Annotated in this window: 33 protein-coding genes and 1 pseudogene; 21 read left to right on the plus strand and 13 right to left on the minus strand. The window is 61.2% G+C overall.

Going from position 1 to position 44,225, the window contains the following annotated elements; genetic code table 11:
* Positions 1-761 precede the first annotated feature (761 nt).
* The 6 genes from MFF34_RS06310 to aspT all read right to left on the minus strand — a co-directional run bounded on the left by MFF34_RS06310 (position 762) and on the right by aspT (position 8,835).
* Positions 762-1,292: a hypothetical protein gene (locus MFF34_RS06310; RefSeq protein WP_238211298.1), complete on the minus strand. Its 531-nt coding sequence runs from the start codon at positions 1,290-1,292 to the stop codon at positions 762-764.
* A gap of 357 nt (positions 1,293-1,649) precedes the next feature.
* Positions 1,650-2,657 carry an AraC family transcriptional regulator gene (locus MFF34_RS06315; protein ID WP_238211300.1) on the minus strand — a complete coding sequence of 336 codons (1,008 nt, stop codon included), beginning with the start codon at positions 2,655-2,657 and terminating at the stop codon, positions 1,650-1,652.
* Between the two features lie 72 nt (positions 2,658-2,729).
* Positions 2,730-3,398 carry a DUF3313 domain-containing protein gene (locus MFF34_RS06320; RefSeq protein ID WP_238211302.1) on the minus strand — a complete coding sequence of 223 codons (669 nt, stop codon included), beginning with the start codon at positions 3,396-3,398 and terminating at the stop codon, positions 2,730-2,732.
* 39 nt (positions 3,399-3,437) lie between these two features.
* Positions 3,438-4,754, minus strand: coding sequence for an OmpP1/FadL family transporter (locus tag MFF34_RS06325; RefSeq protein ID WP_238211305.1), 1,317 nt, complete (start codon positions 4,752-4,754; stop codon positions 3,438-3,440).
* A gap of 120 nt (positions 4,755-4,874) precedes the next feature.
* A complete protein-coding gene (locus MFF34_RS06330; protein ID WP_238211307.1) occupies positions 4,875-6,620 on the minus strand; it encodes an alkyl/aryl-sulfatase in 1,746 nt (581 codons plus the stop codon).
* A 532-nt stretch (positions 6,621-7,152) separates the two neighbouring features.
* The gene (gene aspT / locus MFF34_RS06335) at positions 7,153-8,835 is read right to left on the minus strand and encodes an aspartate-alanine antiporter (RefSeq protein ID WP_238211599.1); all 1,683 of its coding nucleotides are present in this window, start codon (positions 8,833-8,835) and stop codon (positions 7,153-7,155) included.
* Between the two features lie 215 nt (positions 8,836-9,050).
* Here aspT and MFF34_RS06340 point away from each other — a divergent pair.
* From MFF34_RS06340 to MFF34_RS06350, 3 genes and pseudogenes are all read left to right on the plus strand, one after another.
* Positions 9,051-9,690: pseudogene (locus MFF34_RS06340) on the plus strand (MlaD family protein); the annotation flags it as partial.
* Between the two features lie 29 nt (positions 9,691-9,719).
* A complete protein-coding gene (locus MFF34_RS06345) occupies positions 9,720-10,262 on the plus strand; it encodes a membrane integrity-associated transporter subunit PqiC (protein ID WP_238211601.1) in 543 nt (180 codons plus the stop codon).
* Between the two features lie 269 nt (positions 10,263-10,531).
* Positions 10,532-11,323 carry a transporter gene (locus MFF34_RS06350; RefSeq protein WP_238211604.1) on the plus strand — a complete coding sequence of 264 codons (792 nt, stop codon included), beginning with the start codon at positions 10,532-10,534 and terminating at the stop codon, positions 11,321-11,323.
* 246 nt (positions 11,324-11,569) lie between these two features.
* Here MFF34_RS06350 and mtlD read toward each other — a convergent pair whose 3' ends face one another.
* Together mtlD and MFF34_RS06360 are read right to left on the minus strand one after the other, a co-directional pair.
* On the minus strand, positions 11,570-13,765 hold the full coding sequence (mtlD, locus tag MFF34_RS06355; RefSeq protein ID WP_238211308.1) for a bifunctional mannitol-1-phosphate dehydrogenase/phosphatase: 2,196 nt from the start codon (positions 13,763-13,765) through the stop codon (positions 11,570-11,572).
* An 85-nt stretch (positions 13,766-13,850) separates the two neighbouring features.
* Entirely contained in the window at positions 13,851-14,054 is a 204-nt protein-coding gene (locus MFF34_RS06360; RefSeq protein ID WP_217835009.1) for a hypothetical protein, read from the minus strand.
* 217 nt (positions 14,055-14,271) lie between these two features.
* On the opposite strand from MFF34_RS06360, the gene MFF34_RS06365 reads away from it, so the two are divergent.
* On the plus strand, positions 14,272-15,897 hold the full coding sequence (locus MFF34_RS06365) for a methyl-accepting chemotaxis protein (protein ID WP_238211315.1): 1,626 nt from the start codon (positions 14,272-14,274) through the stop codon (positions 15,895-15,897).
* 56 nt (positions 15,898-15,953) lie between these two features.
* On the opposite strand, the gene MFF34_RS06370 is transcribed toward MFF34_RS06365, so the two are convergent.
* Both MFF34_RS06370 and MFF34_RS06375 read right to left on the minus strand, forming a co-directional pair.
* Positions 15,954-16,409 carry a type II 3-dehydroquinate dehydratase gene (locus MFF34_RS06370; RefSeq protein WP_238211317.1) on the minus strand — a complete coding sequence of 152 codons (456 nt, stop codon included), beginning with the start codon at positions 16,407-16,409 and terminating at the stop codon, positions 15,954-15,956.
* Between the two features lie 15 nt (positions 16,410-16,424).
* Positions 16,425-17,780, minus strand: coding sequence for an MFS transporter (locus tag MFF34_RS06375; protein WP_238211325.1), 1,356 nt, complete (start codon positions 17,778-17,780; stop codon positions 16,425-16,427).
* Positions 17,781-17,946: 166 nt separating this feature from the next.
* On the opposite strand from MFF34_RS06375, the gene MFF34_RS06380 reads away from it, so the two are divergent.
* Positions 17,947-18,882 carry a LysR family transcriptional regulator gene (locus tag MFF34_RS06380; RefSeq protein WP_238211327.1) on the plus strand — a complete coding sequence of 312 codons (936 nt, stop codon included), beginning with the start codon at positions 17,947-17,949 and terminating at the stop codon, positions 18,880-18,882.
* Here the strand turns inward: MFF34_RS06380 and MFF34_RS06385 are convergent.
* Positions 18,864-19,733: a GyrI-like domain-containing protein gene (locus MFF34_RS06385; RefSeq protein WP_238211329.1), complete on the minus strand. Its 870-nt coding sequence runs from the start codon at positions 19,731-19,733 to the stop codon at positions 18,864-18,866. The genes MFF34_RS06380 and MFF34_RS06385 overlap by 19 nt on opposite strands.
* 253 nt (positions 19,734-19,986) lie before the next feature.
* On the opposite strand from MFF34_RS06385, the gene MFF34_RS06390 reads away from it, so the two are divergent.
* Complete coding sequence (locus MFF34_RS06390) at positions 19,987-21,681, plus strand: alpha/beta fold hydrolase (RefSeq protein ID WP_238211343.1); 1,695 nt, start codon at positions 19,987-19,989, stop codon at positions 21,679-21,681.
* A 112-nt stretch (positions 21,682-21,793) separates the two neighbouring features.
* Positions 21,794-22,324, plus strand: a complete 531-nt coding sequence (locus tag MFF34_RS06395; RefSeq protein ID WP_238211606.1) for an adenylate kinase — start codon at positions 21,794-21,796, stop codon at positions 22,322-22,324.
* Between the two features lie 667 nt (positions 22,325-22,991).
* Here MFF34_RS06395 and MFF34_RS06400 read toward each other — a convergent pair.
* Positions 22,992-24,020, minus strand: coding sequence for an LLM class oxidoreductase (locus MFF34_RS06400; protein WP_238211345.1), 1,029 nt, complete (start codon positions 24,018-24,020; stop codon positions 22,992-22,994).
* A 216-nt stretch (positions 24,021-24,236) separates the two neighbouring features.
* Here MFF34_RS06400 and MFF34_RS06405 point away from each other — a divergent pair, with 216 nt between their 5' ends.
* Complete coding sequence (locus tag MFF34_RS06405; RefSeq protein ID WP_238211347.1) at positions 24,237-25,130, plus strand: LysR substrate-binding domain-containing protein; 894 nt, start codon at positions 24,237-24,239, stop codon at positions 25,128-25,130.
* An 86-nt stretch (positions 25,131-25,216) separates the two neighbouring features.
* The gene (locus MFF34_RS06410; protein ID WP_238211356.1) at positions 25,217-26,578 is read left to right on the plus strand and encodes a HEAT repeat domain-containing protein; all 1,362 of its coding nucleotides are present in this window, start codon (positions 25,217-25,219) and stop codon (positions 26,576-26,578) included.
* A 10-nt stretch (positions 26,579-26,588) separates the two neighbouring features.
* Here the strand turns inward: MFF34_RS06410 and MFF34_RS06415 are convergent, their stop codons facing one another.
* Entirely contained in the window at positions 26,589-27,503 is a 915-nt protein-coding gene (locus MFF34_RS06415; RefSeq protein ID WP_027596332.1) for a LysR family transcriptional regulator, read from the minus strand.
* Positions 27,504-27,801: 298 nt separating this feature from the next.
* Here MFF34_RS06415 and speB point away from each other — a divergent pair, with 298 nt between their 5' ends.
* The 12 genes from speB to lipA all read left to right on the plus strand — a co-directional run bounded on the left by speB (position 27,802) and on the right by lipA (position 44,193).
* Positions 27,802-28,773 (plus strand): agmatinase, encoded by a 972-nt coding sequence (gene speB / locus MFF34_RS06420; protein WP_027596333.1) that lies wholly within the window; start codon positions 27,802-27,804, stop codon positions 28,771-28,773.
* Positions 28,774-28,788: 15 nt separating this feature from the next.
* Positions 28,789-30,297, plus strand: coding sequence for an aldehyde dehydrogenase (locus MFF34_RS06425; RefSeq protein ID WP_238211359.1), 1,509 nt, complete (start codon positions 28,789-28,791; stop codon positions 30,295-30,297).
* 97 nt (positions 30,298-30,394) lie between these two features.
* Entirely contained in the window at positions 30,395-30,574 is a 180-nt protein-coding gene (locus MFF34_RS06430) for a hypothetical protein (protein ID WP_027596335.1), read from the plus strand.
* The gene (locus MFF34_RS06435; protein ID WP_238211362.1) at positions 30,571-32,040 is read left to right on the plus strand and encodes a cytosine permease; all 1,470 of its coding nucleotides are present in this window, start codon (positions 30,571-30,573) and stop codon (positions 32,038-32,040) included. The genes MFF34_RS06430 and MFF34_RS06435 overlap by 4 nt, the downstream gene beginning before the upstream one ends.
* A 4-nt stretch (positions 32,041-32,044) precedes the next feature.
* Positions 32,045-33,730 (plus strand): choline dehydrogenase, encoded by a 1,686-nt coding sequence (gene betA, locus MFF34_RS06440; protein ID WP_099429685.1) that lies wholly within the window; start codon positions 32,045-32,047, stop codon positions 33,728-33,730.
* Positions 33,731-34,169: 439 nt separating this feature from the next.
* Entirely contained in the window at positions 34,170-35,594 is a 1,425-nt protein-coding gene (gene cycA, locus MFF34_RS06445) for a D-serine/D-alanine/glycine transporter (protein ID WP_238211363.1), read from the plus strand.
* Between the two features lie 82 nt (positions 35,595-35,676).
* Entirely contained in the window at positions 35,677-37,206 is a 1,530-nt protein-coding gene (locus MFF34_RS06450) for a sigma-54-dependent transcriptional regulator (protein ID WP_238211365.1), read from the plus strand.
* Positions 37,207-37,465: 259 nt separating this feature from the next.
* Positions 37,466-37,843, plus strand: coding sequence for a glycine cleavage system protein GcvH (gcvH, locus tag MFF34_RS06455; RefSeq protein ID WP_027596340.1), 378 nt, complete (start codon positions 37,466-37,468; stop codon positions 37,841-37,843).
* A gap of 14 nt (positions 37,844-37,857) precedes the next feature.
* Complete coding sequence (gcvP, locus tag MFF34_RS06460; protein ID WP_238211372.1) at positions 37,858-40,728, plus strand: aminomethyl-transferring glycine dehydrogenase; 2,871 nt, start codon at positions 37,858-37,860, stop codon at positions 40,726-40,728.
* 60 nt (positions 40,729-40,788) lie between these two features.
* Positions 40,789-42,045, plus strand: coding sequence for a serine hydroxymethyltransferase (glyA, locus tag MFF34_RS06465; protein ID WP_238211375.1), 1,257 nt, complete (start codon positions 40,789-40,791; stop codon positions 42,043-42,045).
* A gap of 21 nt (positions 42,046-42,066) precedes the next feature.
* On the plus strand, positions 42,067-43,191 hold the full coding sequence (gene gcvT, locus MFF34_RS06470) for a glycine cleavage system aminomethyltransferase GcvT (protein ID WP_238211378.1): 1,125 nt from the start codon (positions 42,067-42,069) through the stop codon (positions 43,189-43,191).
* Positions 43,192-43,215: 24 nt separating this feature from the next.
* Positions 43,216-44,193, plus strand: coding sequence for a lipoyl synthase (gene lipA / locus MFF34_RS06475; protein WP_238211388.1), 978 nt, complete (start codon positions 43,216-43,218; stop codon positions 44,191-44,193).
* Positions 44,194-44,225: the final 32 nt, after the last annotated feature.

Genomic DNA, 44,225 nt, shown 5'->3' on the forward strand with positions numbered 1-44,225 from the left:
GCGCAGCAAAGGGCGGCGGGGGGGAGGGGAGTGATGGGCGGACGGGTTGTGAGGCGGATAGCGCGCTAATGCGGTGCGAGGCGCACCATGTTGGCGCCCGTGACGTTGCATCAATGCTGGTAGCGCAACGTCAATTCCAAAGGATGTCTTCGTAGTTGGGCCGGGGCACGGTCATGCGGTAATTGCAGCCGACGCCGCAGCTAGGTCACCAACCAGTGATGGTGCCCTGCATACAGTTCGCCAATGGGGTCGGAAGGGTTTGTTCGAGATCGGAGCACGACGTGGGGCTGCAAATGAGAACTAATCTAAAACATCGCTTATCAACTTAGGTAGCGAGCACGCAGAAAAGTGAACCGACACATTCCCCTCAACTGTAAGCGAATGGAACACGCTGGTGCACTTCTACAGCCTTGGCCTGCCTGCCTCCCTCCAACGGCAATCGCCAGGCCTGGCCCCCCGAAGCGCGGGAGCTGGCCCGCAGTGATAGCGACACCCCTTACTTTCACAGGTTTCTAGGGGCAGCAGGCGGTCAGTGACAGCTGTGCTATCAGTACAAGGATGCCGTCCTGTGATTAGCACGCAAAGCATTCATGACAAGGTCGAACATCGCGGGCTGCTTCCGAGGTTGTGTAATCCGTTGGGCTTGCCTGAGTATGGAGAGAAACGGTAACTGGCAACGGATGTCGTCAAGTATATACGGCTGAATTACGCAGGTCGGCTAGCCTCTAGCGACCTAGGCTGCGACCGTCTGCTATTCAGTTTCAGGTATCTTTCGCAATTTCGGGATGTTTGGACGGCAATGGCCCAATGAATATCTGCTTCAGGCGCTTACGACCAATCACACGTGCCAGTTCTGCGATAACGCAATACATGAATATCAATGTAATCAGCAATATCTGAATTGCCCAGAACCGCGGCCAGTTCATCGAGGACCAGACCAATGCATTCGCATCCCAAAAACCGGGCGCCTCTTTCCAGTAATCATAGAGCCGTTCCAGATAATGAACGACCAGCGCGACCAGCGCATACATGAGTGTTTTCCAAGCGACATTCCATATCAGAGGTTTATCGGGAAACCTATTAATAAAAGGCAGCATGTCGGCTACCAGTACTGACTTGCCTAATATCATTGATGCGATCAGTACTGATGCAGAGACGGGGAGGTCTACGCCAGACCCCTTTATCATTAATGTGCGTATCAGGGCAACGATGTGCAGAATTACGAAAAAAAACAGAGTCGGTGGGAGCACCTTCATGAACTCATGTTTGATTTTGAGCATGATCGTATTCATTGAGAGCTTCCTTCAGTATGTCAAACTATAGAGTGAACTCGATTTCAGTCCGCCAGCCGATGATCGGGGGACCTACAGCCTATTTTTCAACGCCAGGAGTGCATTGATCATATCGCATGTAATCGTGGCTTTGATGAATCGACACATACTCCTCTCTGTAAGACCCAGGCTGCGCATGGGTACGGATAGAACAATTTTTGAGCTCCCAGCTTCGGAGCTTCTTGCGCTAGCGTATCGCGAGGACTAAGCTAAAAAGGTAATGCCTGAAAGCTCCTTTTGATGCTCCTCTTTGCGGCCAATCCTAGGCCGCTTTTTTTATAAGTACGCCACTAGCGCCTGCCAATCACTCATTATAAATCACTCTTTGATAATTGATTTATCGCCATGCAGCCGCCTGTGCTCCAAGGGTGTCATCTCGAACCAGCGCAGATGAGCACGGCAAAAAGAAGTCGTTCGGCGGTAGCCGAGTTCGCTTGATATTTGACCTATAGAAAGACTTGTTTTTTGAAGCATCTGTTCAGCCTGGCACCGGCGAATATGGTCTAAGCATTCTTCAAAGTCGATGGCTTCGTTAGCAAGCCGACGTTGAAGCGTGCGAGGATTTAATTGTAAGGCTAGCGCAACTTGCTCCAGTGTGCAACGCTGGGAGGGTAGAAGGATTTTAATATATTCATCTACTTGCGCTTTCAAGCCGCTTGCAGGAAATGCACGAAGCTCAAGAAAATAACGCACCATTTCATGTAGCTCAGCATCACGTTTGACGCTTATCTCTTCCAGAACATCAGATGGCATGATAAGGCAATCATGAGTTTGCTCGAACAAAACCGAGCAGCCAAAATAGCTTGAGTATTTATTGGCATCCCCCAGCGGCGGGTGTCGAAAACTTAGTGAGTGGGGTTTTAGTTTTCTTCCACGCAGTTCGCCAATCAACAACCACGCCGCTACTACCCATTTCTCGAGGGTATGAGGGCTAAGGGGTTGAGTGGCATTCGACGGTTCAAATTGCAGCACGGCCAGCCCAGCGCGGTGGTCGAGCCGGAAATAGACCAGTGGAGCGTAATGGCGCATGTATCTAATGATGGCCACCAATGCGTGCCCAACGGTCGGCGCCGAGGTAGCAAGAAATCTTAATGGACCGTCTAACGGTGCGCCTTGAACCGCAGGTAGATCGCAGTTTAAGTAGGGCAACCCCAATGCTTGGACGTCGCGTTTTAAAAATTGTGCGAGCTTACGATCGTAACCTTCGCCTACGTTATTGTCTTCAATTAGTCCCAATGTGCGTCGGAAGAAAGTAACGTCGCTATTTCTACACGTCTTCGTTCGCTCAGTTAATGGGGTGTCATCTTTATCGCGAATGCTTTCCATGGTTTCGCGCCTGTAGATTTGATTGGTTAGTTGGAAAGCACCCCACCTGTGTCCCAAGTGGGGTGCTAGCGGTTATTTCTTGAGAGCCTGGAACGAGCTGACCATGTCCTTGGCCCAGCCATCTAGAACCGCCTTCGCATCCTTCGCCTGCATGACTTGAGAGGAGTTGTCCAACTCTGCACCCGCCCCTTTGCGCACGACTTCTGCAACTACCTGGTTGGTTTCACCATCCAGGAAAGCTGCTTCGGTAGCAACGGATGTATCCTGATCACGGATACCCGTGGCGGTACTGATACCCGCGGCTAGCAGGGCAATCGGAATAACTTCATAAGGCCGCAAGCTTTTGGTTTTGGCACTCACTGCTGTGATCGCAGGACGCACCACTAAAACGCCTGGCCCAGGGCTGGTTGCCAACGGCAGTGCTTGGGAGAAATGGTTCTTGAGCGTTTGATCGTAATATTGGGTTATACCCTGCAGTGTCGATTGAGGGATTTTTTCGGTAGGCTGCGGCTTTGGATAGAACTGGCTGGGCTCCAGGTACACGCTTGTGTAGCGCTTTGCGTCCACGCCCGGTTTGATCCAGCGCATAACTGCTGCACCTGATGGCGACTTATCCTCCTTCAAAACACTGTAATCCTTGAGGAAGCCAGAATACTGATCGGCCTCCACATATTTACTTGCGCAGCCATGCAGCATGAGCGTGGTGAGGCAAAGACTTGCGGCCAATACCTTGGTTTTCATTTAGGATCTCCTTCCTTACGTTAGCAATACCCGCGTCTCTCAGAAGCGCCAGGTCGCGCCTGCGCCGATGATGTGTAAAGCGCTGTTGTTGTAACTGCCAGACAGTGTGGTACCGGATCGGCTCTTGGTCTGATTGATATCCATATCCCCCAGCCACACCAAGGTGTAGGCAAGGTGTAAGTCCAATCCTTCATCTACCGCGTAGTTGACGCCAGTCGCCAACCTCCAAGCCTCACCCATCGGGTTGTCGACGGTACGATCGTCATCATCCACCGCGGAGCTGTCGTAACCCAGGCCGGCGCTCCAGCGCCATTGCGGAGTTGCCTGATAGAGGGCGCCGACGGAGGCATGCCAGGTATCTTTGTATTTACGGTCTACGGTGCGGCTGGTACCGCCGCCGTTGGTGTCGACATCTACACCTACATCCCCGAAGTCACTCCAATCCTGCCAACCAACGCTCCCTAGCAGCGTCCATCGGTTGCCCAATTCATGTGCAATGCTGGCTGTTACGGTCTGCGGGACGTTCAAGTCGAGCTCTAGAGAGTCGACATCCAAGCGGCGTAGTGCTGCATTGAGCAGTGGGTTACTGATGTCTTTGAGGTGGGGTTTATCGTCAAACTCCAGTTTGACCTTGCTGGTGTACGCAAGGCCGACACGCGTACTTGGATTCACCTGATAGAGCACCCCGAGATTGACGCCGACCCCGACATCGGTGTCCTTGTATTCCAACTGGCCGTCTGGACGATCGGCCAGCCCCAGTAGGTTGTTGTTGATGGCCATCTCTGTGCGGTAGTAGCCAACCATGATACGCGGGCCAATGCCGATCGACAGGTCATCTGTAAACTTGTAAGCCCACGTAGGCTGCAACGACACCCCGATAATCGCAGCCTCTTGCGTAAAGTAGCGGCCGGCCCAGTCATCGTCGTAGTCCAGTGCCAGGCCGAAGTTACCGTACATACCAAATCCGATGGCCGAGCGTTCATCAATTTGATGACTGACGAACAGGCTGGCACCTGGGAGGTATTCAAGCGAATTGCCCCCTTCGTTTCCATCGAACTGGTTGTTACTGCCACGGGAAAATCGCAAGTCACCGAGAATGACCTGCGCATTTGCGCTGATTTGCGTGCCCTTTAGTTGGGTAATCCCTGCCGGGTTGCTCATCAGCACGCTGGGATCATTTGCCAGGGCGGCCGAGCCTGCGTTAGCCAGTCCGTTGCCTTCCTGACCCGCTTCATAAATCAGGATCCCACCTCCCCAACTGGAAGTGGCATGGATGGCTGCGGCGAGAGCGAGTGCCTGTGCACAAAATGGGCGCAGTCGCAGGCTGAGTGCAGAGCCGGCTCGATAAGTTTTCATAGTGGCTCACTCCGAATTCTGAGTGCTGCGAGGCCGAGCAAAGCCTTCGCCCATTGAACGTGGCAAGGTCTCCAGAACCTGTAAGGAGCCTTGCCTACGCCCGCTAACGCCAGAGCGCCTTTAAGGCGTGACGATTGGGAACCAGAAGTCGAAGTTATCCATGTAGCTCATCAATTCCTCAAGCTTGGCTTCGGCGCCATCCACCTTGATAGCGCCCGAAGAGACAGCATCCTTGAGGGTGGTTTCTTTGAGCATCAGTTTGTTTAACGTGTCCCGAGTCAACGTTACCTTGGCATCGGCGTTTTTCGCCTGCATGCCTTCGGTGTGGTTAAGTACACCGTTAACCATCTCCAGCGCGTACTGCTGTTTGAGGTCGGTGAAATCGAAGTTCAAGGTGATGTGCTTGTCCCCAACTTCAGGCCCTTTCAAGCGCATGGCCAGGAAGTCGAAGAACAGGTCTAGATCCATCGCCTTGACGGTGTCGGGGCTGGCGGTGTCAGGCGTTGGCAGTTTCTGTACGCCATTGCGCAGTTCCTGGGCGCCAGTCAAGTAGAAGTTGCGCCATGGGCCGCTCTCGGCCTGGTAACCGAGTTGCTCCAGCGTGTCGGCTTGAAGGTTCTTCGCCGCCTGATTGCTCGGGTCGGCGAAGACCACATGGTTGACCACCTCGGCCACCCAGCGATAGTCACCCTTGTCGTAGTACTCCTTGGCTTTCTTCAGCACCGCGTCGGCCCCGCCCATCATGTCGACGTAGCGCTTGGCTTGCTCATCCGGCGGCAGCTCCCACAAGGTGGCGGGGTTGCCGATAAACCAGCCTAGGTGCAGCACATAGGTAGCCTTGACGTTGTGGTTCAGCGAGCCGTAGTAGCCCCGGTTGGAGAAGCGGTTGGCGATCGACGGGGGCAGTTTTACCTGCTCGGCGATCTCGGTCATGGTGTAGCCTTTGTTGGCCAGGCGCAGGGTCTCATCGTTGATGTAGCGGTACATGTCCCGCTGAGAAGACAGTTGATCCTTGACTTCCTTGTTGCCCCAGACCGGCCAGTGGTGCATGGCGTACATCACCTGTACATCTTCACCCCACAGTTTCAGCGCTTCATTGAGGTATTTGGACCATGGCAGCGGCTCGCGAATCTTCGCCCCACGCAGCGAATAGGTGTTATGCAGGGTGTGGGTGGAGTCTTCTGCGGTGTTGAGGGCCTTCTTCTCCTTGATGTAATAGAGCATCTCAGCGGGCGCCTCGCTGCCCGGCGCATAGAGGAACTCGTAGGTCAGGCCATCGATTGTGTGCTTCTCGCCGGTCTTCTCGATGATGTCAGTGGGTGGAATCAGGGTCACAGTACCCGCCGAAGTGGTAGTGCCCAGGCCCGCGCCGAGCTGGCCGGTTTCGTTCGGCGGCAGCAGGTTGCCGTACATGTAGCTGGCACGGCGGCTCATTGCGGTGCCTGCCATCACGTTCTCGGCCACGGCGTGTTCGAGGAAGCCTTTTGGCGCATAGATCTTGACCTTGCCGGCCTTGACGTCGTCCTCGTTTACCACGCCACGTACACCGCCGTAATGGTCGACGTGACTGTGGGTGTAGATCACCGCGACTACCGGTTTTTTCGGCCGATGCTTGAAGTACAGATCCAGCGCTGCCTTGGCGGTTTCCGAGGAGATCAGCGGGTCCATGATGGTGATGCCTTCCTTGCCCTCGACAATGGTCATGTTCGACAGGTCGTAGTTGCGCACCTGGTAGAGACCGTCGGTAACTTCGAACAGGCCAGAGATGTTGATCAGCTGCGATTGGCGCCACAGACTGGGATTGGTAGAAGCAGGGGCAGCTTCACCTTCCTTGATAAAACCGTACTTGCTTGGGTCCCAAATCATATTGCCGCTAGGGCCTTTGATCGGCTCGGAAGGTAGCGGTGCGATGAACCCCTTGTGTGCCAATTCAAAGGAGGTCTTGTCGTTGAAGGGGAGCTCTTTGAGCAAGGCGTTGTTGGCAGCTTTAGTGGCATCGGTGGCGGGCTTTGGCGTTTCGGCGGCCCATGCCTGTGTGGTAAGCGCGATAGCACTCGCCAGCAGGAACGAAGACCCGAGTTTCCAAAGAGCCGATGGCGTTGCGGTTGCTTCTTCAATACCCGTTTTCGCATTCAATATCATGACAAGCTCCCTTTGAATTGATGCGCTGTACCGATGCGGTAACTGCCAGCGATAGATGTCACACAGCGAAGTAGAGTAGTCACGTCCCAATGACCCGATCGCCAATCACCCATCTCTTATCACGACATTGCTAGTCATTAATGAGACGCAAATCTACTCGACAGACTCTACACATTAGGCGACATCAACCGTCTTTCAAGCAAAGGCTCAAAAAAAGTGAACTATTTCGCCAACCGCTCAACGTGGCACTTTGATGTCAAGCTAGCGATATAATTATTGGTCCGCATACCGCTAGCAACACATTGGAAACGGCATAACAGACGGTAAAGCCTACTACGGGTGTATTGCTCCCTGATTGCTCAATGATCTTGTTCATTGAAGCAGCTTCGGTCTGGGCTCCAGCCAATGCCCCGAACAAGATCATTGGATGAAGCCCAAGGACATAGCGCCCTATGTAGAGCGTCACCAACGGTGGGATCAGGGTGACCATGGCGCCTGCCACTACAAGTGCCAGCCCTTGCTCAACGATGGCCGTGAGTGCAGCAGGCCCCGCGAGTAGGCCCACTACTGCACCAAAAGCAGTCAACCCAAATTCCGAGAATGCCCACTGTGCTGCGGGAGGAAGGGAGCCGAGTTCTGGGTGTCGCGAGTTGTACCAACCGATCACAAGCCCTGTGAGCAGGATGCCGCCACCAATTCCCAGTTCGACTGGAATCATGCCGATATGGGTCGACAGCAAGCCCATTAAAGACCCGACAACCAACCCCAGAGCGTGGATGGCAATGTCCGTGCGATGGCTAGCTTTCCGTTCACGGCCCAATTGAGCCGCTAGTCCGTCAACGCTAGCGGCGCGGCCTGTCAAGCTAATCAGATCGCCGCGGCGCAGCACCGTTTCGGGTAAGAGTGGTAATGGCAGTCCTTGGCGCGTGATGCCCGTCAGAAAGCACCCCATGCGTTCTGCACCTAGGAGTGCCAGCTTGATTTGATGGATTGTGCGGCCGGCCAATCGACGATTAGTCAGCACGACGTCTGCGCTGCGCGTGGGAAAAGAGAGGCTAAGCGGGTGATCAACTTCAGGACCCACCCAGGTGTCGAGGTGTCCTACTGAGTCGCGTAAGGCGTAGATAGCTAAGATGTCCCCTGGTTGCAGAACTGTTGCTGGATCACGCTCAATGATTTGCTGGCCCCGTATCACTCTCTCAATGCTCAGAGAGGGGTAACGAGCTTCGAAGTCTGCAATCGTGTGCCCCAAATCTTGAGCGTGATTGAGGCGATGGGCTCTCACCACAATGCGTGTGTAGGGAATGCTGATTGCTTCCTCATGCCTCTCGATACCCAGCTCTCGCTCAAGCGCTTGAGCACTGGCCTTCAAGTCCACCCCTAACAGCCGGGGAGCAATACTCCCCACAAAAACAATCAACCCGACGGTGCCAAAAACGTAGGTGATGGCATACGCCACAGCCATGTGACTGTTAAGCTCGGCCTTTGTGGCGGCGTCCATTGGTAATTGTGCAATTGCACTGCTGGCCGTGCCCATGATCGCCGTATCAGTTAATGCGCCTGCTCCAAGGCCTGCCGTGAACCCCGCGTCAAAGCCATACAGCGCATTCATGGCGAGGATGACTGCCAGTGCTGTGCCGCACAAAACCACTGAGAGCAAGACAAGCTTTAGCGTGCCACGGTTAAGGCTGCCGAAAAACTCGGGCCCACTCTTGAAGCCCACCGCGTAGATGAACAAGGCAAAGAACACGGCTTTCAGTTCATGAGGCACTTGCAACCCAATCTGCCCGATCAGTAGCCCCATCAGCAAAGCGCCTGCGACGGACCCGAGGTGGAAGCTTCCAATCCGCACGCGTCCCAACATCACTCCCGAAGCAATCGCCAGAAAGACAGCGATTTCGGGGTTGGCACGTAATGCACCAACGGCCAGGTCCATCATCGCCTTCTCCTCGTCCATTTAGGATCAATTTGGTCCCACTCAGTATGATCAATATCCTCCCGCGATATAGACGTGTCGTGAAATGCGCATCGTTTGAAACGATGCTCGTGTGCTTTAGTCATTAGGCTGGCGTGCTAAGTGACGCCCATTTGAGCCTTGGACGACAGACGAAAACTCACCATGACTCAACTACATGAACTCATTATTTGCGAGTACTGCGATGCGGTGGCGAAGGGGTCGACATTGGTGTTTTTGTAAACGCCCCCTACGATGCGTTTGTTACCACGGATACCCGTTTTTGAAATGCAAGCGGCATCGACATGGAAGTAGGGGCCAATGGTTTGAAAGTCGAGCCCCAGTCTTTGTCCTCCGTCCTCGTGGGCGGTTTGGCATCCGCTGCGCCCGAAACCTTTACCCGCAGTGAACCGGCTGCCGATCAGCAAAGCTTCACGCTCTTTGCAGACCGTGACGCGGCTCTCGCTCCCCCTACAGGGAAGGCGCAATACCTGCGATTGAGATTCGACCAGTCTATGCGGGGGCTATCTCCAGGCGCACCCGTGGAATTCAAGGGGGTTGAGTTCGGCAAAATCACATCGGTGACCCTGGATTACGATGCGAAAAAGCAGCTGTTCCCCGTTGTGGTTGATGCTGTCATCTATCCGCAGCGTCTAGCGCTCTGCCAATTCAGCGATCGCGGATGATTCGCCGCAGCGCGAGAAGTTAGGGGATACGCTGCAGGAGCTGGAACGCATGTCTCGTTCGCTACGAGACCTGGCGGACTATCTGGGTCGACATCCTGAGTCGCTTATCCGGGGCCGACCTAAAGCTGCCGGTGCTGAAAATCTGCAGCGTTGAATGGAACATTGGCCAAGGAGAGATACATGATGCCACCTCTATACCGGAGCTCGTTGGCGTTGCTGCTGACTGTGACTGCTGGCTGCAGCAGCATACCTAACAACTACCACACCCTTGTGCCACCTCATGCCAGCCGGGTCGCTGGGGAGCGAGTACACGTTGAGCGGGTCGCCGTTCCCCCTCAAGTTGATCGCCCTCAACTGGTGGTGCGACAAGGTGACAGTGGCCTCGCCATTCTGGAGACTGAATGGTGGGGGGCAAACCTTGTTGATGAGTTTGGCAGTGCTCTGCAGGACTTACTCGGTGGGTCGGTTGGGGGGGCTCGCAAGGCTGTTCTGCGGGTCGACGTACAGCGTTTCGATTCAGTGCCTGACCACTACGCCTTGCTTGATGCGGTATGGCGCTTGAAGCGACCGGGGTTGGATGAGCTCACTTGTCGCACGACGGTGCAAACGCCGGCGCAGAACAGCATCGAAAGCTTGGTGAGTGCTCAACAAGCGAACCTGCGCAAGTTAGCTGACGCGGTTCGGGTGAGCGCTGCAAATGGCTCTACCCGTTGCCCGGCAGGTTGAAGGTCTCAAGATGCATTCAGCCTCGATCAACCGGCCATGAGCCCGCGCACGGCATTTCAATGACTGTTGGCGTCGCCTGTGCTCATGTAGTCGGAAGGGGTGGACATGTTGCTCGTTCGGCTAGACCGTCAGCTGCTCCTGCGGTATCGATCAAATAAGACGATGAAGCGACACCGGCTAACTAATCACTTAGCTAACTGAGCGCCTCTGCGGCGCACAGGTTGATGTAGGAGAGTCTGAACATGCCCGATCATAACAAGCGCATCGGGATGATGCTGCTAGGCGCTGCCCAGCTCAGTTGCATCACCGCTCATGCAGATGATAATTCGGAATTGGCCAAAAAGGCGCAGAACCCTATCGCAGCGATGTACAGCCTGCCTGTCCAGTACAACTGGGACCAGAAAATCGGACCTTCCGGAAACGGCATGCATAGCGTCACGAACCTCCAGCCGGTGCTGCCTTTTTCATTGAATTCGGATTGGAATCTCATTTCCCGTACCATTCTGCCGGTGATAGATCAGCACGGACTTGTGGAAGGTGGGGCTGCTGACAAATCCGGAATAGGAGATGTTACGCAAAGCTTCTTCTTTTCACCGAAAAAGCCTACTTCAAATGGATGGATATGGGGGGCTGGCCCTGCATTGCTTTTGCCAACCGGCAGTGATGATGTGCTCAGCGCAGAACAATGGGCTGCGGGACCTACAGCCGTAGCATTGAAGCAGTCCAATGGCTGGACCCGCGGAATGCTGGCTAATCATCTGTGGGGATTGGACAGTGCGCCGGCGGATGACAAGGAACAAATAAGTCAAACCTTCCTTCAACCGTTCTTTTCTTACACCAACAGCTCATTGACGACGTTCGGCATCAACAGTGAATCGACGTACAACTGGAAAAGCCATCAATGGTCGGTCCCCGTCAATTTGACGGTCACCCAACTCCTAAAGGTTGGAGGTCAGCCGATGACGGTCCAGATTGGGCCTCGTTACTGGCTAGAGAGCACCACCGATGGCCCGGAAGGATGGGGATTTCGGGCAGCTATCACACTGCTATTCCCACGCTGAACACTCTGTCTATAACTGGCAGGCATTCTACGATCAGCGCTTGGCACCTGACGATTTGATGATGGCTTGATTAAAGGACTTACGCGGACGACCTATTGCTGGCCGTGGTCAGTGTTGAGACAGTCAGCCGTTGGCCTCGACATGGTCAGCGCCTGGGAGGTCGAGCGCCGCGCGGGTGGCGCTCGATCGCCCAGGCGCTGAACATGTCAGGGTGAACGCATCAGCCAGCGCCCGCGCCAGGCCGCTTCAAGCAACCGGTAGCCAATGCTTGACCGATGCCCTGCCACACTCGGACGCCCCCCGCGCCAACGCAGCGGGCAGTGCCCAGTCAACCTTGTCCCGCTCCAGCAACAGCCGGAAGTTGGCCGAAATGCTTTCGACCAGCTCGGCATCCCTGACCGGGTCCAGCCCCGGATAAGGCTTGCCCTGATACTCCCCGTCATGGGTCAGCACCGCTTCGACACGTTCGCCGCTGGCCGTGTAAAGCGCCTTGATCAACTGGGCCTCGCGATCTTTGCTGGCGTTGCCGTGCAGCGCATAGTGAATGGCCAGCGCCGCCCCATACGCCAGCGCAGGCGTTTGAATGCCATGCTTGCGGGCCAGGTCGATGCTGCTGAGGATGCGCTCGTTACGCTGCAATTTACGCATGGGGTCGCGCCCAACCCGCACGCAAGGGTCCTTGAACGAGGTTTTGCACCGTTCGAGAAACGCATTGGCAAAGCTGCTGACAACCTCTGACATCTGCGGGTATTCGGCCATCAACGCTGGCGCCACTTCCTGATGAATCAGGCGCTGCGCCAGCGCACTGACGCGGGCGTCCCCCATGCCCTGGCCGACCCAGGTGTGCCCCAGCAGGCTCGCATACCAGGCGATGATTGCGTGTGGCCCATTCCATAAGCGGTTCTTGATGATCTGGATCTGGGTAATGTCTGCGACCGTTTTTACCTGGCGCAGCCGCTCCAGCAAATCACTGCCACGCTCCACGTACAGCGGCATGTCGGGCTCGCTGTTGAACAGGATCAGGTGCAACTGGCTCATGGCACTGCTGGATTGTGCAAAGGGCCTGAAGTGCCCGATAAGCCGTTCGTATTCAGGGGCTGGGGTGGCGGGTTTGCGGGTGACCGCTGGCTCATCCTCCAGGCTGTTCTTGAAGATCTGCGACTTGATGCGTAACTGCCGAACCAGCGCGTCATTGCTGATCTTGGAAACGATGCGGCTGACCACCGTTTCGGCGAAATGGGTCTTTTCCAGCACCTGCTTGCACACCTGTGGCGTGCACAGCAGCGCCAACTGCGCCTGCACCTGGCGCCGGACGAACGCCGCACCGCCGATCTTGTTCAACACGATCAGTACGGTCAGCTCGCGCCCCCTGCGTTCGAAGCGCCGCAGCAAACCCTTGGCAATGACCTTGGCCTGATGCGCGATGGCCTGCTCGGGCAGGCTCATGCCGACGACTTCGGCGGCGTTGTACATCTCGATTACCGCCTCTTCGTCGTCCATGTCGATCATGCGCACATTGTCGATGGTCTGGTCGAACGCGGTGGCGCCGTAGCGCACGCTGTAGCGGCCGAACGCAGCGACCGATTCGCGTAGCATGCGCGAACGGGTCGCGGCAATGATTTCGCAGGGGCGCGTGTAGCCGTCCCAATGGGACAGCACCTGGGTCAGGTAGCCGCCCCCGATGGCGCCGAAGCCGTGGATGCCGACACGGAACTGGTTCAGTGAGGCAGGGAATGCCTCGTCGAGCGCCGGCATGCCCAAGTCGGGCACGCACTCGCTCAAGTCGGCGAGGAAGGCGTGCATGCCACGGTAGGCCATGAGCGCGCCGGCCTTGACCTCGGGCGCGGGCGGCTTGATGTCCTCGATCAGGATTGCCTGGCCCCCGGCGCGGATCGCTGAGAGCAGGCCATTTTCCGAGTCCTCGACCATGAAGCACTGGCCGGGTTGGCAATTGAGCGCGCGGGCGGCGTGCAGGAAGATTTCTGGGTGGGGTTTGCCTTGGCTGACTTCGTCGCCGCAAACGGTGATGTCGAAGTACTTGAGCACGTTGGCGTTGATCAGGTACTCCTCGGCGATGGCGCGGCGGCTGGACGTGGCGACCGCCAGGGTCAGGCCGGACTTGCGCAGGCGCTCTAGCACCTCGAGCAGGCCGGCTTTGATCGGCACGCCATGGTTGCGCACGTACGCCAGTTCGAGCTCATCGGCGCGCTGGCGGATCTGCGCATAGGGGAAGTCATCGCCGTTGTGAGCCTTGGCGAGGGCCTCGGCCTTTTTCGCGCTCAGGCCCAGCGAGCCGATCAGCGTTTGCTCGCTCAAGGCGGTGCCGAAGATTTCCAGTGAAGCTTGCTTCAGCGTCCTGAAACGCAGGCGCTCGGTGTCGAACATCGTGCCATCCATGTCGAAGATGGCGCTGTGAATTTTCTTGCCCTGAAACATGATCATTGGGTGTTGCCCCTTTTTTTTGCGTGAGACATCCCGCCTTCAGCCACTGAATGGCGAGGCCGGTGCGATGACGGCGTGTGGGCGGTCAGGTAGGGGGCATGCGATCGACAGGGGGGCGCTCGGGGTTGACCCAGAGGTAGGGCGGGACGGCGCGGGGTGTGCAGAGGAGGGTGGCAAGCTTCGCGGCCAGGCGGGCGCCTGGTTTGACGTTGACGTCACGCCCACTGGCTGCTGCTTGGCTTGCAGGCAATGGGCGCACGTAGCGATGGATACGTGTGATTCCAAGCATAAGGTGCTTATCTTCCTTTTCTGATGACTGACGTTCCTTTTTTACCCTTGCACGTATGCGCCGCCACATGCAAGGCGCCGGCAACAATCGTGCGGTTACCGCACACAAGCGCCTCAGGGCCACTCAAGCCCGCAGCGGGCACTCCGATACCTGCTCACCCGCCATCGAAATCCCGATGAGAAGGGGTGCCAACAGGACCATGAGGAGTACTGCCCGTATGTTTGCCGACCTGAAGATCCGCACCGGAATGTTCTGGGTGCTGTCGCTGTTCAGCCTGACCTTGCTGTTCTCCACCGTCAGCGCCTGGCGCGCGGCGGTGGGCAGCGATGAGCAGATCAGCGAACTGGACCAGACCGCGCACCAGTCGGACCGGTTGAACAATGCGTTGCTCATGGCGATCCGCGCCAGCGCCAACGTGTCCTCGGGTTTCATCGAGCAATTGGGCGGTCATGACGAGAGTGCGAACAAGCGCATGGCGCTGTCGGTCGAATTGAACGACAAGAGCCAGAAACTGGTCGATGAGTTCGTTGGCAACGCCCGCGAACCTGCGCTGCATGCGGCGGCCAAGGAACTGCAGGCCACCTTCGCCGACTACGCCAAGGCGGTGGCGGGGCAGCGTGAGGCCGTGCGGCAGCGCTCGCTGGAGCAGTACTTCAAGGTCAACACCGATGCCGGCAATGCCATGGGCCGCCTGCAGGCGCTGCGTCAGCAACTGGTAGCCACCTTGAGCGAGCGCAGCCAGCAGATCATGCTCGAGTCCGACCGCCGTCTGGAGCGCGCACAACTGCTGAGCCTGGGGCTGCTGGGTGTGACGTTGCTGCTGGCGGCGCTGTGCTGGGCGTTCATCGCACAGCGTGTGTTGCACCCATTGCGTGAAGCTGGCCAGCACTTTCAGCGCATCGCCGGCGGCGACCTGAGCGTGCCGGTGGTGGTGCAGCGGCGCAACGAAATCGGCCAGCTGTTCCACGAACTGGAGCGCATGCAGCAGAGCCAGCGCGAAACCCTCGGCAAGCTCAGCAGCTGCACACAACAGCTGGCTGACGCGGCGACGGCGCTGAACACCGTTACCGAGGAAAGCGCCAATAACCTGCGCCAGCAGGGCCAGGAGCTGGAGCAGGCCGCCACTGCCGTCACCGAAATGACCACGGCGGTCGAGGAGGTCGCACGTAATGCTGTCTCCACGTCCGAGACCACGCAGGCATCGAATCAGCTGGCTGAAAAAAGCCGCCGGCAAGTCAACGAGAACATCGACGGTACCGAGGCCATGACCCATGAGATCCAGGCCAGCAGTGGGCACCTTGAGCAGCTGGTGGGGCAGGTGCGGGACATCGGCAAGGTGCTGGAAGTGATCCGCTCGGTGTCCGAGCAGACCAACCTGCTGGCGCTCAACGCCGCCATCGAGGCCGCCCGAGCCGGTGAGGCCGGGCGTGGTTTTGCGGTGGTAGCGGACGAGGTGCGTACGCTCGCCTACCGCACACAAGCATCGACCCAGGAAATCGAACAGATGATCGGGCGCGTGCAGCAAGGTACCGAAGCCGCGGTTGCATCAATGCAGGCCAGCACCAGCCGGGCCCAGTCGACCCTGGACATTACTCTGGCGTCAGGGCAGGTGCTGGAAGGCATCTACAGCGCCATCGGCGAGATCAACGAGCGCAACCTGGTGATCGCCAGTGCGGCGGAGGAGCAGGCCCAGGTCGCGCGGGAAGTGGACCGGAACTTGCTGAATATTCGCGAGTTGTCGAACCAGTCGGCGACAGGGGCGCAGCAAACCCGTGCGGCGAGCCAGGCGCTGTCGGGCCTGGTGGGGGAAATGACAGCGCTGGTAGGGCGGTTCAGGGTGTAAGCGCGACGTTCCGAAGTTGCCGAAGGACCACCCAGTCAGCGTCCGGTGAAGGGCGGTTAATTATTGGCTGCCCGACGCCGCAGTAAAGCTTCAATAGCTCGGATTGCGAGGGGATACCCGTCAGCGCCCATGCCACAGATCACTGTATTGACCACGCCAGACATGATCGAGTGGCGGTGCAGTTCGTCCCGTGCATGAATGTTCGACAGGTGCAGTTCGACCAGCGGTGTGTCGAGTAATTTCAGCGCATCCAGTACTGGAATCGAGTGAAACGAAAGGCCGGCCGGGTTGATGATGACTGCAGCGCCTTGCTCGAAGGCTTCCTGAATCCAGTCGACCATGACGCCTTCGTGGTTGGTTTGGCGAAAGTCGCATATCAGGTCAAGTTCCAGCGCCAGGCTTTCACTGCGTTGGCGGATTTGCTCAAGCGTGGTGTGGCCGTAGATGTGCGGCTCACGGCGGCCCAGCAGGTTCAAGTTAGGGCCGTTAAGGATGAAAACGGTGCGGTTCATGATTGTCCTGCTGCGTTATTTGGAAAGAAGGGTGGTAGCGCGGGCTTCGACGGTGTCGTCTTCGGCGACGGCGTTCAGGTCGATGCCGCGGGTTTCCCGGCCGGTGATGATCATCGCCAGCGAGATCAGGTTGATCACCGCGCACAGCGTCACCAGCGGCCACGGCGAGTTGTTCGACTGGCTCATCAGCCACACGGCGATCATCGGCATTGGGCCACCGATCACCAGATTGGCGCCTGTGTAGGCCAGTGCCGAGCCCGAGTAGCGGACCTGGGTAGGAAACGCTTCGGCGAATGCCACAGGTTGGATGCCGCTTTGGAACTGGGTGAAGCCCAGGAACAGCCCCATGATTGCCATGATGGCGGGCACGTTCAGGGTGTTGAGGATTGGGAAATAGACGAACAGGATCAGCAACGTCATGCACGAGCCCAATGCCAGCGCCTTTTTACGCCCCCAACGATCGGACAGGTAACCACCGGCAAGCGCACCGAAAATCGCGCACATGTTAGCCACCATCAGCGACATGAACCCTGTCGATTGGCTAAAACCGAGGTGCTTGGTCAGATAGCTGAGGGAGAAAATCACGATCAAGTAGAACAGCGCAGCGGGTGAGCAGAAGAACAGCATCAGTCGCAGGATGGTTTTGTAATGGCTGCTCACGGCTGATGTGAGTGGGCTCTTTTCCTGTTTGAGCGGGGCCTTCTTCAAGGCCACGAAGGCCGGGGTTTCATCGACTTTCAGGCGGATGAAAATTGCGACGATGACCAGGACGAAGCTCATCAGGAACGGGATTCGCCAGCCGAAACTTTCGAATTGCTCGCTTGAAAGCGTCGCTGCCAGGCCCATCAATACGCCGTTGGCCAAAATCTGGCTAAGGGGTGAGCACAGGCCGAGCATGCCGGAATAGCGCCCGCGACGATCGGGGGAGGCGTGCTCCAGCGCCATCAGTTGCGCGCCAGTGGACTCGCCACCCAGAGCGAAGCCTTGAATGATCCGCAGCAGCACCAGCAGGATCGGCGCCCAGATACCCACCTGGCCGTAGGTGGGCAACAACCCCATCAGTACCGAAGCCAGGCCCATCATGGTTACGGTGGCCAGCATCAAGTTGCGGCGGCCGAGTTTGTCACCGAGGTAGCCACAGGTAATGGCGCCCAGGGGCCGCGCGGCCAGGCCGACACCGAACGTTGCCAGCGAAGCGAGCAGGCCTGCGGTGGGTTCCATCGCGGGGAAAAACAACTTGGGCAGAATGGTCGCGGACATCGCGCCATACAACGTGAAGTCGAACCATTCCAGGGCTGTGCCAATGGTCGCGGCGGTCACCGCTTTGCGAGGCATGCGCGAATCATGAGGCGCGTCACTGATTGTGCTCATAAGGGGGCTCGTCATTGTTTTTATGGTGTCGGAATACCCATACGATTCCGCTCGGGCTATGCGGTGGAAAGGAATCGTCGAAGTGAATAGACGTTAGCGCATCCTGCTTGCAGAATAATTATCGAAATCACGATAAATAGATAAGCCAGCCTTATGGGTAGCGATTATGGAACTGCGTCACCTGAGAGCGTTTGTGGTCGCCGCTGACCTGCAGCATTTCAGCCGGGCGGCAGAGCAACTGGGAATTGCACAACCGGCACTGAGCCAATTGATGCGAACGCTTGAGTCCGAGCTCGGGCTGACGCTGTTCCGGCGGGAGAACCGCGGCGTGGCGTTGACCGCTGCTGGCGAGGCGTTCCTGCCTCACGCGCGGCAGTCCATCGAGGCCAGCGAACGGGCAATGGCCGCGGCCCGGCGTGCCAAGCGGGGGGAGGTGGGCGAAATCAACATCGGTTACCACTCGGCATTGTTCGAAGCCAATTTGCCGCAATTGCTCCGGCATTACTTCAGCACGTTCCCCGAGGTCAAGGTGTCGCTGGTCGACGCCGGTATTCGCGCGCAGTTCGACATGTTGCTCGACAATAAACTCGACCTGGCCTTTGCCCGGGTGTTCAAGGACCACCTGCCGGACCGTCTGCGCACCCACCCATTCAGCCAGTCCAGGCTCGTCCTGCTCATCCCGGACAACCATGAATTGGCCGACCGCTTCAGCGGGGACCTGTCGACCCTGCGCCACGAAAAGTTCGTGTTTCTCCAGGACAGCACCGGCATCGGCCTGACCTCCCACACCCTCCAGGCGTGCCGGCAGCACCAATTGCACCCGCAGAACATCATGTATGTGCCGTCGCTGATGAGTATTCCTGGGCTGGTGGCCGCCGGCATCGGCCTGAGCATCGTGCCCGAAACCATGACCCGGCTGACCATGCCGGGCATCCGCATCGTGCCGCTGGCTCAAGCGGAAATGGTCAGTGAACTTTCGCTGATTTCACGGATTGACGAGCGTTCGCGTGCAGTGCTGCACTTTATCGAAGAGGCTCATGGGTGGGGGCTCGGTGGCCCGGCACCGGGCGGGCAGGGCACGGCCTACTTCAGCGGGACGTAGATATCCGTTTGCCATTGCTCCAAGGGCGTTTCCGGGTACGCGCTCAGGTAATGGAAGAACAGCGGATGGTCGCGCAGCTCTTCGTTGCTCGACGGCAACCAGTCACGATAAAGCGGGTAGATGGTTTCGCCAATGTAGTCAGGCGAACCGGTATGCCGAATCACCGCACAGCGCCCTGCCGGGATAAGCCGTTCGTGCACGCCGAAATCGTTGGGCTGCACAGCCTCGTCCATCTCGCCGCAAACGGCGAAGCGGAAGGCGTGCGCCGGTGTGGTGTCGGGGTTGTCGTAGGGGATGCCGAAGGTGCGGCTGCTGGCCACTGGCGATTGGCCGCTGTGCATGCGCCATTGGCGAAAACGCGCGACGCTTTCGCCGACCAGGGCGGGCGCACCTCGGTGTTCGAGCGCGGCTACGCGGGTTTCGGTGAAATCCACGATACGGATCTGCATGGTGATACTCCTGGAACGATGGGGAACAACGAATACCGCACTCCAGGCCTGCCAGTTCGGGGCCTTGGCGAACACGCTCGGCGCCCTGCCGAAGGCACGCTTGAAGGCTCTGGAAAAGGCTTCGGGGCTTTCGAAACCAGCGCCGAATGCGGCTTCCAGCACGGACGTTGCGGGCGAGGCGACCAGTTGGTGCGCCGCGCGTCGAAGCCGCATCAGTTGCACATAGCGTGAAACCGGAACGCCCATGAACGCCGTGAACTGCCGATGGAAGTGAAACGCCGAGAAGTTGGCGATGCGACTCAGTGCATTCACCGACAGGTCATCTTCGAGATGGTTGTCGATGTAGGCAAGCACGGCTTCGAACCGTTTTGCGTAGGTAGGGCTGTGCTGTGAGTCAGTCAACGAACGAAGCCTCTGGAAGGTGCGGTGAGCGCTAGCATCCTGTGTCCAGGCATCGAGGTGCCTAGCCGTGATTGCTCTTTCGGGGAGTCGTGTTGACCATAGCGTGGATGGCACCGAGTTTGCCGGTGCTTTCGGTCAGATCGCTCCCCCGTCATGAAGTGAAAAACCGCTGTCGTGCGATGAGAAGTGGCCGCAGCCACGGCTGCCTTAGAGTCGGAGCACAACACAACCGTGCCCGGAATCAAGAGCCGCCATGAGCAGATCCACGCAATCAAACGAGACCGTCACCCCCAGCCAGCCCCTGGCAGGCAACCCTCTGGTCAGCATGCGCCCGGCCGACCTGGCCAGTTCAGCCGGCTACCTGCTCAAGGCGGTGGGCACCTCGCCGCTCAAGGCGGGTGCCCATGTGGGGGGCTACCTGAAGGCGCTGCGCGGCATCGTCGCAGGCAACACCAACATCGCGCCAGACCCGAAGGACAAGCGCTTCGCCGATCCGGCCTGGCAATCCAACGCCTTCCTGCGCGCACTGTTGCAGAGTTACCTGGCTGGCCAGGCAGAGCTGACCCGCTTCATCGAGGCCACCGACCTGGCCCCGCTGGAAAAAAGCCGCGCCCGCTTCGTCGCAGCACAGCTGGCCGATGCTTTGGCACCGAGCAACTCCCCGCTGACCAACCCCGCGGCGCTGCGCAAACTGGTGGACACAGGCGGCATGAGCATGGCCAGGGGCATCCGCCACTTCGGCCAGGACATGCTGAATAACCGCGGCCTCCCGAGGCAGGTCGACAGTACGCCATTCACGGTGGGTGAAAACATCGCCACGGCCAAGGGCGAGGTGGTGTTTCGCTGCGAAATGTTCGAGCTGCTGCAGTTCGCGCCCACCACCGAAAAGGTCTTTGCCCGGCCCTTGGTCATGTCGCCGCCGCAGATCAACAAGTACTACGCCATCGACCTGTCGCCGGAAAAAAGCCTGGTCAAGTGGATTCAGGACAGCGGCGTGAGCCTGTTCGTCATCAGTTGGCGCAACCCCACCCGCGAGCACTGCGACTGGGGCTTGTCCGATTACGCGCTGTGCCTCGATCAGGCGGTGGACGTGGCGCGTCGAATTACCCGTAGCCCGGATGTAAACATGTGGGGCTCCTGCTCGGGCGGCATCACCCTGGCAGCCTACCTGGGCTGGCTGGCGGCCCGTGGCGAGGGCCACAAGGTGGCCAATACCAGCTGGGCCGTGTGCGTACTCGACACGGCGTCGGCGCTTAACGACACCACCTTGGGTATGTTCACCACGCCGTCCGCCCTGCGCGCGGCCAAGGCCAGTTCCCGGCGCAAGGGTGTGCTCAGTGGCCAGGACATGGGCCGCATGTTTGCCTGGATGCGCCCAAACGACCTGATCTGGAACTACTGGGTCAACAACTACCTGTTGGGCAACCCGCCGCCGGCATTCGACATTCTCGCCTGGAACGACGACACCACGCGGCTCCCCGCTCAGCTGCACGCTGACTACCTCGACCTCATCCAGCAAAACCCCTACAGCAACCCCGGCACCCTGGAGATTGCCGGCGAGTTGATCGACATGACCCAGGTAACGGTGGGCGCCTATGTGGTGGGTGGCACTACCGACCACATCACCCCCTGGCAAGGCTGCTACGGCACCGCCCGGCTGTTTGGCGAGGACACGACCTACGTGCTGTCCAATGCCGGCCACTTGCAAAGCCTGGTAAACCCACCCGGCAACCCCAAGTCGTTCTACTACGCGGCGCCCGCCGCCGCCGAGGCGCCGGAAACCTGGCTGCAGCACGCTGGGGAGCGCCAGCAAGGCAGTTGGTGGCCGCATTGGCGCGAATGGATTGGGCAGCGTTCCGGCGAAAGCCTGGCAGCGCCAAAGAAGCTGGGCTCGCGCAAGTACCGGCCGCTTTGCCCTGCGCCGGGTACTTATGTCATGGAGCGTTGAGGCTGCCTTTTCTTCCTGACGCTGACCCGATGCCAGCCGTCGGGTTCAGCGCCTTGCGCCGGTCGGGTGTATAGTGCGGCCCCGAATTCGACGTGCATTCATGGAGGAACAATTGCGAATCTACATTACGGGTGCTTCCTGTGCCGGTGTGACCACCTTGGGTCAAAACCTCGCGACCGTGCTTGGCGCGCGGCATGTCGATGTCGATGATGCTTACTGGATGCCCACCGACCCACCTTTCACGACCAAGCGGCCTGTCCCTGACCGCGTGAAAGTGATCCAGCAGCAGCTCGGTGACCAAGATTGGGTACTGACCGGTTCCTGCATGGTGTGGGGCGATGCGCTGCTTGCGCACGTCGACCTGACCGTGTTCGTCGTCACCCCAACGCCCATTCGCCTTGAACGGCTGGCCGCGCGTGAAAAAGAGCGCTTTGGCGATCGGATTGCACCGGGTGGCGACATGCACGGGATCCACACGGCCTTCCGCGAATGGGCCTCGCAGTATGACGACCCTAACTTCTCGGGGCGCAACCGAGCGTGGCACGAGGCGTGGTTGGCAGAGCAGAAGTCTGCAGTGTTGCGGGTTGACGGAACAAGCAGTGAAGAGCACATGGTTGCGGCTGTTTTGCACGCATTATCTTAAGCAGATCAGTCACTCGAAGCTGGAGCGGGAGAGGCTTAGGCGGACCGAGTTTTCGCAACTCCCGTGCCTGTTCGCAAGACTAAGCAACCTCGACTGCTCCGGCGTCGGTCCATTATCCGCCTCATTCCTCGGTAACAGGACCGTTGGCTGTGCTCGCGGCTCAAGCCAACAGCATGCCGGCAAGCGTAGACCTTCTTGACGAGCATGCAGCGTCCTTATCGCGCAGAAGGGAAGATCCAGGTTCTCACTGCCAATACAATCGCAGTACCGCCATCAGGCAGTCGGTGCATCCGCAGCGTGCTGCGGATAACGCCCTGACTGGCAGGATTCGTGAGATGGGGCACGCATGGGGCATGCGGTATTTGCCACACAGTCGCTGCTGACCAGAGCGGATGTGGGGCCTCATCAGATCCAGTGCCCGACACTTGTGATTGCGGCAGCGCTACGTGGTATCGCTGGCGAAGCTATGCCTAGCGGGGGCCAACTTCAAAAAAATCCTCAAAGACAGTTGCTCCCACAGGTGCGGCGCTAGCCTTGCCGGCTACACCGTTCGGGTGGGAGCGGGCTTGCCCGCGAACACCGGCGAAGCCCGTGCCATCCACCGCGGCGCCTGCTTCGCGGGCAAGCCCCATATCGTCTCCTGTGCATCTGCGATGCCTGGCACGCTTTACCAGTCTTGCGACTGCGGTGCAGGCCCGGCCAGCGCCGGAAACAGCGGCACTACCTCTTCGGCCAGTTCTTGAATGATTTCCCGGGCCGGGCGCCGCGCCATCTGCACGCCCAAGGCCGCATGATTGACCCCAGCCTCGCGCCACTCGCCAAGCAAGTCGATCAGCCCGTTGCGCCCAGTGCGCAGCACATAGCCGCCTTGCTGCGGCGTACGAGGAAAGTTGGGGTCATCGTCCAGGTCGATCCATTCGTTGGTCATGTGCGGGCGGAACCCCCCGCCCGGGATCGCTTCGCGCCAGGCACGGATTTTTTCGGCCAGGCGGCGTGGGCCCAAGATGTTATGGGTGGCGTCGGGGTAGGTCAGCCAGCCATCCGCGTGCTCGCCCAGCCACTGCAGGGTCTGGCGCGACGAGCCGGTCACCACCAGGGGGATGCGCCCTGACACAGGCCTGGGCAACAGCCGGGCATTACTGAGCTGGCCCAACGGCGACTGAATAGGCCCTGGGTGCTCGGCCAACAGTTGGCGGAAGTAGCCCACGCTGTGCGCAAAGCGCTCGCCGCGGCTGCCGTGGTCCAGGCCATACGCCGGAAACTCCACGGGCCGGTCGCCCGAAGCAATGCCCAGCACTAAACGCCCGCCCGACAAGGTATCAACGGTGGTGGCGGCCTTGGCCAGGTCGATCGGGTGGCGCAAGGCAAAGATCGCGCTGCCGGTCACCAGGGCGATCTGCCGGGTGTGCGCGGCCAGGTAAGCCAGATAGGTGAACGGGTCGAATACCTGACCGGCATCACCGAAGGCTGGGTCAAACAACGGCACATCGCGCACCCAGGCTGCGGCAAAGCCCAGGCGGTCGATTTCACCGACCAGCCGCGCCTGCCCGGCCAGGGCCTGCAGGTCGCCGTCATAAAAGCGCTGCGGCATGAAGATGCCCAGGGTCAGGTGATCTGGGGCAAACATGCGCCGGTAGCCGGGGTGGTGGGCGAAAGCGTTGGCGTTGGCGCCGCAGGTGGCGGTTTCAGCGTTCATGGCTGTTCCTGGGTTGTGGGCGTTCATGGGCCGGTGGCCGGGGCTGGCAGGCGAAGGTCGCGATATCTGCGACGAGTGAAGGGTCAGGCATATCGAGTAACCTCAGGAAAACTAACGCAAGTTATTTGGCCTGAGCGCTATGCTATGCAGATTAAGAAAGATACAAAAACGATTGCTTCTACCCTAAACGTTAGTTTTTCTAAATTAAGGAATGTAATGGGCGCCGTCCTGCCACTGCTTGCCTTGCGCGCCTTCAGCGAAACCACTCGCCTCGGTAGCTTGAAAGCCGCCGCCGAGCGCATGGGGGTTACGCCTGGGGCCATCAGCCAGCAGATTCGCCTGCTGGAGGACCGCCTAGGCGTCACTCTGTTGACCCGCAGCCGTCATGGCGTGCAACTCACCGAGGCTGGGGCGAGCCTGTACCCAGGCGTATCACGTGGCTTCGGCGACATCGAGCGCGCACTGCTCGACCTTGAAGCCCTGGCCCGCGCCAGCACCCTGACCATCAGCACGCAACCGTCCTTCGCTTCTAGCTGGCTGGTGCCGCGCCTGGCCAGTTTTAGCACACTGAACCCTGGCATCGAGGTCCGTGTCGAGGCCACGGCGGCGTTGGTCGACTTGCACCGCGAGCGTGTCGACATCGCCCTGCGCCATGGCCTGGGCGACTACCCGGGGCTGCAGTCGATACCCTTGCTGGCGCCGGTGCTGTTGCCGGTGTGCAGCCCGGCACTGCTCGCCAGCGGCCCGCCACTGCATGCGCCTGAGGATTGCCTGCAATACCCGTTGCTGCAGGATGCCGACCGTGCCGATTGGACCTTGTGGTTGCAGGCCCATGGCTTCGAGCCCGACAGCCGCAGCCGACGCGGGCCGAGTTATGACGAGGAGCTGCTGTTGCTAAGTGCGGCCGCGAGTGGTCAAGGTATCGCCCTGGTACAGGCGCAACATGCCGATGAAGGGCTGCGTGATGGCAGCCTGGTGGTGGCCGTGGACCGGCCCTGGCCTTCACGTTTCGCCTACTACCTGGTCGCCCGCAAAGAGCAGTTGAAACGACCACACGTGCGGGCATTTATCGACTGGATCGAGGGGCAGCTGGCTGCAGAAGCAGATTGAACCAGCCTCCGAAATCAGCTGCCGTGAAACCTGAGCCTTCGAATAGCGTCTGAAGCCCACACTGCACGCACATGGAATACAAGGGAATGAATGTAAGCTCCATCAGCAACTGGTTGGGTCGGCTGAAGGCAAGGCAGGTACCGGCAGGGTCCTGGGCCGAGCAGCGGCGTAATGAAGCCCTCGAACTGATCGCGTCTGCCCGTGATGGCGATACGTGGATCACCCTCAGCCATCACGACAACGGCTTCGTTCGAGAAGTCGCGGTACGGGCGCTGTGCGCCGAGCAAACGCCGCAAGCCTTGCAGGCGCTGATCGAGCGGTTGAATGACTGGGTGCCGCAGGTTCGCGAACTGGCCAAGGCGGGCATTCAGCCTTACCTCACAAGCGCCCATGTGACGTCATTGTTGTGCGCCCTGGAATCAGTCGTGGCACTGGCTGCGCGCCGGCGGGTCGATCATGCTGCCACCCTGGAACAGGTGTGTGCAGTGTTGCAGGGGACGCAGGTTCGGTGTGAGGTCCACCTTGATTTTCTGACCCGGCAAGGCAAGACAGCGCGTTTTCTGTTTGCGCGCTTGCTGGAAGCCGACACCGAGCCTGAAACCCTGCTGCGTGATGCCTTGGCCCACCGCGAATTGACCGTTCGGTTGGCAGCGGTTGCTGCGTGCCAGGCGCTCCCCGCTGCGCAAGCCGTGCCGCTGTTAGTGCACGCCTTGCCACACGCGGCTGCCAAGGTACGGGTCTGTGTGCTGCGGGCATTGCTGCCCTTGCTGGATGACCCGCAGCCGTTACTGCGCCAAGTCTTGCTGGATGCATCGTCCGCGATCCGCAGCCTTGCGCGTTGGCAGGCGCCGCGCTACGGGGTTGACGCTGCGGCGGTGCTGGCGGCGCGCCTGGCCGGTGAAATGCCCACCGCAAAACGCGATTGGCTGGGCGTGCTCGGCCTTGGCGCAGAACTGCAGGTGGAAATCCCCCTCGCGTGGTGGAGGGCCGCCTTGCAATCGCGCTATCCCTCTGTGCGTTTTGCTGCGGTGCACCAGGCAGGGGAGGCCACTGCGGGTGAGCTGTTCGGCCTGCTGGGCGACCCTTCGGACAAGGTGTTCGCCGCCACCATCGTGCAATTGGGCAAGCTGCCCTGGGCGACCGTCAATGTCGAGGCAAGCGCCTGGTTGGACCGCCATTGGCATGAATGCACGGCGCCGCGTCGCTTGGCGGTGCTCCACCTGTTGTCTGGCTGGCAGCAAGTGGCCTACCTGTTGCAGCGCCTGGACGCCGAGCCCGTCCTGCAGGCCGGCTGGCTACAGGAGATCAGCGGCTGGTGCGATCGCCAGTATCGGATTATCGACCCTGCCACCTCGCCAACCGCCCGCGCCGTGCTGGTGGCAAGGCTTCAGGGCCTGGCGACGACTGGGCTTGTTCGCGCGGAGCAGGTTGCCCGGGTTATTACCTGAGCCTGCGGGCTCAAACGCCCCCGGCCTGGTGCATGCAGGCGTTCAGGTCTTCGAGGAACGCCCGCAGGATCGGCGGTGGTGACACCCCGCGCCGGGTGATCACGTCGAAGGGCGAGGTGAGGTCCAGGGTATTCGCGCCCAGCCGGCGCATTTCGCCGGTCTTCACCCACTGCTCGGCGAAGTGCACCGGCAGAAACCCGATATAGGCACCGGAAATGATCAGGATCGCGGCCGCCTCGATGTTCTCCACGGTCGCGGCGGCCTTGGTGATGCCCAGTTGCTCCAGGTCATATTGCTGCATATAGCCGCGCACCACGATATGGCACTGGCGAACCTCTTCAAGCAACCGGCCGTTCGCCGCCTTGCTGGCGTACAACGGATGGCGTCGGCCGCAGTACAGCCCCAGGGCTTCGTCGTACAGCGGCAGGTACGAAAGCCCCGGCACGCGCAGCGGAAAATGGCCGATGGCCAGGTGCAGCCGGCTGTCCAGCACACGCTCTTCCAGCTCGGCCGGGGCGCCGATGTAGATGTGCAGGTGGGCATCGTGCCCGCGTGAAACAAAGCGCTGGGTGGTGCGCGGCAGAGGCGAGGCGGTGTCGGTCAGGGTGGAGTCGATGATGCCCAGGTTGAGCTTGCCGCTGATGTGCTGCTTGAGCACGTCGGCATCCATGCAAAAGCTTTCCACCGCGCTGAGCAGGCGCAAGGTGGCTTCGTGGATGGCCACGCCCTGTTCGGTCAGGCGAAAGCCACTGCGCCCGCGCTGGCACAGCTTGACCCCAAGGCGGGTTTCCAGGTGCGTCATCTGTTCGCTGATGGTCGATTGGCCGGCGTTGAGGGCGGCCTGCGCCGCAGAAAAGCCACCGCACCTGACGATGGTGGTGAATACCCTGAGGAGCTTCAGATCGACGTCGTGGAGCTGGATCACTGGGGCCTCCTGGCGGTGCGTCACATCGCGCTGGCTGATATGAGCGTCCGGCCATTGTTTTTTTTCAAGCTAACCACGCCCCTGTGATCACTGCAATGCCCGGCACCTGCAAATGACTGCCGGTGCACACCCGGCATTTCGCTTGGCCGATGGCAGCGGGCGATTACTTCGGGTTGGCCGATGTATGCATCTGCACTTGCGCATTTTTCCCGCGTTGGCCTGCCGCCATAGTGGCTGCAACGGCGGTCGAGCAGTCGCCCCGTCTCCTGACCAGAACAATAAGTGGAGAAACCCGAACATGGCAAAGCACGGTTATGAATCCGGCCGCCTGAACCTGCCCTTCGTAGGGCATTGCACCTTCGCCAAGTCACCCATCTGCACCGACTGGAATGCCATCGACGCCGATGTGGCGATCCTCGGCGCGCCCAACGACATGGGGACCCAATGGCGCTCGGGCGCACGGTTTGGACCGCGCGGCATCCGCGAGGCATCGACCCTGTTCTCGTTCGGCCACGCCGGTGCCTACGACTTCGAAGATGACGCCACCTACCTGACCGATGACCAGCTGCGCATGGTCGATGTCGGCGACGCCGATATCGTGCACACCGACATGGCCACCAGCAATGCCAACATCGAGTCGGCCGTGCGCCAGATCCTCGCGGCGGGTGCCATGCCGATCGTGCTGGGCGGCGACCACTCGATCCATGCGCCAGTCATCAAGGCCTTCGAAGGGCGTGGGCCGATCCACATCGTGCACTTCGATGCCCACCTCGACTTCGTCGACGAGCGCCATGGCGTGCGCTACGGCCATGGCAGCCCCTTGCGCCGCGCCTCGGAGCTGGACCACATCGTCGGCATGACCCAGATGGGCATCCGCAATGTGTCGTCTTCCAACCGCGACGACTACGATGCCGCACGCGAAGCCGGCTCGCAGATCCTCTCGGTACGCGACGTGCGTCGCCTGGGCTGCGAAGGTGTGCTGGCAAAGATCCCCGAAGGCCGCGACTACTACATCACCATCGACATCGATGGCTTCGACCCGTCCATCGCGCCAGGCACCGGCACCCCGAGCCATGGCGGATTCTTCTACTACGAAGTACTGGAGATCATCCAGGCGTTGGCCCGGCGCAGCCAGGGGCGGATTGTCGGCATGGACCTGGTGGAAGTGGCCCCGGCCTACGACCCGGCAGGCGTGACCTCGATTCTGGCCGCGCAATTGCTGATGAACAGCATCGGCTTCATCTTCCACGCGCGTGCCAACGCCCGCTGATCCGGAGACTGTACCGTGGACAACAAGGTAAAAGCCTACCTGCAGGCCTTCGGCGTTTCCGAGGCCACCCAGCGTTTTCTCTGCAAGCCCCAGCGCATGTTCATTGGCGGTGCCTGGCTCGAGGCCAGTGACGGCGCCAGCGCCGAGGTCATCGAACCGTCCACCGAGGGCGTGCTGACGCGCATCCCGATGGGCACGCAGGACGACCTCGACCGCGCGGTGCGTGCCGCCCGTGCGCAATTCGATGGCGGCCCCTGGAGCCAGCTTAAGCCCCTGGAACGTGAGCGCCTGATTCATCGCCTGGCCGACCTCATAGAAGACAATGCCGACGAGCTGGCGCAGATCGAGTCGATCGACATGGGCAAGTCGGTCGCCCAGGCCCGCGCGGTGGATATCCAAGGTACCGTCGATACGCTGCGCTATTTCGCCGGCTGGGCCAGCAAGATTCATGGGCGCACGGTCGAGCCTTCGCTGCCGGGCAACTACCTGGCCTACACCCGCAAGGAAGCGGTTGGCGTGGTGGGGGCCATCGTGCCCTGGAACTTCCCGCTGCAAACCATGGCTTGGAAGCTCGGCGCGGCGTTGGCGACCGGCTGCACCGTGGTGGTAAAACCGGCGGAGCTGACGTCGCTGTCGGCCCTGCGCTTTGCCGAGCTGGTGCAGGCGGCGGGCATCCCTGACGGTGTGCTGAACATCGTCACCGGTCGCGGCAGCGTGGTGGGCACGGCGATGTCCAGCCACCCAGGCATCGACAAGCTGAGCTTCACCGGCTCTACCCCGGTGGGCTGCTCGGTGGGCAAGGCGGCGATGGACCAGATGAAACGCCTGACCCTGGAACTGGGCGGCAAGTCGCCGGTGATCGTGTTCGCCGATGCCGACATTGACGCGGCGGCCGAGGCGGTCGCCAACGGTGTGTTCTTCAACTCGGGGCAGGTGTGTGATGCCGGTACCCGTGCCTATGTCGAGCGCAGCGTCTACCCAGCCTTCCTCGAAGCGCTGGCCCGCTATACGGCCACGCTGAAGATTGCCCCGGGCCTTGACCCTGACTGCTTCATCAGCCCCATGGTGTCGCGCCAGCAACAGCAGCGGGTACTGGAATACATCGCCCTGGGCAAGGCCGAAGGTGCGCAGGTGTACTACGGTGGCGAGCCGGTCGAAGGCCCGGGCTTCTACGTGCAGCCGACCATCTTCGCCCACTGCAACAACGACATGCGCATCGTCCGCGAGGAGATCTTCGGCCCGGTGCTGGTGACCTTACCCTTCGATAACCAGGAGCAGGCCCTGGCGCTGGCCAACGATTCGGAATACGGCTTGGCCGCGGCCATCTATTCCAACGACCTGGGCAAGGTCCACGGGCTGATCCCGCGCCTGCGCGCTGGCACCGTCTACGTCAACGCCCACAGCACGCTGGACCCCTCCATGCCGTTTGGTGGCTACAAACAATCGGGCTATGGCAAGGACATGGGCGCTGAACAACTGGAGTTTTTGCTGGAGACCAAGGCGGTCTGGATCACCTTGCCCTGAGGTACAGGGCTGGCCCGCGTCGCCTGGTTTGGCGAGCGACGCGGGGCCACATGAACGCATCGAATTTCAAGAACAAGAACCCGTCGAGGTGATGCCAATGAACAGCCAAGTGGATACCGAGCGTGCACAAGACCTGGAACGGCGCCTGCGCGCCTATGAAGAACTGGAGGGCAGGGCGCACTGGCCCGGCGCGCTGAGCGCGGCGGATGTTGTTGCCCTGGCCGTGCTGACCCTGGTCATGGTGGTGGGCGCGTATTGCCTGGGGGGCCAGCCATGAGCCGCTCCAGAGAGCAGGAATTTCGCCTGGCCGCCGAACGCGGCGATACACCCTTGCTGCCGGGTGAGCGGGTCTGGGGCTTCTGGGGTTATGCCTACGCCAACTCGGCGTTGGCGGTGGCCACCTGGGTGTTTTTGATCGGCGGTGCCACTGCGCTGTTCGTCGGGCCCTTGCAAGGCATTGCCGCGATCATCATCGGCAACATCATCGGCGTGGTGCTCGCGGCCTCGTCCACCTGCCTGCCGTGCGGCAAGTACGGCGTCGAGCAGTTCACTTTCCTGCGCAGCATGTTTGGCCTCAATGGCAGCCGGCTGGTCTATACCCTTTCGGTGGTGATCCTGACCATGGGTTGGCTGGCGGTGCTGGGGCTGATGTGCGGGCGTGCGCTGGACAACCTGGAAACCCTCGTGCAGCACAGCCAGCCCGACAGCAACGACTGGCTGGTGACCGCCGGGGCCTTGCTGGCCATCGTGCTGGCGGCGCTGGTGGCCATGCGCGGGCCAGACATGATCCGCCGCCTCAGCGCGGTGATCGCGCCCAGCTTGATTCTGATCATGCTGGCGCTGATGTATTTCATCTCCCGCCGCTACAGTTTCGGCGAACTGCTGGCCATGCCGCCCTTGCAGCCGCCGTTCGAAAATCCGCACGTCAACTTCATGATCGCGGTTGAAATCAACATCGCTGCGGGGTTCTCCTGGTGGCCCTACATCGGCAACCTGTCGCGCCTGTGCAGCAACCAGCGTACGGCGTTTTGGCCCAACCTGGTGGGCATCTTCGGCGCCGCGTCGCTGGGTGAGTCGGTCAGCCTGTTCGCCGCCACTACCCTGGGCAGCAGCGACCCCACCGCCTGGATGCGGCTGGCCGGCGGCATGACCTTCGGCGTGATCGCCCTGAGCTTCCTGGCGCTGGCCAACCTGACGGGCATGGTCAACATCCTCTACACAGCAGTCATCGGCCTGCGTCAATTGGCCGGGGAGCGGTTGCGCAGCCTGGGCTGGGGGATGCTGATCGGGCTGTTCTGCATCATCCCGGTGATCATCGTGGTGTGCCTCCCGGGTATCTACGACGGCTTCTTCATCTTCTTGGTGTGGACGTCGGCGCTGAACAGTGCGCTGGCCGGCATCGGCATCGCCGATTACTTCTTCCTGCGCAAGCAACGCCTGAACCTGCGCCATTTGTATGCCGAGCAATGTGGCTCGCCGTTGCGCTTCTGCAAAGGCTTCAACCCCATCGCGCTGCTGGCGCTGGTGGCAGGGTTTGCCATCTACGTGGTGGTGTTCAACCCGCAGACCTTGGCCCATACCGATTTCTTCACCTTCGCCACCGCCTCGCTGCCGTCCTGCCTGCTGGCCGGGCTGGTGCATTACGGCCTGACCCGCCTGCTGGCCACACGCCTGGGCTGGGGCGGCTACCCCAAGGGCAATGAACGCAACATCGAGGCCGCAGGCCTTCGCGTACAGGACTAGAACAATGAAAAAACGATACGACTACATCATCATCGGCGCAGGCTCTGCCGGCTGCGTCCTGGCCAACCGCCTGACCGAAGATGCCGGCACCTCGGTACTGGTGCTGGAGTTCGGCGGCAGTGACCGCAGCGTGCTCATCCAGATGCCCAGTGCGTTCTCGTTGCCGATGAATACCAAGAAGTACAACTGGCGCTACGAGACCGCCGCCGAAGCCCACCTGGACGGTCGCCGATTGCACTGCCCGAGGGGCAAAGTGCTGGGGGGATCGTCCTCGATCAACGGGCTGGTATACATCCGTGGCCATGCCTGCGACTTCGATGAATGGGAAAGCCTGGGCGCGAAGCACTGGAGCTACCGCAACTGCCTGCCGTACTTCAAGCGCGCCGAGCATTTCAAGTTTGGTGGCGATGACTACCGCGGCGGCGCAGGGCCGCTGGCCACCAACAACGGCAACAACATGCAGAACCCGCTGTACGGTGCCTGGGTAGAGGCCGGCGCCGAGGCCGGCTACATCAAGACCGCCGACTGCAATGGCTACATGCAGGAAGGCTTCGGCGCCATGCACATGACTGTGAAGGACGGGGTGCGCTGGTCCACCGCCAATGCCTACCTGCGCCCGGCGATGAACCGGCCGAACCTGACCGTGGTGACCCACGCCATGACCCGGCGCATCCTGCTCGACGGCAAGCGCGCAGTGGGCGTGGAGTATGACGAGGGCGGGCAGACCCACACGGTGCATTGCAACCGTGAGGTATTGGTATCGTCCGGCCCGATCGGCTCGCCGCACCTGTTGCAGCGCTCGGGTATCGGCCCAGAGGCAGTGCTGAAAAAGGCCGGCATCAAGGTGCTGCACGACCTGCCGGGTGTGGGCGAAAACCTGCAGGACCACTCGGAAATCTACATCCAGTACGCGTGCAAGGAGCCAGTGACCCTCAACGGCAAGATGAGCCTGCTGGGCAAGGCGATGATCGGCCTGCGTTGGCTGCTGTTCAAGGATGGCCTGGGCGCCAGCAACCATTTCGAGGCGGGTGGTTTTATCCGCTCGTCCAAGGGGCTGCGTTGGCCGGACATCCAGTTCCACTTCCTGCCGGCGGCCATGCGCTACGACGGTGACAAACCGTTCAAGGGCCACGGTTTCATGGTGCTGACCGGGCCGAACAAACCCAAGAGCCGCGGCCATGTGCGGGCCCTGTCGGCCGACCCTTACCAGCACCCGGAAATCCGCTTCAACTACCTGCAAAGCGAGGAGGACCGCGAGGGCTTCCGCCGCTGCGTGCGCCTGACCCGCGAGATCATCGCCCAGCCGGCCATGGACCGCTTCCGCGGCGAGGAGCTGGCACCTGGGCCGCAGGTGCAGACCGATGAGCAGATCGATGCCTTCGTACGTGCCAATATGGAAAGCACCATGCACCCTTGCGGTTCTTGCCGCATGGGTGAGGACGACATGGCGGTGGTTGATTCGACGCTGCGTGTGCATGGCCTGCAGGGGCTGCGAGTGATCGACTCGTCGGTGTTCCCGAGCGAGCCCAACGGCAACCTCAACGCGCCGACCATCATGCTGGCCGAACGTGCCGCCGACCTGGTGCGCGGGCGTGAGCCGCTGGCGCCGGTCGATGTGCCGGTCGGTTTGGTGGATGGGTGGGAAGAACAACAGCGCAGCCGCGCGCCGCGGCGCGAGGTACGTGCGTGATCAAGCGTGGGTGAGCCTACGCGGTCCCTGTGGGAGCGAGTTTACCCGCGAACACCGGCGAAGCCGGTGCCATACACCGCGTCGGATTTTTCGCGGGTAAACCCGCTCCCACAGGTACAGCGCTGGCCATGGGGCGGATGAAGCAGATAAACCTGGACTGATAGCGCTCCATTGTAGTGATATCGATACAGCACAGGGCAGGGCACGGTATACGACGCTTCGGTGTCGTACACCGCGCCTTTACCGCCACCGCCTGGAGTGGCTTCATTACAGCAATAAACGTTAATACCCACACAGACCCCCGTATTTAAAGGGCTCTAGCCTTTGGCATAGTCCTTGCTCTTTCCCTTGCGTTCGGCCGGCTGTTGCAACGCATGTCCGGTTAGAAAGTTGAACTTGTGACGTTATAAAAACAATTAAACTAGCAAGGTAAATAACAATGAATAACCTGCCGCAGGGTCACTGTCCGCCTGAGGGTGACACCCACGAACTCAAACGTAACCTGTCCAACCGCCATATCCAGTTGATCGCCATCGGCGGCGCCATTGGCACGGGCCTGTTCATGGGCTCTGGCAAGACCATCAGCCTGGCTGGGCCTTCGATCATCTTCGTTTACATGATCATCGGCTTCATGCTGTTTTTCGTCATGCGGGCGATGGGCGAACTGTTGTTGTCCAACTTGCAGTACAAGTCATTCATCGATTTTTCGGCGGACCTGTTGGGCCCGTGGGCGGGGTTCTTTACCGGGTGGACCTACTGGTTCTGCTGGATCGTCACCGGTATTGCCGACGTTATTGCCATCGCCGCCTATTCGCAGTTCTGGTTCCCGGATATTCCCTTGTGGTTACCGGCACTGGCCTGCGTCGGTGTGTTGCTGTCGCTCAATCTGATGACGGTGAAGATGTTCGGTGAACTGGAGTTCTGGTTCGCCATGATCAAGATCGTGGCCATCTGCGCCTTGGTCTGCACCGGGGTGTACATGGTGGCGGCAGCCTATCAATCGCCGACCGGTAACGTCGCCTCGCTGGCCAACCTGTGGAACGACGACGGGATGTTCCCCCACGGCGCCATGGGCTTCTTCGCCGGCTTCCAGATCGCGGTGTTCGCCTTCGTCGGCATCGAACTGGTCGGCACCACCGCGGCCGAAACCAAGAACCCGGAACGCAACCTGCCACGGGCCATCAACTCCATCCCGCTGCGCATCATCGTCTTCTACGTGTTGGCGCTGATTGCCATCATGGCCGTGACCCCGTGGCGAGAAGTGGTGGCCAACAAGAGCCCCTTCGTCGAACTGTTCGTGCTGGCCGGGCTGCCTGCTGCAGCGGGGATCATCAACTTCGTGGTACTGACGTCTGCGGCGTCTTCGGCCAACAGTGGCGTGTTCTCGACCAGCCGCATGCTCTATGGCCTGGCGGTGGAGGGTGATGCACCGGGCCGGTTCAGCGCGTTGTCACGCCGTGCAGTGCCCTCCAACGGCCTGATCTTCTCCTGTATTTGCCTGACCGCTGGCGCCCTGGTGATCTACCTGGTGCCGAACATGCTCGACGCGTTCACGCTGATTACCACGGTGTCGGCCCTGCTGTTCATGTTCGTCTGGTCGATCATCCTGCTGTCGTACCTGGCGTACCGCAAACAGCGTGACCACCTGCATCGTGCGTCGAAATACAAGATGCCGGGCGGCACGATCATGTGCTGGGTCTGCTTGGCGTTCTTCGCTTTCATCCTCGGCCTGCTGGCCCTGGAGGCGGACACCCGCATGGCGTTGTTCGCCGTGCCCGTATGGTTTGCCGTGCTGGGCCTGTCTTACCGGTCCATTCGTCAGAAAAAACAGGAGCACGCCGCGTTGTCGCTCGAAGCGGAGTAACCGCCGCCTTCACGTTCTAACCAGGGGGACAGCGCCGGGTGCGCCGTCCCCCTGTTGTCGTTTCGCCAACCAGGGAATCACGATGAGAATCCACGTCACCTTCATCGACCGCGTCGGCATCACCCAGGAAATCCTGGCGCTGCTAGGGGCGCGCAACCTCAACCTGGACGCGGTGGAAATGATCCCGCCCAACGTCTACATCGACGCCCCGGCGCTGTCACAGGCCGTGCTGGACGAGCTCTACGGTGCGCTGTTGCGCGTGGAAGGGGTGGAGGCGGTCGAGTTGGTCGACTTCCTGCCTGGCCACCGCCGGCGCCTGCAACTGGAGGCCCTGCTGGCGTCGATGAGTGACCCGGTGCTGGCGGTTGACCCCGGCGGCCATGTGCTGCTGGCCAACCCCACTCTGGTCAACCTCATTGGCCGCGAGCCGGCCGGCGAGCCGTTGTCGCGGCTGTTTGCCGAGGCCGACTTGGCCCAAACCCTGATCGACAAGGGCTTTCGCCTGCCCATGTGCGAGGTCGGCTTCCAGGGCCAGGCATTGTTGCTGGAAGCCACGCCCATCAGCGGCGGTGCCGATGCTCTGGTGGGCGGCCTGCTTACCCTGTACCCGCCAAGCCGCATCGGCGAGCGCCTGGCGTCGTTGCTGCACGACCACACCGAAGGGCTGGAGGGGCTGCTGGGCGATTCCACGGCGCTGAAGGAACTCAAGGTGCGGCTGCACAAGGTGGCAGGCCTTGAGGCGCCGCTGCTGATCCAGGGCGAGACGGGCACCGGCAAGGAGTTGGTCGCCCGCGCCTGCCACGCCCTCAGTGCCCGGCGCGATGCGTCGTTCCTGGCCCTCAACTGCGCCGCCTTGCCCGAGAGCCTGGCCGAGAGCGAGCTGTTCGGCTACGCCGCTGGCGCATTCACCGGCGCCCAGCGCGGCGGCAAGCCCGGCCTGCTGGAGCTGGGCGATGGCGGCACGGTGTTTCTCGATGAAGTGGGGGAGATGTCGCCTTACCTGCAGGCCAAGCTGTTGCGCTTTCTCAATGACGGCAGCTTCCGCCGCGTCGGCGGTGGCGGTGAAGTGCGGGTGAATGTGCGGGTGGTCTGTGCCACCCACCGCAACCTCGAAAGCATGGTGGTCGAAGGTAGCTTTCGCGAAGACCTGTACTATCGCCTCAATGTACTCAACCTCAAGGTGCCGCCCTTGCGCGAGCGAGGCAAGGACATCCTGCTGCTGGCCGAGTACTTCCTGCGCCAGGCCTGCGCGCAGATACAGCGCTCGCCCTGCCGGTTGGCGCTGGCGACCCATCCGCTGCTGCTGGGCAACCGCTGGGCGGGTAACGTGCGCCAGTTGCAGAACGTGATTTTCCGCGCCGCGGCCATCAGCGAAGGGGAGGTGATCGACTGCGACGACCTGGAGTTGGCCGGCACCGCCTTGAGCAGCCAGCAGCCCGACGTACACGAAATCATCAGCCTGGAAGCGGCCGTGCAGGGGTTCGAAAAATCCCTGCTGGAAAAGCTCTATGCAACCTATCCCTCGACCCGGCAACTGGCCGCACGCTTGCAGACGTCGCACACGGCCATCGGCCAGCGCTTGCGCAAATACGGCATTGCCACCCGGGCGTAGCACCCTGGTGTCAATGCGTTCCACTGGAGTGATTGCACTCCAGTTCGGCGAGGTCCCCGCGTTCATTGGCACGCCCCGGCACGCAGGCCTGCCGGGGCGATGCGCTGGAGCTTATTCGTTCCGCCTGGACCGACTGGATTGGCGCCGGTTTTATCTCAAGCCATTGAAATAAAAGTATTTAATCAAGTTGGCATCGCCCTTGCTCTTGTAGTTATCAGTCCTGTACCGGGACCTACCTGATAACAAGAGAGGAAGATCCATGAGCATGCTGCGTTTTACCCCCGAACACGAATGGCTGCGTCTGGAAGCGACTGGCGAACTGACTGTCGGCATCACCACCTATGCCCAGGAGGCGCTGGGGGACGTGGTGTTCGTGCAGTTGCCAGAGCCGGGCGAGTACGGCGAGGGCAATGAAGTCGCAGTGCTGGAGTCGGTGAAGGCCGCCAGCAACATCAGCATGCCCCTGAACGGTACTGTGGTGGCGGTCAACCAGGCCCTGGCCGACGACCCGGAACTGGTCAATGCCTCGCCGATGCAGGACGGCTGGTTCTTCCGTATCCAGGTGGCCAACCTCGCCGACCTCGACACCTTGATGGACCAGGACGGCTACGACCGCTTCCTGGCTGACAACGCCTGAGCCAGGGTATCGACATGCACAACGCACCGTTTCCATTGACCACGGATAATGAGTTCATCGCCCGCCACATTGGCCCGCGTGAGCACGATATCGAGGCGATGCTGGCGCTGACCGGCCATGGCTCCCTGCAAGCCCTGGTCGACAGCGTCATCCCAGGCAGCATCAAAGGCACCAGCGTGCTTGAACTGAGCAAAGGGCAGGGCGAGGCCCAGGCCCTGGCTGCGCTCAAGGCCATCGCCGCGAAGAACCAGCTGTTTCGCAACCATATCGGGCAAGGCTACTACCCGTGCCACACGCCGACGCCGATCCTGCGCAACCTGCTGGAAAACCCAGCCTGGTACACCGCCTACACGCCGTATCAGCCAGAGATTTCCCAAGGCCGGCTGGAAGCGTTGCTCAATTTCCAGACCTTGGTCTGCGACCTTACCGGCATGCAGATCGCCAACGCCTCCTTGCTCGACGAGGCCACCGCTGCGGCCGAAGCCATGACCTTCTGCAAGCGCCTGGCAAAGAGCAAGGCACCGGCCTTTTTCGCCTCCCGCCACTGCCACCCGCAAACCCTCGACGTGCTGCGCACCCGTGCCCAGCCGCTGGGTATCGAGGTGGTCATCGGTGATGAAGCGGCACTGGAAGGCCAGGGCCTTGAGGCCTACTTCGGCCTGTTGCTGCAGTACCCGGCCAGCACTGGCGCTATCGCCGACCACCGCGCCCTGGTGCAACGCGCCCATGCCGTCGGCGCTTTGGTGGCGGTGGCCGCGGACCTGCTGGCGCTGACGCTGCTGACCCCGCCGGGCGAGTTCGATGCCGACGTGGTGCTGGGCAGCGCCCAGCGCTTTGGCGTGCCGCTGGGCTTTGGCGGCCCGCACGCGGCGTACTTTGCCACGCGCGATGCGTTCAAACGCGACATGCCCGGCCGCCTGGTCGGTGTCTCCATCGACCGTTTTGGCAAGCCGGCGCTGCGCCTGGCCATGCAGACCCGCGAGCAACACATCCGCCGCGAGAAAGCGACCAGCAACATCTGCACCGCGCAGGTACTGCTGGCCAACATCGCCAGCATGTACGCGGTGTACCACGGCCCTCAAGGCCTGGCGCAGATCGCCCAGCGTGTGCACCGGTTAACGGCAGTGCTGGTGCAAGGGCTGCTGCAGCTCGGGCACGCAGTGGAACAAGCGCACTTCTTCGATACCGTCAGCGTGGTCACTGCCAGGCCTGCGGCCGATGTGCTGGCCGCCGCCCAAGGGGCAGGCCTGAACCTGCGCCCGATCGACGCCCAGCGGGTCGGCCTGTCATTGGATGAAACCTGCGAGCAGGCCAGTGTCGAGGCCTTGTGGCAGGTGTTCGCCGCCCCGGGCCAGGCGCTTCCGGCCTTCGTCGCCCTGGCAGAGGGCTGTGGCGATTGCCTACCGGTGCAGCTGCTGCGCGAAAGCCCGTTCCTGCAGCACCCGGTGTTCAACCGCTACCATTCTGAAACAGCACTGATGCGCTACCTGCGCAGCTTGGCCGACAAGGACCTGGCGCTGGACCGCACCATGATCGCGCTGGGCTCGTGCACCATGAAGCTCAACGCCGCCAGCGAGATGATCCCGATCACCTGGCCCGAGTTCGCCAACCTGCACCCGTTCGCCCCGGCCGAACAGTCGCTCGGCTATCGGCAACTGACGGACGAATTGCAGGCCATGCTCTGCGAGGCCACCGGTTATGACGCGATGTCGTTGCAGCCCAACGCCGGCTCGCAAGGGGAATACGCAGGCCTGCTGGCCATCCGCGCTTACCACGCCAGCCGTGGTGAAGCGGGCCGAGATGTCTGCCTGATCCCGTCGTCCGCCCACGGCACCAACCCGGCCACGGCGCAGATGGCCGGCCTGCGCGTGGTGGTGGTCAATTGCGATGAGCGCGGCAACGTCGATGTCGCCGACCTGCAAGCCAAGGCCGAGCAGCACCAGGCGCAACTGGCCGCGCTGATGATCACCTACCCCTCGACCCACGGGGTGTTCGAAGAGGGCATCACCCGCATCTGCGACATCATCCATGCGCACGGCGGCCAGGTGTACCTGGACGGTGCCAACATGAACGCCATGGTCGGCCTCTGCGCCCCGGGCAAGTTCGGCGGCGACGTGTCGCACCTAAACCTGCACAAGACCTTCTGCATCCCCCACGGCGGTGGCGGCCCCGGTGTCGGCCCGATCGGGGTCAAGGCGCACCTGGCGCCGTTCCTGCCTGGCCACGCGCACTTGGAATATAAACAAGGTGCCGTCTGCGCAGCGCCTTATGGCAGTGCGAGCATCCTGCCGATTACCTGGATGTACATCCGCATGATGGGTGGCGAAGGGCTCAAGCGCGCCTCGCAGCTGGCGATTCTGAGTGCCAACTACATTGCCCGGCGCCTGGAGGAGCACTACCCGGTGCTGTACACCGGCGAGAACGGCCTGGTCGCCCACGAGTGCATCCTCGACCTGCGCCCGCTCAAGGACAGCAGCGGCATCAGCGTCGAGGACGTGGCCAAGCGCCTGATCGATTTCGGCTTCCATGCCCCGACCATGTCGTTCCCGGTGGCTGGCACGCTGATGGTCGAGCCGACCGAGAGCGAGTCCAAGGAAGAGCTGGACCGCTTCTGCGAGGCGATGATCTGCATCCGCGAGGAAATCCGCGCCGTGGAAAATGGCACCTTCGACGCGCTCGACAACCCGCTGAAAAACGCCCCTCACACCGCCAGTGAATTGGTGGGCGAATGGCCCCATCGCTACGGCCGGGAGCTGGCGGTGTACCCGTTGCAGACGCTGCGCGAGAACAAGTACTGGCCGCCAGTGGGGCGCGTGGACAACGTCTACGGTGACCGCAACCTGGCTTGTGCCTGCCCGCCCATGTCGGTCTACCAGGACGCCTGACTGCCCAGGCCCGGACCCCGTCCGGGCCTTGCCTGCCCCCAACAATAAGGAAGCACCCACATGTTCCATAAAAGCCTCACCCTGTCCGACTTCGACCCTGCGCTGCAGGAGGCCATCAGCCGTGAAGTACAACGCCAGGAAGACCACATCGAGCTGATCGCCTCGGAAAACTACACCAGCCCGCAAGTGATGCAGGCCCAGGGCACCGAGCTGACCAACAAGTACGCCGAAGGCTACCCAGGCAAGCGTTACTACGGGGGGTGTGAGCACGTCGATGTGGTTGAACAGTTGGCCATCGAGCGCGCCAAGCAGCTGTTCGGTGCTGACTACGCCAACGTCCAGCCGCACTCCGGCTCTTCCGCCAACGGCGCGGTGTACCTGGCCCTGCTGCAGGCCGGTGACACCCTCCTGGGCATGAGCCTGGCCCACGGCGGCCACCTGACCCACGGGGCTAAAGTGTCGTCCTCGGGCAAGCTGTACAACGCGGTTCAATACGGCATCGACACCAAGACCGGCCTGATCGACTACGACGAAGTCGAGCGCCTGGCGGTCGAGCACACGCCGAAAATGATCGTCGCCGGCTTCTCGGCCTACTCCAAGACCCTCGACTTCCCACGCTTCCGCGCCATCGCCGACAAGGTCGGTGCGCTGCTGTTCGTCGACATGGCCCACGTTGCCGGCTTGGTTGCCGCAGGCCTGTACCCGAACCCGATCCCGTTCGCCGACGTGGTCACCACCACCACCCACAAGACCCTGCGCGGACCACGTGGTGGTTTGATCCTGGCCAAGTCCAACCCAGAGATCGAGAAAAAGCTCAACGCTGCTGTGTTCCCCGGCGCCCAGGGCGGCCCGCTGATGCACGTCATCGCCGCCAAGGCCGTGTGCTTCAAGGAAGCGTTGGAGCCGAGCTTCAAGGCCTACCAACAACAAGTCATCGAAAACGCCCAGGCCATGGCCCAGGTGTTCATCGACCGCGGCTACGACGTGGTTTCCGGCGGTACTGACAGCCACCTGTTCCTGGTCAGCCTGATCCGCCAGGGCCTCACCGGTAAAGACGCCGACGCCGCTTTGGGCCGCGCGCACATCACCGTCAACAAGAATGCCGTACCCAACGACCCGCAGTCGCCGTTCGTGACCTCGGGCCTGCGTATCGGCACCCCGGCGGTCACCACCCGTGGCTTCAAGGTGGCTGAATGCGTGGCCCTGGCCGGCTGGGTCTGCGACATCCTCGACCACCTTGGCGATGCCGATGTCGAGGCTCAGGTGGCCGCGTCGGTGGCCAGGCTGTGCGCAGAATATCCGGTCTGTCGCGCCTGAATCGACTACGGGGAATCGTTCATGTCCACAGAACAACTCAAACAAACGCCACTGCATGACCTGCACCTGAAACTCGGCGCGCGCATGGTGCCCTTTGCCGGCTACGCGATGCCGGTGCAATACCCGCTGGGGGTGCTCAAGGAGCACCTGCATACCCGCGAGCAGGCCGGCCTGTTCGACGTTTCGCACATGGGGCAGATTCGCCTGCGCGGCGCCGGCGCTGCCAAGGCATTGGAGGCGCTGGTGCCGGTCGACATCCTCGACCTGCCGGTGGGCATGCAGCGTTATGCGCTGTTCACCAACGACGACGGCGGCATCCTTGACGACCTGATGGTGGCCAACCTGGGCGGTGACGAACTGTTGCTGGTGGTCAACGCCGGCTGCAAGGACCAGGACCTGCTGCACCTCAAGCAGCATCTGGAAGGGCAGTGCGAGGTCGAATCGCTGTTCGAAAGCCACGCCTTGCTGGCCCTGCAGGGGCCTGCGGCGGCCAAGGTGCTGGGCCGCCTGGCGTCCCAGGTCGGCGCCATGACCTTCATGCAGTTCGCCCGTGTGAAGCTGCTGGGTGTTGACTGCTACGTCAGCCGCTCGGGTTATACCGGTGAGGATGGCTTCGAGATCTCGGTGCCGGCCAAGGCGGCGGCAATGCTCGCCCGCACGCTGCTGGCCGAGCCCGAGGTCGAGGCCATCGGCCTGGGCGCCCGCGATTCGTTGCGCCTGGAGGCCGGGCTGTGCCTGTACGGCCATGACATGGACGCGCGCAGCACTCCGATCGAGGCCAGCCTGACCTGGGCCATCTCCAAGGCTCGACGTGCCGAGGGCGTGCGGGCCGGCGGTTTTCCGGGGGCCGAACGCCTCTTTGCCCAGCAACGCCAGGGCGTGGCCAGTAAACGGGTGGGCCTGATGCCCAAAGCGCGTGTACCGGTGCGCGAAGGGGCGCTGATCGTCGATGCCAACGACCAGGAAGTCGGCCGTGTCACCAGCGGCGGTTTCGGCCCCAGCCTGGGCGGGCCGTTGGCGATGGGGTACGTGCGCAGTGCGCACGCGGCGTTGGAAACCGAAGTCTTCGCCCTGGTGCGTGGCAAGCGGGTGCCGATGCAAGTGGTACGCACACCCTTTGTGGCACAACGTTATTACCGTGGCTGAAGCCTTGATTGCCGGAGCATGAACATGAACCAGACCCTGCCTGCCGCCACGCGCCCGCAGCCCCTGCAAGCCGGTGTGAAACTGCGCGGCGCCGACAAGGTGGCGCGCATCCCGGTGAAGATCCTGCCCACCGAGGAGGTGCCGCGCAAACCTGACTGGATCCGCGTGGGCATTGCCACGTCACCCGAGGTCGCACGGGTCAAGGCGCTGCTGCGCAAGCACAAGCTGCACAGTGTTTGCGAAGAAGCCTCATGCCCGAACCTGGGCGAGTGCTTCTCCGGTGGCACGGCGACCTTCATGATCATGGGTGACATCTGCACCCGCCGTTGCCCATTCTGCGACGTCGGCCACGGGCGGCCGAAACCGCTGGATGCCGATGAACCGAAAAACCTGGCGATTGCCATTGCCGACCTGCGCCTGAAGTACGTGGTGATCACCTCGGTGGACCGCGATGACTTGCGCGACGGCGGCGCCCAGCACTTCGTCGACTGCCTGCGTGAAATCCGCACGCTGTCGCCGGGCGTCAAGCTGGAAACCCTGGTGCCGGACTACCGCGGGCGCATGGACGTGGCCCTGGCCATCACCGCGCAGGAGCCGCCGGACGTGTTCAACCACAACCTGGAAACCGTGCCGCGCCTGTACAAGTCGGCACGGCCGGGCTCGGACTTCGAGTGGTCGCTGGACCTGCTGGAGAATTTCAAACGCCGTGTGCCCAGCGTACCGACCAAATCCGGGCTGATGCTGGGCCTGGGTGAAACCGATGAAGAAGTGATCGAGGTGATGCAGCGCATGCGCGAGCACCAGGTCGACATGCTGACCCTGGGGCAATACCTGCAACCGTCGCGCAGCCACCTGCCGGTGCAGCGCTTCGTGCACCCGGACACCTTCGCCTGGTTTGCCGAACGGGCCTTGGCGATGGGCTTCAAGAACGTGGCGTCCGGGCCGCTGGTGCGGTCCTCCTACCATGCCGACCAGCAAGCGCTGCAGGCCCATGTGCAATAGCGCTGCGCCCAAAATCTGTGTAGGAGCAGCCT

It is taken from the genome of Pseudomonas sp. PAGU 2196, assembly GCF_022179005.1.
Classification (GTDB): domain Bacteria; phylum Pseudomonadota; class Gammaproteobacteria; order Pseudomonadales; family Pseudomonadaceae; genus Aquipseudomonas; species Aquipseudomonas kermanshahensis.

Excerpts from the sequence above, each read along its gene's own strand:
- MFF34_RS06320 (WP_238211302.1), bottom strand. The coding sequence starts at position 3,398 with ATGAAAACCAAGGTATTGGCCGCAAGTCTTTGCCTCACCACGCTCATG.
- gcvT (WP_238211378.1), top strand. The coding sequence starts at position 42,067 with ATGTCCACAGAACAACTCAAACAAACGCCACTGCATGACCTGCACCTG.
- speB (WP_027596333.1), top strand. The coding sequence starts at position 27,802 with ATGGCAAAGCACGGTTATGAATCCGGCCGCCTGAACCTGCCCTTCGTA.
- MFF34_RS06405 (WP_238211347.1), top strand. The coding sequence starts at position 24,237 with ATGGGCGCCGTCCTGCCACTGCTTGCCTTGCGCGCCTTCAGCGAAACC.
- MFF34_RS06325 (WP_238211305.1), bottom strand. The coding sequence starts at position 4,754 with ATGAAAACTTATCGAGCCGGCTCTGCACTCAGCCTGCGACTGCGCCCA.
- mtlD (WP_238211308.1), bottom strand. The coding sequence starts at position 13,765 with ATGATCATGTTTCAGGGCAAGAAAATTCACAGCGCCATCTTCGACATG.
- gcvP (WP_238211372.1), top strand. The coding sequence starts at position 37,858 with ATGCACAACGCACCGTTTCCATTGACCACGGATAATGAGTTCATCGCC.
- glyA (WP_238211375.1), top strand. The coding sequence starts at position 40,789 with ATGTTCCATAAAAGCCTCACCCTGTCCGACTTCGACCCTGCGCTGCAG.
- aspT (WP_238211599.1), bottom strand. The coding sequence starts at position 8,835 with ATGATGGACCTGGCCGTTGGTGCATTACGTGCCAACCCCGAAATCGCT.
- betA (WP_099429685.1), top strand. The coding sequence starts at position 32,045 with ATGAAAAAACGATACGACTACATCATCATCGGCGCAGGCTCTGCCGGC.
- cycA (WP_238211363.1), top strand. The coding sequence starts at position 34,170 with ATGAATAACCTGCCGCAGGGTCACTGTCCGCCTGAGGGTGACACCCAC.
- MFF34_RS06345 (WP_238211601.1), top strand. The coding sequence starts at position 9,720 with ATGCCACCTCTATACCGGAGCTCGTTGGCGTTGCTGCTGACTGTGACT.
- MFF34_RS06380 (WP_238211327.1), top strand. The coding sequence starts at position 17,947 with ATGGAACTGCGTCACCTGAGAGCGTTTGTGGTCGCCGCTGACCTGCAG.
- MFF34_RS06400 (WP_238211345.1), bottom strand. The coding sequence starts at position 24,020 with ATGAACGCTGAAACCGCCACCTGCGGCGCCAACGCCAACGCTTTCGCC.
- MFF34_RS06350 (WP_238211604.1), top strand. The coding sequence starts at position 10,532 with ATGATGCTGCTAGGCGCTGCCCAGCTCAGTTGCATCACCGCTCATGCA.
- lipA (WP_238211388.1), top strand. The coding sequence starts at position 43,216 with ATGAACCAGACCCTGCCTGCCGCCACGCGCCCGCAGCCCCTGCAAGCC.
- MFF34_RS06360 (WP_217835009.1), bottom strand. The coding sequence starts at position 14,054 with ATGCTTGGAATCACACGTATCCATCGCTACGTGCGCCCATTGCCTGCA.
- MFF34_RS06330 (WP_238211307.1), bottom strand. The coding sequence starts at position 6,620 with ATGATTTGGGACCCAAGCAAGTACGGTTTTATCAAGGAAGGTGAAGCT.
- MFF34_RS06375 (WP_238211325.1), bottom strand. The coding sequence starts at position 17,780 with ATGAGCACAATCAGTGACGCGCCTCATGATTCGCGCATGCCTCGCAAA.
- MFF34_RS06310 (WP_238211298.1), bottom strand. The coding sequence starts at position 1,292 with ATGAATACGATCATGCTCAAAATCAAACATGAGTTCATGAAGGTGCTC.
- MFF34_RS06435 (WP_238211362.1), top strand. The coding sequence starts at position 30,571 with ATGAGCCGCTCCAGAGAGCAGGAATTTCGCCTGGCCGCCGAACGCGGC.
- MFF34_RS06315 (WP_238211300.1), bottom strand. The coding sequence starts at position 2,657 with ATGGAAAGCATTCGCGATAAAGATGACACCCCATTAACTGAGCGAACG.
- gcvH (WP_027596340.1), top strand. The coding sequence starts at position 37,466 with ATGAGCATGCTGCGTTTTACCCCCGAACACGAATGGCTGCGTCTGGAA.
- MFF34_RS06370 (WP_238211317.1), bottom strand. The coding sequence starts at position 16,409 with ATGAACCGCACCGTTTTCATCCTTAACGGCCCTAACTTGAACCTGCTG.
- MFF34_RS06430 (WP_027596335.1), top strand. The coding sequence starts at position 30,395 with ATGAACAGCCAAGTGGATACCGAGCGTGCACAAGACCTGGAACGGCGC.
- MFF34_RS06365 (WP_238211315.1), top strand. The coding sequence starts at position 14,272 with ATGTTTGCCGACCTGAAGATCCGCACCGGAATGTTCTGGGTGCTGTCG.
- MFF34_RS06390 (WP_238211343.1), top strand. The coding sequence starts at position 19,987 with ATGAGCAGATCCACGCAATCAAACGAGACCGTCACCCCCAGCCAGCCC.
- MFF34_RS06410 (WP_238211356.1), top strand. The coding sequence starts at position 25,217 with ATGAATGTAAGCTCCATCAGCAACTGGTTGGGTCGGCTGAAGGCAAGG.
- MFF34_RS06450 (WP_238211365.1), top strand. The coding sequence starts at position 35,677 with ATGAGAATCCACGTCACCTTCATCGACCGCGTCGGCATCACCCAGGAA.